54 protein-coding genes and 1 tRNA gene (2 of these 55 running past the window's edge) are annotated in these 57,671 nt (G+C 55.0%); 10 read left to right on the forward strand and 45 right to left on the reverse strand.

What is annotated here, in order from left to right; genetic code table 11:
* The 3 genes from ACMTNU_RS08195 to ACMTNU_RS08205 all read left to right on the forward strand — a co-directional run.
* On the forward strand, positions 1-207 hold the 3' end of the coding sequence (locus ACMTNU_RS08195) for a glycosyltransferase family 2 protein (RefSeq protein ID WP_413934748.1). 606 nt of this gene lie to the left of the window's left edge; only the last 207 of its 813 coding nucleotides appear in the window; its start codon lies off the left edge, out of view; the stop codon is at positions 205-207.
* On the forward strand, positions 197-487 hold the full coding sequence (locus ACMTNU_RS08200; protein ID WP_413934749.1) for a lipid-A-disaccharide synthase N-terminal domain-containing protein: 291 nt from the start codon (positions 197-199) through the stop codon (positions 485-487). Before ACMTNU_RS08195 ends, ACMTNU_RS08200 begins: the two co-directional genes overlap by 11 nt.
* Before the next feature lie 64 nt (positions 488-551).
* Positions 552-2,306 (forward strand): ArnT family glycosyltransferase, encoded by a 1,755-nt coding sequence (locus ACMTNU_RS08205; RefSeq protein ID WP_413934750.1) that lies wholly within the window; start codon positions 552-554, stop codon positions 2,304-2,306.
* Between the two features lie 83 nt (positions 2,307-2,389).
* Here ACMTNU_RS08205 and ACMTNU_RS08210 read toward each other — a convergent pair whose 3' ends face one another.
* The 14 genes from ACMTNU_RS08210 to ACMTNU_RS08275 all read right to left on the reverse strand — a co-directional run bounded on the left by ACMTNU_RS08210 (position 2,390) and on the right by ACMTNU_RS08275 (position 18,929).
* Entirely contained in the window at positions 2,390-3,481 is a 1,092-nt protein-coding gene (locus ACMTNU_RS08210) for a phosphatase PAP2 family protein (RefSeq protein ID WP_413934751.1), read from the reverse strand.
* A 74-nt stretch (positions 3,482-3,555) separates the two neighbouring features.
* On the reverse strand, positions 3,556-4,680 hold the full coding sequence (locus ACMTNU_RS08215) for a TolB family protein (protein ID WP_413934752.1): 1,125 nt from the start codon (positions 4,678-4,680) through the stop codon (positions 3,556-3,558).
* Positions 4,667-6,865, reverse strand: a complete 2,199-nt coding sequence (locus ACMTNU_RS08220) for a M1 family metallopeptidase (protein WP_413934753.1) — start codon at positions 6,863-6,865, stop codon at positions 4,667-4,669. Before ACMTNU_RS08220 ends, ACMTNU_RS08215 begins: the two co-directional genes overlap by 14 nt.
* Before the next feature lie 11 nt (positions 6,866-6,876).
* On the reverse strand, positions 6,877-7,662 hold the full coding sequence (locus ACMTNU_RS08225; RefSeq protein WP_413934754.1) for a response regulator: 786 nt from the start codon (positions 7,660-7,662) through the stop codon (positions 6,877-6,879).
* 83 nt (positions 7,663-7,745) lie between these two features.
* Positions 7,746-8,681 carry a signal recognition particle-docking protein FtsY gene (gene ftsY / locus ACMTNU_RS08230; RefSeq protein WP_413934755.1) on the reverse strand — a complete coding sequence of 312 codons (936 nt, stop codon included), beginning with the start codon at positions 8,679-8,681 and terminating at the stop codon, positions 7,746-7,748.
* 2 nt (positions 8,682-8,683) lie between these two features.
* Positions 8,684-9,178: an rRNA maturation RNase YbeY gene (ybeY, locus tag ACMTNU_RS08235; RefSeq protein ID WP_413934756.1), complete on the reverse strand. Its 495-nt coding sequence runs from the start codon at positions 9,176-9,178 to the stop codon at positions 8,684-8,686.
* Positions 9,178-10,236 carry a PhoH family protein gene (locus tag ACMTNU_RS08240; protein ID WP_413934757.1) on the reverse strand — a complete coding sequence of 353 codons (1,059 nt, stop codon included), beginning with the start codon at positions 10,234-10,236 and terminating at the stop codon, positions 9,178-9,180. The genes ybeY and ACMTNU_RS08240 overlap by 1 nt, the downstream gene beginning before the upstream one ends.
* A gap of 118 nt (positions 10,237-10,354) precedes the next feature.
* Entirely contained in the window at positions 10,355-11,374 is a 1,020-nt protein-coding gene (locus ACMTNU_RS08245) for a putative Ig domain-containing protein (RefSeq protein WP_413934758.1), read from the reverse strand.
* A complete protein-coding gene (locus ACMTNU_RS08250; protein WP_413934759.1) occupies positions 11,359-15,726 on the reverse strand; it encodes a pilus assembly protein in 4,368 nt (1,455 codons plus the stop codon). The genes ACMTNU_RS08245 and ACMTNU_RS08250 overlap by 16 nt, the downstream gene beginning before the upstream one ends.
* A 96-nt stretch (positions 15,727-15,822) precedes the next feature.
* Entirely contained in the window at positions 15,823-16,146 is a 324-nt protein-coding gene (locus ACMTNU_RS08255) for a hypothetical protein (RefSeq protein WP_413934760.1), read from the reverse strand.
* 11 nt (positions 16,147-16,157) lie between these two features.
* Positions 16,158-16,763, reverse strand: a complete 606-nt coding sequence (locus ACMTNU_RS08260) for a hypothetical protein (protein WP_413934761.1) — start codon at positions 16,761-16,763, stop codon at positions 16,158-16,160.
* Between the two features lie 35 nt (positions 16,764-16,798).
* Positions 16,799-17,914: a PilW family protein gene (locus ACMTNU_RS08265; RefSeq protein WP_413934762.1), complete on the reverse strand. Its 1,116-nt coding sequence runs from the start codon at positions 17,912-17,914 to the stop codon at positions 16,799-16,801.
* A 21-nt stretch (positions 17,915-17,935) separates the two neighbouring features.
* Positions 17,936-18,442, reverse strand: coding sequence for a type IV pilus modification PilV family protein (locus tag ACMTNU_RS08270; protein WP_413934763.1), 507 nt, complete (start codon positions 18,440-18,442; stop codon positions 17,936-17,938).
* 25 nt (positions 18,443-18,467) lie between these two features.
* Positions 18,468-18,929, reverse strand: a complete 462-nt coding sequence (locus tag ACMTNU_RS08275) for a Tfp pilus assembly protein FimT/FimU (protein ID WP_413934764.1) — start codon at positions 18,927-18,929, stop codon at positions 18,468-18,470.
* A gap of 322 nt (positions 18,930-19,251) precedes the next feature.
* Between ACMTNU_RS08275 and ACMTNU_RS08280 the strand changes: the two genes are divergently transcribed.
* Positions 19,252-19,572, forward strand: a complete 321-nt coding sequence (locus tag ACMTNU_RS08280; RefSeq protein ID WP_413934765.1) for a PilZ domain-containing protein — start codon at positions 19,252-19,254, stop codon at positions 19,570-19,572.
* Between the two features lie 20 nt (positions 19,573-19,592).
* Here the strand turns inward: ACMTNU_RS08280 and ACMTNU_RS08285 are convergent, their stop codons facing one another.
* The 6 genes from ACMTNU_RS08285 to ACMTNU_RS08310 form a co-directional block, all read right to left on the reverse strand.
* Complete coding sequence (locus ACMTNU_RS08285) at positions 19,593-21,347, reverse strand: GspE/PulE family protein (RefSeq protein ID WP_413934766.1); 1,755 nt, start codon at positions 21,345-21,347, stop codon at positions 19,593-19,595.
* A gap of 146 nt (positions 21,348-21,493) precedes the next feature.
* Positions 21,494-22,963 (reverse strand): hypothetical protein, encoded by a 1,470-nt coding sequence (locus ACMTNU_RS08290; RefSeq protein WP_413934767.1) that lies wholly within the window; start codon positions 22,961-22,963, stop codon positions 21,494-21,496.
* 15 nt (positions 22,964-22,978) lie between these two features.
* The gene (locus ACMTNU_RS08295) at positions 22,979-23,737 is read right to left on the reverse strand and encodes a PilW family protein (protein ID WP_413934768.1); all 759 of its coding nucleotides are present in this window, start codon (positions 23,735-23,737) and stop codon (positions 22,979-22,981) included.
* Positions 23,734-24,219 (reverse strand): type IV pilus modification PilV family protein, encoded by a 486-nt coding sequence (locus ACMTNU_RS08300; RefSeq protein WP_413934769.1) that lies wholly within the window; start codon positions 24,217-24,219, stop codon positions 23,734-23,736. The genes ACMTNU_RS08295 and ACMTNU_RS08300 overlap by 4 nt, the downstream gene beginning before the upstream one ends.
* On the reverse strand, positions 24,216-24,647 hold the full coding sequence (locus tag ACMTNU_RS08305; protein WP_413934770.1) for a GspH/FimT family pseudopilin: 432 nt from the start codon (positions 24,645-24,647) through the stop codon (positions 24,216-24,218). Before ACMTNU_RS08305 ends, ACMTNU_RS08300 begins: the two co-directional genes overlap by 4 nt.
* A gap of 288 nt (positions 24,648-24,935) precedes the next feature.
* Positions 24,936-25,721, reverse strand: coding sequence for a prepilin peptidase (locus ACMTNU_RS08310; RefSeq protein ID WP_413934771.1), 786 nt, complete (start codon positions 25,719-25,721; stop codon positions 24,936-24,938).
* Between the two features lie 156 nt (positions 25,722-25,877).
* Between ACMTNU_RS08310 and ACMTNU_RS08315 the strand changes: the two genes are divergently transcribed.
* The gene (locus tag ACMTNU_RS08315) at positions 25,878-26,156 is read left to right on the forward strand and encodes a LuxR C-terminal-related transcriptional regulator (RefSeq protein WP_413934772.1); all 279 of its coding nucleotides are present in this window, start codon (positions 25,878-25,880) and stop codon (positions 26,154-26,156) included.
* On the opposite strand, the gene rlmB is transcribed toward ACMTNU_RS08315, so the two are convergent.
* The 13 genes from rlmB to alaC form a co-directional block, all read right to left on the reverse strand.
* The gene (rlmB, locus tag ACMTNU_RS08320) at positions 26,112-26,933 is read right to left on the reverse strand and encodes a 23S rRNA (guanosine(2251)-2'-O)-methyltransferase RlmB (protein ID WP_413934773.1); all 822 of its coding nucleotides are present in this window, start codon (positions 26,931-26,933) and stop codon (positions 26,112-26,114) included. The genes ACMTNU_RS08315 and rlmB overlap by 45 nt on opposite strands.
* Positions 26,908-28,377 (reverse strand): cysteine--tRNA ligase, encoded by a 1,470-nt coding sequence (gene cysS / locus ACMTNU_RS08325; protein ID WP_413934839.1) that lies wholly within the window; start codon positions 28,375-28,377, stop codon positions 26,908-26,910. Before cysS ends, rlmB begins: the two co-directional genes overlap by 26 nt.
* Positions 28,378-28,379: 2 nt before the next feature.
* Complete coding sequence (locus ACMTNU_RS08330) at positions 28,380-29,021, reverse strand: DedA family protein (RefSeq protein WP_413934774.1); 642 nt, start codon at positions 29,019-29,021, stop codon at positions 28,380-28,382.
* Positions 29,018-29,830 carry a 5'/3'-nucleotidase SurE gene (gene surE, locus ACMTNU_RS08335; RefSeq protein WP_413934775.1) on the reverse strand — a complete coding sequence of 271 codons (813 nt, stop codon included), beginning with the start codon at positions 29,828-29,830 and terminating at the stop codon, positions 29,018-29,020. The genes ACMTNU_RS08330 and surE overlap by 4 nt, the downstream gene beginning before the upstream one ends.
* 91 nt (positions 29,831-29,921) lie before the next feature.
* Positions 29,922-29,998 (reverse strand) — tRNA-Pro (locus ACMTNU_RS08340).
* An 81-nt stretch (positions 29,999-30,079) separates the two neighbouring features.
* Positions 30,080-30,430, reverse strand: coding sequence for a MerR family transcriptional regulator (locus ACMTNU_RS08345; RefSeq protein WP_413934776.1), 351 nt, complete (start codon positions 30,428-30,430; stop codon positions 30,080-30,082).
* Positions 30,431-30,472: 42 nt separating this feature from the next.
* Complete coding sequence (locus ACMTNU_RS08350) at positions 30,473-30,748, reverse strand: integration host factor subunit alpha (protein WP_086426756.1); 276 nt, start codon at positions 30,746-30,748, stop codon at positions 30,473-30,475.
* A gap of 136 nt (positions 30,749-30,884) precedes the next feature.
* Positions 30,885-32,471: a citramalate synthase gene (gene cimA, locus ACMTNU_RS08355; RefSeq protein ID WP_413934777.1), complete on the reverse strand. Its 1,587-nt coding sequence runs from the start codon at positions 32,469-32,471 to the stop codon at positions 30,885-30,887.
* Positions 32,472-32,770: 299 nt separating this feature from the next.
* Positions 32,771-33,994 (reverse strand): aspartate kinase, encoded by a 1,224-nt coding sequence (locus ACMTNU_RS08360; RefSeq protein ID WP_413934778.1) that lies wholly within the window; start codon positions 33,992-33,994, stop codon positions 32,771-32,773.
* 5 nt (positions 33,995-33,999) lie between these two features.
* Positions 34,000-35,205: a 2,3-bisphosphoglycerate-independent phosphoglycerate mutase gene (gene apgM / locus ACMTNU_RS08365; RefSeq protein WP_413934779.1), complete on the reverse strand. Its 1,206-nt coding sequence runs from the start codon at positions 35,203-35,205 to the stop codon at positions 34,000-34,002.
* Positions 35,206-35,221: 16 nt separating this feature from the next.
* Positions 35,222-36,280: a threonine synthase gene (thrC, locus tag ACMTNU_RS08370; protein WP_413934780.1), complete on the reverse strand. Its 1,059-nt coding sequence runs from the start codon at positions 36,278-36,280 to the stop codon at positions 35,222-35,224.
* Between the two features lie 3 nt (positions 36,281-36,283).
* Positions 36,284-37,597: a homoserine dehydrogenase gene (locus ACMTNU_RS08375; RefSeq protein ID WP_413934781.1), complete on the reverse strand. Its 1,314-nt coding sequence runs from the start codon at positions 37,595-37,597 to the stop codon at positions 36,284-36,286.
* Positions 37,594-38,790: an alanine transaminase gene (gene alaC / locus ACMTNU_RS08380; protein ID WP_413934782.1), complete on the reverse strand. Its 1,197-nt coding sequence runs from the start codon at positions 38,788-38,790 to the stop codon at positions 37,594-37,596. Before alaC ends, ACMTNU_RS08375 begins: the two co-directional genes overlap by 4 nt.
* A 289-nt stretch (positions 38,791-39,079) precedes the next feature.
* On the opposite strand from alaC, the gene ACMTNU_RS08385 reads away from it, so the two are divergent.
* The 5 genes from ACMTNU_RS08385 to mutS are packed head-to-tail and all read left to right on the forward strand — an operon-like array spanning position 39,080 to position 44,995.
* Complete coding sequence (locus ACMTNU_RS08385; RefSeq protein WP_413934783.1) at positions 39,080-39,793, forward strand: pyridoxine 5'-phosphate synthase; 714 nt, start codon at positions 39,080-39,082, stop codon at positions 39,791-39,793.
* Positions 39,794-39,845: 52 nt separating this feature from the next.
* Complete coding sequence (locus ACMTNU_RS08390; RefSeq protein WP_413934784.1) at positions 39,846-41,429, forward strand: NAD(P)H-hydrate dehydratase; 1,584 nt, start codon at positions 39,846-39,848, stop codon at positions 41,427-41,429.
* A 23-nt stretch (positions 41,430-41,452) separates the two neighbouring features.
* Positions 41,453-42,004 (forward strand): tRNA (adenosine(37)-N6)-threonylcarbamoyltransferase complex ATPase subunit type 1 TsaE, encoded by a 552-nt coding sequence (gene tsaE / locus ACMTNU_RS08395; RefSeq protein WP_413934785.1) that lies wholly within the window; start codon positions 41,453-41,455, stop codon positions 42,002-42,004.
* Positions 42,001-42,345 (forward strand): LapA family protein, encoded by a 345-nt coding sequence (locus ACMTNU_RS08400; protein WP_413934786.1) that lies wholly within the window; start codon positions 42,001-42,003, stop codon positions 42,343-42,345. Before tsaE ends, ACMTNU_RS08400 begins: the two co-directional genes overlap by 4 nt.
* Positions 42,338-44,995, forward strand: a complete 2,658-nt coding sequence (mutS, locus tag ACMTNU_RS08405) for a DNA mismatch repair protein MutS (protein ID WP_413934787.1) — start codon at positions 42,338-42,340, stop codon at positions 44,993-44,995. Before ACMTNU_RS08400 ends, mutS begins: the two co-directional genes overlap by 8 nt.
* A gap of 269 nt (positions 44,996-45,264) precedes the next feature.
* Here mutS and ACMTNU_RS08410 read toward each other — a convergent pair whose 3' ends face one another.
* The 12 genes from ACMTNU_RS08410 to dat form a co-directional block, all read right to left on the reverse strand.
* Positions 45,265-45,930 (reverse strand): hypothetical protein, encoded by a 666-nt coding sequence (locus ACMTNU_RS08410; RefSeq protein ID WP_413934788.1) that lies wholly within the window; start codon positions 45,928-45,930, stop codon positions 45,265-45,267.
* A 39-nt stretch (positions 45,931-45,969) separates the two neighbouring features.
* A complete protein-coding gene (locus ACMTNU_RS08415; protein ID WP_413934789.1) occupies positions 45,970-46,485 on the reverse strand; it encodes a hypothetical protein in 516 nt (171 codons plus the stop codon).
* 272 nt (positions 46,486-46,757) lie between these two features.
* The gene (locus ACMTNU_RS08420) at positions 46,758-48,059 is read right to left on the reverse strand and encodes a M16 family metallopeptidase (RefSeq protein WP_413934790.1); all 1,302 of its coding nucleotides are present in this window, start codon (positions 48,057-48,059) and stop codon (positions 46,758-46,760) included.
* A gap of 3 nt (positions 48,060-48,062) precedes the next feature.
* Positions 48,063-50,180 (reverse strand): polyribonucleotide nucleotidyltransferase, encoded by a 2,118-nt coding sequence (gene pnp / locus ACMTNU_RS08425; protein WP_413934791.1) that lies wholly within the window; start codon positions 50,178-50,180, stop codon positions 48,063-48,065.
* 219 nt (positions 50,181-50,399) lie between these two features.
* A complete protein-coding gene (gene rpsO / locus ACMTNU_RS08430; protein ID WP_086424874.1) occupies positions 50,400-50,669 on the reverse strand; it encodes a 30S ribosomal protein S15 in 270 nt (89 codons plus the stop codon).
* A 16-nt stretch (positions 50,670-50,685) separates the two neighbouring features.
* Entirely contained in the window at positions 50,686-51,636 is a 951-nt protein-coding gene (gene truB, locus ACMTNU_RS08435; RefSeq protein WP_413934792.1) for a tRNA pseudouridine(55) synthase TruB, read from the reverse strand.
* A gap of 4 nt (positions 51,637-51,640) precedes the next feature.
* A complete protein-coding gene (gene rbfA / locus ACMTNU_RS08440; RefSeq protein WP_413934793.1) occupies positions 51,641-52,051 on the reverse strand; it encodes a 30S ribosome-binding factor RbfA in 411 nt (136 codons plus the stop codon).
* Positions 52,052-52,093: 42 nt separating this feature from the next.
* The gene (locus ACMTNU_RS08445) at positions 52,094-52,375 is read right to left on the reverse strand and encodes a DUF503 domain-containing protein (RefSeq protein ID WP_413934794.1); all 282 of its coding nucleotides are present in this window, start codon (positions 52,373-52,375) and stop codon (positions 52,094-52,096) included.
* Positions 52,376-52,485: 110 nt separating this feature from the next.
* A complete protein-coding gene (infB, locus tag ACMTNU_RS08450) occupies positions 52,486-55,041 on the reverse strand; it encodes a translation initiation factor IF-2 (RefSeq protein ID WP_413934840.1) in 2,556 nt (851 codons plus the stop codon).
* Positions 55,042-55,063: 22 nt separating this feature from the next.
* Complete coding sequence (gene nusA / locus ACMTNU_RS08455) at positions 55,064-56,221, reverse strand: transcription termination factor NusA (protein ID WP_413934795.1); 1,158 nt, start codon at positions 56,219-56,221, stop codon at positions 55,064-55,066.
* Between the two features lie 50 nt (positions 56,222-56,271).
* Positions 56,272-56,739: a ribosome maturation factor RimP gene (gene rimP / locus ACMTNU_RS08460; protein ID WP_413934796.1), complete on the reverse strand. Its 468-nt coding sequence runs from the start codon at positions 56,737-56,739 to the stop codon at positions 56,272-56,274.
* Positions 56,740-56,859: 120 nt separating this feature from the next.
* A protein-coding gene (gene dat, locus ACMTNU_RS08465; RefSeq protein WP_413934797.1) for a D-amino-acid transaminase crosses the window boundary here: on the reverse strand, positions 56,860-57,671 show its 3' portion. It continues 28 nt past the right edge of the window; 812 of the gene's 840 nt are visible here — the last part of the coding sequence; its start codon lies off the right edge, out of view — the gene reads right to left on this strand; it ends in the stop codon at positions 56,860-56,862.

Consider the following 57,671-nt stretch of genomic DNA (forward strand, 5'->3'; position numbering starts at 1 on the left):
CACTACGCCCGTCTGCATGGCGTATCTAAGTACGGCATGGGCAACCGGCTCTTCAAGTCCCTCTATGATCTGATCGCGGTGCGATGGATGCAACAGCGTGTGATCCAGTACAAATTCCGTAGCCAGCAACCAAACCCCGCCAAACTGAAAACGCTCCTGCAAGAACAGACCATGAGCATCTCCCTCCACACACCTCATGACCACTGAAACCCTCTGGCTCGGCATCGGCTTTTTCGGCCAGGCTCTGTTTTTTGGCCGTTGGGTCGTGCAATGGATTGCATCCGAGCGGAATGCGGAGAGCCGTGTACCCGTTTCATTCTGGTATATGAGTCTCATTGGAGGGCTGATTACGCTCACCTATGCCATCTACCGAATGGACCCGGTATTTATTTCCGGGCAGGCCATCGGCTCAGTCGTCTATGTGCGGAATCTTGTCCTGATTCATCGCGCAGATCAGACCAAGAGCCAGTCTCCGTCGCAGACATGAGCGGTTGGGAAACAGACCACATGTTGATGCCTCTCTTTACCCACTGGTAACGACCACCCTGACGATGGATCGACTCGCACCTCCTCCCATACATCTCGTGCTGCTGTTCCTCCTGTCCAGCCTGCTCTTTTTCATCAGCCTTGGTGGCATGGGCTTAACGGATCGTGACGAGGGCCGCAATGCCGAAGCCGGCCGTGAAATGTTCGCCTCTGGTGATTTAGTCACCCCCACCTTCAATGGGGAACTCCGTGTCGCCAAGCCGGTCTTCCTCTATTGGCTGATGACGCTGTCGTACCACGTCTTCGGGGTAAATGAGTTCGCAGCCCGGTTTCCCTCCGCTCTATTCGGGGTTGCCTTGATCCTAATGCATTACTTGTTCCTCACCAAGCTGCGAGGACCAACGGTCGGTTTATATGGCGCTCTCATGTTATTGCTGAATATCGAGATCCTGGCCCTCGGACGTATGGCCATTACCGATAGCGTCTTGATCTTTTTCACCACACTGTCGCTCTATAGTTTTTGGCTCGGCCTTCAGGAACAGGGCTCGGGTCGGCACTGGATATGGGGATTCTATGTTGGCATGGCCTTGGCTACCTTGACGAAGGGGCCGGTAGGATTTGCCGTTCCGCTGATCACGGTCCTCCTCTATCTCGCGGCCACGCGACGGTGGCAGCTCTTTTGGGAACGGGGCGTTCCTCTTGCTGGCACTTTGCTCTTCTTCATCCTGGCCGGTCCTTGGTACGCAGCCATGTTCCTGATCCATGGCGACGCCTACTCTTCGCAAGCACAGGTTCATACAGTGGGCCGCTTTCTCGCTCCGATGGAGGGGCATGGGGTGGGTTGGTGGTTCTATATTCCTGTGTTGCTGCTCGGGTTCTATCCCTGGAGCAGCTTCCTGCCTGCCGGACTCTATCGGGCCTATGTCAGTTGGCATGCATTCCATACCCAACAGATGCACGCATCATCTGAGTCAGGGGCGTCGGAAGCGTCTCACGACGAACTGGACTGGTTCATGGGGCTCTGGATTGTTGGCGTGTTTATCTTCTTTAGCCTCTCCTCTACTCGATTGCCTCATTATATTGGCCCGCTGTTTCCCGCCTGCGCGATCCTCGCGGCCTCCTATTGGACTCAGGGGTTACAGGATCCGTCAACCAAAGGATTGCGAGGTTCCATCCACTTTTTGATGGGTGTCGGGTACCTCCTCGCGATCGGATTTGCATGCGCTCCTGCCCTCTTCGCCAAATTCTCAGAGAAAATGGTGAAGGAGTTCCCTCTGGCCACCCAGTTCGATCTGGGTCCTGGGCCATATGCCGGTGCAACGATCGTCGTGCTGGCCATGGGATTGGTCGGATATTTCGGACTGAATGACGACAAGCGTGGACTCGCATTCGGCGTAGCCGGAGGTGCACTGGCGAGTGTCTTCCTCGTTGCCATCCTGACCATCGTTCCCGGACTCAACCGCTATGCCATCGCGCCTCCGCAAGAACTCGCGTATGCAGCCGGATTGAATCTCGACCCAAAGGACCAACTCATCGCCTTTGGCTCAACCCGTCCCTCCTTTGCATTCTACGCTCGACGAACCGTGAGCTTCATCCCATCCAATGAGCTCGATCGCTTGCGTACGGCTCTCGGCAAGAACGGGCGCATCATGATTCTGTTGCCCGAATACCTGCAAGATACCTTGCCCAAAGAAGCAGCGGGGTTTCAGCCCATCCTCAAACGGTATGGCTTTCTCTTGCTCAGCAATCAGCCTGTCGTCGAGACGCCTCAGGGGGTCGATGCCGCTCCCCCTCAATCATCCAAGCCATTGAGCCATTAGCCTCTCATCGGATTTACACTTCCACGATTCGCTCGCCATTGCTCCTGATGCATCGCCCAGACGAATAGCACTCGATGAGAGGATTACTGAAACGGCAGGATTCCTCGCGCAGTCGCGAGCGTCAATAGGGCAAGACAAAGACTCCCGAGAACGGCGCCTTCTCTAAGAACAACCCAGTGGGTAGCTTGCGCCTTTGGTTCGTGAGCGCGCGTGCGATGCCGAAACCAGGTCGCCACACAGACACAGCCTACGGAACCGGCCACGAGCGGCGATGTCGTCATGGCAGCAATCCCGAGAGCCATAAGAAGCATGGACGCAGTCGCCTGCCATGTATGATGACGAGAGCAGGCACCCCTGACCCAATGATCTTTCCTACCCCACAGCCCCCCGACAATGGAGATAGTTCCTACCGCCACAAGTACGAGCCCAGCCATTCCGTCTTCCATCCGGTGAGACAAAGTCCACAACACACCGAGCACGCTTGAAGCGGCGATTGCGGCATAGTGCAACCCCTCCTGCAACGAGGTGCGCCATTGCCCCAACGGGGCCGCCGCGACACAACCGCTGAGAATCCCGATGACGGCCCCTCCCATCACATCGGTCGGGAAATGCGATCCGCGCAACACACGGCTAATCCCCACAAATAGAGCGATCCCTAGACAAACCGGTGCAGCCACGGGGAACCGTTTGGCTATCACCGTTGCGACGGCAAAACTCGCTGTACTATGGCCGGACGGAAAGGAGTCGAGTCCGGAGACGAACGAGAAGCTCATCTGCCAGTCTCCCGAGTGCACAAATTTCGGGCGAGGCCTGCCGATGAGGTGCTTCAGCACATTGGCCAGTAAGGCTGCAATCCCGTGGGCGATCAGGGTCTGAATTGCCACGCTCTTGACACTTGGTTTTTTGAACGCCCAAGCGATGGCGAGTAGGAAGAAACTCAAGAACGCCAGACGCCACCCTTGGCCGATCCAGTCTCCCCAGTTGCTGGTGAACGCCATCCAGGGAACGGTCAGTTGATCCCCAGGGATATGGGTCGTCACCGAACGCACGTACTTGGTGATCGGCAGATCCAAGCGGGCCAAGCCGAACAGACTGACGCCTAAGGCCATGCAGGAACAACCAACTTGGGCAAGCGCTGCAGCCGTAGGATGGGATGGTTGCGATGGAACACTCATCGAGCTGCAACTTGAACTGACCGCTCTGAAATGCTGAGACTCCCTACGACTCGCTCGTGGAGGATCACCGCGGCTTACGGAACCCAATCAGCAAGGAACACGTTGAATTCACCAGGTGCCGTCGCATTTCGATCGGAAACCCAAACGAGGCGTTTGCCGTCCGGTGAAAACATGGGGAAGCTATTGAAATGCCCTTCGGTGGTGAGCCGTTCGACCCCCGTTCCGTCATCACGCACGAGGTACAGATGGAAACTGGGTCGACCGCCTTCCCCTCTCGTTTCGAGGTTGGAAGAAAAAATAATGCGTTTCCCATCGGGATGAAAATAGGGAGAAAAGTTCGACGCCCCGTTCGAGGTGACTTGCTGCTTGTGCGATCCATCCGTATTGATGACAAATATTTCAAGTTGCCCCGGTTCAACCAGCCGCTGGGCCAACAGCTCTTGGTACTTAGCCACTTCGGCTGGATCGCTTGGATGGGCCGCGCGATAGACGATCCTGGTACTGTCCGGAGAAAAGAATGCACCCCCGTCATATCCCACGTCATCCGTCAACCGCCGGACATTGGTCCCGTCGATATTCATCGTATAGAGATCGAGATCTCCATCCTTGACCGACGTCCACACAATCATTTTCCCATTAGGGGAGATGGTTGCCTCCGCATCATAGCCCCCCGAAGAGGTCAACCGTTGCATCTGCTGTCCATCGAGCCGAACGGAGTAGATATCGTAGTCATCAAGCGCCCAACGATAGGCACCGTCCCGTTTTGGCTTCGGCGGACAGTCACTCCCGACACCGTGCGTAGAAGAATACAGCACTCGCCGATCACCCGGGAAAAAGTACCCACACGTTGTAGCCCCCTTCCCGGTGCTGACGAGACGAACCGTGTCACTGTCCAAGTCCAGCACATACATCTGATAACATCCCAAACCGTTGTCAGCGGGTTTATGCGTGGCTCCCCGCGAGTCGTTCGACCAATTGTTGGTCGATTGGAAGATCAGCTTCGTCCCGTCGAATGAGAAATAGGCTTCTGCGTTTTGCCGTCCGACTGTCAGCTGTCGGATGTTCGCCAGATGACGTTCCGTGGAGCGGGTCTGTGGCATAGGGTCCTGAGACTGATCACCGGCCAATGCGACCGGCGGTAACCCCATCACAACACACATCCCCCATACCCATAGTCCTTCGATACTACGACGTCGCATCAACCCGTACCTCCTTCACGTCCGGTGTTCCTTGCCACATGCCACGTTTTGTGACGACCCCATCCTGGAAAAGCACGTAACTGTGCCACCCATAATAGAACAGATAGCGTGATAGTTTCTCGACTGCGCCTGAGGTGACGCCATACAGCACCGTGATGACACTACCCGGCACCTGTGTGCGATGACAGGAGAAGAGGACGGCCATCTTCGGCCCTTCGTAGGCTTGGCCGTCGATCTGGAAACCCGTCGCCCGCAGATCAACAGAGTCTCCGCAAGAATCTCGCACGAGCTTGGAAACAGCCTGAGGCTGACCTTCGCCAGTCAGAGCCAGGACCGACCCCTTTTGCGGGAGCGCAGACTCCTCCGATACGATGCTCATCGACCGTTTGGATTCGGGCAGCTCCTGATCGGCAATGCGGGAGATGATCTGTTGCAACGGAGAGGCCACATCCGAGAATGCTCGCAGAACAGTTTTATGAGGATCCGTGACATAGCCGTTGAGCATCGGCGGCAACTGCCGCCTCGTCAATCGACGAAACGTCATCAGGTCTGGATCAAGCTCCACCCGCAGTGGTTGATCGGGAAGCACAAATTCAGCGACACTCGATGGTGAGAGACTGATCTTGATTGACCGACTCTCGGTCGACTCCTTCATGATGATGCGGATGGGGACCGCCATTCGAAAGGGCCCCTCACTCTGCTGAATCTGGACCGATAACTGCCAGGCTTCTTTGCCGCTCTCTCCCGTCAACCGACGGGCTCGGACATCTCCCAAGGATATGACCGGAGCGCCGGATTGATGGACCCATTGCTCAAAGAACCATCGCAGGTTCCGATCACTTTCTCGAGAAAACACCTTTTCGATCGCCACCCAATCCGCCGGATGATTACGATATTCCCTGACGAACGTCTTAAGTCCACGCCAAAACGGCTCCTCTCCGATTTCTTGCCGCAGCAGATGAAAGACAAACGCCGATTTTTGGTACCCGATGGCATTATCCTTCTCGTCGTGTTTTCTGAGAAACTGCGAGACTGCGTAGTCCTCCTCCGGCTGGACATAGAGATTGTAGCTCTGCAGCATCATGCGACGCTGCTCCAAGGCTTGGCGATCATCGTGAACTACTTCATGCCAATAATAATTCGCCAGATAGGTGGTCAACCCCTCGACCCAATTCCCCGCGTCATCGCGATTAAATACGGAATTGCCGATCCAAGAGTGGACGATTTCGTGGCCTAAAGCATAGGGTTGCACATAGTGCCGCTTGATGCTGCCGCTGCCAAGAAGGGTGAAGGAGGGCATCCCAAGCCCACTGGCGAAAAAGTTTTCAACCACGGCAAATGCCTCAAACGGATAGTCTCCCAAGATCCTGACGTAAGCCTCAAGGTACCGTGCGGTGGCGTCGAGATACTCATCGGCCAACGCAGCATTGTCGGCGAGGAAGTACGTTTGAAGGTCGATCCGTTGCCCGGTTCCACTGTGCCACACTCGTGACTTGGTCACAAAGTGGTTCGCCACCAGCGTGAAGGCTTCCGATCGGTCCAAGGCAAACCAGGTCGAGGAAACCTTCCCTCCATTCGCCACCTGGCTTTCCTTCCGCCCAGATGCAACGACCGTCCACCCTTGCGGTACCTGAGCCGTCATGCGATAGGTTCCGAATGACCCGGGAAGATCCGGGTACCATTGCGTTTCTCCGCTCAAATACACCCCTTCCTCTCCGATGTGACCTGCCGTTTCACTCGGCGTGACGAATCGCAAGTGACGAGGTTCCCTCGGTGGATCATTGAGAGGCCCACGATACGTCCAGGTCAGGGTCATCTTCCGACTATAGTCTCGTGGGAGAGTCACGGTCACTTGCTCACGTGAGGCTTCGCCGGAGCGCATCCTGGCGAATGATACGGCCATTCCTTCGGTATCCAAGGCCGATGGTGTTCCCATCCTAATTGATTCGATTTGCAATGTCGGGGCAAGAGTGAAGGTAAGGGAGGGACGGTTTGGCTCAATTTCCAATTCGATCCGGTCGGTGACCGTGATTTCATGTGTGTGTGGTATCAACTCAACGGAGAGGTGATGATGAAGGAGCGGACTCTCGTGATCAGCCGGGGAGACCGCAGCCCGGGCTTCAACGGCACCGACCAAGAGCAGTGTGATGAGATAGAGGAGCAACGCCTGTGTCCTGATGTACATCAGGAAGCGTTTTAACACTCGCGGCAGACGAGTACAAGCTGGATCACCATCAAAAGACGATCGAGGTCAACCGGTTTGACCAGCAATTCATGGGGACCCAGCCCCCAAGCTTCTCCCAACAGCTCCTCGTTGTGACTTCCGGTCATGATGATGATGCCACCAGGATATTCTTTTTCCCGTAGGGTTCGGAGCACATCGATCCCCGCCATCCCCGGCATGATCATATCAACCAAAATTGCATCCGGGCGTATCTCATCGACCAGCCGAAGAGCGTCCTGTCCGTTTCTCACACCGAGCGCATAATATCCACGAAGATTCAAAAACTTGACGAGCAGATCACAGACGAGGGGTTCATCATCGACCACCAGGACCGTTTCCCTGCTCTGCTGCCCCATCTCTCCGTCTAGACACGGAGATTGTGTGGCTATCGAGGGACTCGGAAGCTTGGAGTTCCGATTGACTGCTTCAACAAGAATGTCCAGCGACAAGCCTTTTCGTATAAAGTCGGTGGCCCGCAGAGCGCGCGCTTGATTTTCATGCACGTCAGTTGCGCCCCCGCCTAAAATGATCACCGCCGCGTGAGGGTCGATAGCGCGGATCTCCTTCAACAGGGTCAACCCATCCATCCCCGGCATACGAAGATCCAGTAGCGTCACTTTTGGGTTGGACGTTCGGAACAGATCGAGCCCCTCTTCCCCACTCGTCGCAAGAATGACGTCATATCCCTGCCGGCTAAACAAATCCTGCAGGAGATCGCAATTCATTCGATCGTCATCGACGATTAGGAGCTTGGTCATTGTTTGCCCTCGTCCTTAGGAAAGGCTACTTGCCATGGACCAGCGTAGCACGAGAAGTGCAAATGAGAGAAGATAATGCGTGCTTACGAGCGGTTCTCCGTCTGCCCGAACAATGCCGCGACAAAAGCCTCGGCATTGAAATCTTGTAGGTCCTCGACCCCCTCTCCGACACCGATCAAGCGGATGGGAATCTTCAGCTCTTCGGCGATCGCCACAACGATCCCACCTCGAGCCGTTCCATCCAGCTTCGTCAGGACAAGTCCACTGACTCCCACCGCCTCGTGAAACTGACGTGCCTGCGCCAGCGCGTTTTGTCCGAGTGTCGCATCCAGCACCAGCAGCACTTCATGGGGTGCACCGGCCAATTCCTGACCAATCACTCGTTTCACCTTCCGCAATTCATCCATCAAGTTCGACTTTGTGTGCAGTCGTCCAGCGGTGTCGATCAGTACCACATCGACCTTACGCGCCTTTGCTGCGACAATGCCATCAAACGCCACGGCGGCAGGATCAGCACCATGTCGCTGACGCACAACCTCCACGCCGATCCGATTCCCCCACACCTGCAGCTGTTCGATCGCGGCCGCACGAAAGGTGTCTCCCGCGACCAACAACGGCCTCCGACCTGACTGCACCATCCGTTGTGCCATTTTGGCGATCGTGGTGGTCTTGCCGACCCCATTCACACCGACGACCAGGAAAACGAATGGCACGGAGCCCTCGGTGATGAGACGATCGAGTGTGACCTCCGCAACGGGTTTCAAGATCCCATAGAGCGTTCGACTCAAGACCCCCTGGAGCCCCTCCGTCGTTTTCGCCTCAGCTCCACGCGTCTCCTCGTTGATCTTTCGCATGAGGCGGTCAACGACTCGAGCTCCGAGATCGGCCGCCAGGAGTGACGACTCCAGATCCTCCAATAATTCTTGGTCGGGAGTGCGCCCAAGGAAACGGTCCAGTGATTGCTGGACCACATCCCGCGTCTTGCCAAGACCGTCGCTTAGTCGCTGGAACCAACCCATGGTCAGCCGCCCTTTATCCGTTGTCGCGTGCGGAAGGTCACAACGTGAGGGATCGGAGCGATGCGACGCAGAACGACCTGCTCCCGACGTGACATCCGTGCCGCTTCACGCCCGCTTCGTTCATGATCGTAGCCGCACAGATGAAGCACCCCATGCACCAAGAGTATCGCCAACTCCTCATCGATCGATCGGCCCACCGCTCTAGCTTGACGAATGGCTGTCGGCAACGAGATGACAACATCACCGAGCAAGCTTGTGCGACAGGATAACTTCTTGGGCATATTGGCTTCGCGTATGGGGAATGCCAACACATCCGTCGTACGATCCCGTTTTCGATAGTCTCGATTGAGTCGTTGCATGCGCCAATCACCGATAAGTTCGAGACTGAGATCTGACTTCGCCTCTCCGACGGCCGACAGCACCCGTTGAGCCAATTCGACCAACTGTACCTGCCGTACGTGATGCCGGGTGAGGCTCACACGAAAATAGACGGCCATCACCTAGAACTTTCTGTGTCAGCCGAAGGTGACGACCCCGTCGTGGAAGCGGTACGTGGGCGAGGATGGTGGCGCTGGGACGATGGGCTCGGTTCTCGCGGATCAGCGTTGTGCACGGCCAGGTGACGATCGTATGCCTTGATAATCTCCTGGACCAGCCGGTGCCGTACGACATCCTTCTCATCAAAGTAGACAAAAGCAATCCCTTCAATGTTATGAAGGATGTCCTTCACCTGGATAAGTCCGGACACGCGGTCATTCGGCAGATCCACCTGCGTGATATCTCCGGTAACAACCACTTTCGAATGAAAGCCGAGCCGCGTCAGAAACATCTTCATTTGTTCTGCCGTTGCGTTCTGTGCCTCATCCAAGATAACAAATGAATCGTTGAGTGTTCGCCCGCGCATGAAGGCCAGCGGCGCAATTTCGATATCACCCCGTTCAATCAATCGATTCGCCCGCTCCATTTCCATCATATCGAAGAGAGCGTCGTACAGCGGCCGCAGATAGGGGTTCACCTTTTCATAAATATCACCAGGCAGAAAGCCAAGCTTTTCTCCCGCCTCGACCGCGGGCCTGGCGAGGATGATCCGGCTGACTTCCTTATTCAGGAGCGCGCTCACAGCCATAGCCATAGCGAGATACGTCTTCCCCGTTCCGGCCGGTCCGATCGCAATGACGATGTCATGCTGCTCGATCGCTTCAATATAGGCTTTTTGAGTCGGAGATTTTGGGCCGACGAACCGTTTTCTGGTGACGATCATCGCCGACTTATCAAGAAGGTCCCGGACGGATGCCTCAGGTGTCCGACGCAACGCGGTGAGGGCGTGGGTGACATCTTCCGCTTGGAGGGCGATGCCTTCGTGTGTCAGGGAAGCAAGTTCAAGAAGAATGCGCTCTGCTTGGCGGACAGCCTCAGGTAGGCCATCGAGTGTCAGTTCTTCACCCCGTGCGGAGAGCCGCACGCCCAATTCATCTTCGATCAGCTTGAGATGACGGTCATGATAACCGAATAGGACGGCAGTGTTGGTACCTTCTCGTAGTTTGAGCTTACGCACACCCAGTCTTTGTATCCTCTCTTTTGCTCACTCTATCAAAATACGCCTCACACGAACAAGAGAATGAATCATGCGCCCATGGAGTGATGTTGCGTGCTCTGGAATTAACTGGTGGCGTTTAGCGAGATTGTGGCGTCGTCGGCACGGATACATCAAACTCTTGCCATGCCCTTGCTCCCTTCCCATCCGCTGCGATGATTTTGACATGATGTGTGCCGCTGATGCCGGCACCCGGCCGCCAGACCAGGTGTCCAACAGCACGATCAATCGTCATCCCACTCGGTCCACCCTCCAATTCAAACGACACCGGATCTCCATCGGGATCTTCTGCGCGAACGGCATATTCATATAATTCCCCGCTAGACATCATCATCGGGGCAGAAAGAATTTTCGGAGGATTATTGCCAACAACCAGCGGCGCTGCACGGAGCGATTTCCCGGCGCCGTCATGGTCATAGGGTGTCGCTTCCACTGCCACGATATCGCTCTGGGCAAGCTCCGATAGGACGACTGTAGATTCCGCTCCCTCCAAGACGACCTTGTCGTTACGCAACCAGCGGAACTGAAATTGGATGTCATCCTGATCGGCATCAAATGCCTCTACCTTCGCCAGAAGTCGGCTGCCTGCCGACGTGACCTCCTGTTCGAGAGCGACACTCCGAATGACGGGTGGAGCATTTGGGACGGTCACCGATGAAGATTCGAATGACACACCCTCTCTCTTCACATCGGAACGCGTCACGACTACATGAACACGATCACCTCGATGAAGGGTGGAGGTATCGAGTGAGGACACGGTCGCGCCTTGCACAGCGATCTTGTTGACGAACCATTGATATCGGTAGGAGGACGCCTCTTCTTGGGCCCCATCCTTCTCGATCACAACAGTCAGCGGTGTGGCTCGAACCATTGGGTTTGGAACGATCGCGACGTTTCTGATTCCGGAGAAAGAGGCCTGGTCAGGAGTTCGCTGACTGACTGGAGTAGAGTTCCTATCGTCAGGCCGTGAACAACCGGCGAAGACGGTCAACGCGACCAGGAGAACAAGCACCATGGGAGAGGTATCCAACAAGGCAGGGAGGGGGAAATCCCTCCCTGCTTCACACATTCCACTCTGCTCGGTTACATATTGATCCATGAGGCGAAATGCGCTCTTGGGTCAATCGCCAAGTTCACATCCCTTCCATCCAACGCACCGGTGCTGGTATTGATGAATAATTTGTATGGACTGGTTCCATCGGCACCTGAACCGACGTGGGGAACCGCTCCAAACGCGAGTCCATTTCCTAAAGATGTAGACTTATTCACATTGACGATCCCCCCTGTTCCGTTCGTAGAACCAACGATCGGGGACGTATGGGGGCCACCCGTCTTATAGAAGAGCGCATATAAACTACTGCTTCCTGTTGAAGCACAGATATCGTCCGTCGGTGTGAAAGTGGGGAAAAACACGATGCCTCCGAAGACCGTGGCAGCGCTCAATACCCGTTCACCTACCCCAGGCCCCGTCGCCGGCAGAAGTTTGGTAACCCATCCTTCTTTCGTCCCAACCAGGGTAATGAGTTGTTCCATTGTGGTCGCACCAGTCACCCCGGTCACCTGGTTGGTTCCGGCCGTTTGTCCGCAGTTTCCAAATCCCACGACACAGATCGTCGCGGTCGTCACATCGACCAGATCGTCTACTTGACATGCGGTGTCACTCGTCTGCGCACAACTCCCATTGATGACAGAATCTTTCATCCCGACAAAATACTGTGTCGACTTATCGGTTTTGTCTGCAGCCCCGAAGTACCGTCCACTGCCGACAAAGACCCAGGCCCGCGCGGCATCGTCGACCGTAATACTCGGTGCAGCCATGACAGGGCCCATCTCAACCGGTGATGAGACCCCGATTGTGTCGAGCATCTCGGTCGGCACTTGGTTACCTCCCTGTGAGATTCCCCAGGATGCCGCTGCTGTCGCTCCACCGAAGGGAAGCGTCGCCCCCATCGTCAATCGATAGACCTTGCCTCTCCACGGGGGGCTCCCATCGTTGATGGTACGCCCGAAATACACGACATCAGTCCGGTAATCCAAATTTCGATCGAACGCGGTCATATCGCCGAGAAATGAACTCCATGTCCCGACCGGAAAACTGCTGACCAGGCTGTTGGCACTCCCTGGCCCTGTCTTCATGTCGATCGCAAACGCTTTGGCGCTTTGCGTGGCACGGCCATCGTATCCGGTGGGCCCGGACCCGGCGAGCAGATACCACTTGGCATTAGTATTGTCGGCGTGAAAGTCGGTCAATGGATTGACTCGTACAACCGTCGGCACACTGATCGCAAGTCCAAGGCTGCTATCGGAGAACGACCACAGAAGCTTAGGTTGGACTTCCGGATTGGTAATGTCCAAGACGAAATAGGCACTATAGAAATACCGGTCTGTTCCACTGATCGTCACACCCATGGGTGGTCCGCCGCCTCCTGGCGTACAGGCACCGCAGCTCCCACCTAACCGGAACCCACCGATCAACACAGTGCCCCACCCGTTTGGATGGTCCGTATCATTAGCGAAGATCCTGACATCCTTGACCACGGGTGGCATATCGACGTAATACACATGCTGGTAGTCCGACCGCGTCAACCACTGCAAATGGGGCAATAGCTCGTAGGGGATGAACCCCCAGAGCTCTTCGCCCAGTAATGGACCACTACTGTTGTTGGTCGGCGTCCTGGTGAACCATCCATGTTCTTCTACTGTCGTTGTGCTTGGATCGTCTCCAGGATGGTAATATCCTGCGTTAAAGGCGTGGAGCATCCCGTCATTGGCGCCTACATAGACCACTTGCCGGCGCGTTCGATATTTTTTAAAGAAGTCCGTGTAGCTCGGATCTCCCTCGATGATGTCGTAACGATCCCTTGGGGCGGCTACGATCGTGGGAGGAGCATTAATGACATCCCCGAGCTTCCATGTCTTGAGCGTGCTGGTGCCGACCGTGAGGCGCCGATCTCGCAAGCTTGCCTGATCAGTGCAAGTCGACGGCTCGCAGCCTCGGATAAAATTGATGATGGCATCGGCCGTATACGGAGCGGCTCCGGCCCGAAGATAGGGACTCAGGGTCGCAGAGTTGGCCGTAGTGAAATCGACCTGCTCCGCAGCATCGACGACCTTATCATTGTCTAAATCGACCCACGTCAGAATCGTTCTCGTACCCGCATCCTTTAAAGCCAGCTCTTTCCCTGCCTCCCAAATCGGCTTCATGTCGCTGAGCAACTTACCGCACTCGTAACAGTCTGTCTGGGTGATGGCGCCATCCGAGTTCGCATCGTCCGCGATCCCATTCCCATCCGTGTCTCTATATTTGTCGACATACACAATGTTGGTTGCGGGATCGAGGCGTGTCTTTATAATGAGATCAACCTTGTAATCCTGTTTCCCGTCACCATTCGTATCCTCACGCATGTTTCCGAACGTATCGACCCAGAGACTCTGGGTGTACCCTGTCCATGTCACATCTTTGTTCGTCGCCACCTCAAGCGTGCTTGGATAAAAATAGGCTTGGTAGAGCGCCCCCTCTCCGGTACTGGAGGTAGCCAACACGGAGACTGCAGCGCCGGACGAACTCTTCCTAATAATACTGGAAAGGGTAGCCAGCATTTTATCCTGAATATCATCGACGTCGGACGATTCAAAATAGGCATCGGGAATACCATCTGCCCCAGTCGCACCAGTATAGTTGTTTTCCTTATCCCATTCTCCAGCATCCGGAATACCGTTTGCGTTCGCATCATCAAATGCACCCAATCGAGCCGTTTGTGCCAAAATACCGCGCCCGTTAATGTTGCCGAATGCAAAGAAGGTATAGACCGTGACATTCTGCGTACCAGGCAAGCAATGGCCAGTTACCCCAATTATCGCGATCGTTCCATCACCGGTTCCGCTGCAGGGACGCATGTCGTTGGTGTGTGCCCACAAGGCGACCGAATCCAGATATCCACTGCCGCTGCTGGCGTAATCGGTCTTATGTTCTCCTAACAAGTCAGTGAAGGGCGTCAATGGATGAGTATTGCACGTCCCATCCAGCGGACGGGGCGGTGCAGCACCATCACTGCTGGTGCAGTCGACACCGTTGTAGGCATTGTCCCGCAAACCAGTTGGAATGGTCTGGTCCTGCGTCGGCTCCCCATCCGTGAAGATGAGAATGAAGGTCTTACAGCAATTGACGACCTGGGAGGTGCTCGCCCAGGCCGGTGTGTGATTGGCCCCGAAGAAGTAGGGATCACGACCGCAGGCGCTGGTAATGTAGCCCGAGGGACAGGTCTCGCCGGGAATCAATGCGGAAACTTCACTGCTGCCGACCGAGCCGGCACCAGTCCCTTGAAATGCGACGCCATTCGAACTCCCTCCGGAAAACGCGATGGGAAATGTATACGCTGTGGGATAATAAGCGGAGTTGATCTGGGCCACGTATCGAACCGCATCGTACAGACTTTCCGCAAGGGGCGTCCAGGTCGTCGGGTATGCCTCATCGACCGCGTCGACCATAGCCGCCGTGTTCGTGTTGAACGTTTCGACCGTGGACCCGCTGAAATCGATGGATTGCCGTGAGCCGATACCTGTCAAGACTTTGATCCCATTGTCTGAGCTCGAACCATTAAAGACAGCGAGGCCGAAGCGAGCCTTGTCTCCAATCTGCTGAATCACCCCGGTGGGTTCGCTATACATCGCGAAAGCAATTTCGTTCAGCTCAATTTCAGCAAAACCGTCGCTATCCGGACAGCTCCCGCTACTATCGTCATTGATACACAGGTCGCCATCGGCCTCGAATTTCACGTAGAGATTCGCTGGATTCCCCGGATGCGCGGCAGTTGGGATCCGGCCGACATAGGTCGTATTGCCGGTGCCACTGGCATAGGGAATGGCTGGCGTCGTCTCGTCACCCGTACCAAGGTTCTGCGCCTTGACAGTCGGCATTGAGGGGGTGCCGGACGGTTTACAGGTCCCATCCGCATTGCGCACCGGCGATGCGCTCGGGTGCCAGCAATTGCCCCCCGTCATAGCCTTCTTGACGGCATCGAACCGACGAAAGCTGGCCCAATTGATGAAGTTGCCGTCCCATTCCGTGCCGGCGCAGGCAGTATTGAGGGCCGCTTTCCCACCGCCGATCTCAAATCGATTGTCGGTAGCATCCCAGACATAGCAGCGCAGGGGATCGGCGTAGCCGTTGTACCGAGTGGTGGCCACGAAAGTCGTGACGGTCGACGTCGTCCCGTCCGACAATGTTCCGCAGCTTGCCGATTCGCAGGCTCGGTTCGCCATACTTCCCGAATTGTCCATTACGATCAGGATGTTTGGTGTGGCAATATTCGAGACGAACGGCGGCGAAGCCGTATAGTCAGCGTTGACGCGTACTGGCACGACCGCGTGGACAACGTTCGGTGCGAACCAGGCTCCGATTACGACGAAGGTCATGGTCGCAAACGTCTTCACGGTCCATTGTTTCGTCATGTCGTCCTCCTGCTGCTCGGCCACTCACCTTGCGTCATTCTGCAGGCGCAAGGTTGATGAGAACCTTCTCCACGACTCAGATCAAGCTTCTTCCCTCTACTGAGGTCTCATCACCACCATCATATCGATCTCGCCTATTTTATTAAGGTGAAACTTTGCCTCGGACCGCAAGAATACTTCCTCCAAAGGGATCTCATTCTCCTTGTGATCCATAATCTTCGCGTCAGACTGGACTCGGTAATCCGTCCCGCTAATCCTGATCGATGACGCATACACGGCGTCGACCGTTCCCATCTTGTAGGTTGCCAGCTTCATCGCGGGTAACATCTCGCCCATCACGGACGGCGTGACGAGGGGTGAAGCAATCCCCAAGACGAACGCTGCGATCGCGTAGCCTCTGAGCAGTTTTGCCTTGTTCATCAGCCCACCTCCTAGGACGCTCCGATTTGTTTCATACAGGTTTCGCCGACGGTGCAGCTGTACACGGACGTGACCGTGCTCGTCGTCGCCCCGGCTGCGCTGGGAGCAGCAATACAGGTAATGCGATAAAGAATTTCTTTAAGTTCCCCGGCACCTTCTTTCCGGCGCTTGAATAATCGATCAATATCTCCATTCACTGTCAGCCCAGGAATACTCGTAATGATCAAGTTCGGCGTAGTTGCGGCGCTGTCATTGAAGTTCTCTCCAATCGTGTTTGCAGCTGCGGGAGGAGGGAGTGGTTGACCAGAAATTTCACTGTAGAGGGTAGCGCTGTTGGCAGCCGGGATGGGTCCCGCGGGAGTCGCGGTGCTGAGAAACTCGGTTTTTATTTCTGAGTAATACAATGTTTGTTGAATAATGTTCACCGCCGTCCCTTCGCAAGCCTCCGCGGCTGCAGCCATCGCTTCCTTGGTGCTGACGAATCCGGACATCCTCGTCTCCAACCCAGTGACGGTAATCGCGGAGATCGCCAACACCACCATCAGGAGCATAATGATCATGACGGTGAGTAGCGCGACCCCTCGCTCATCCTCCTTGTCTTGACTGACTCGTTGCACTCCTCTTTCCTCTCTCCACTCCATCGTGCAGGCCCTCACATATTTCTTGGCTGGATCACTCGGGTCACGACCCGACGCCTCAGCTTCGAATAGGTCGGCGCATCATACCCAGCATCGGCTGACGGGTTGTGATCACTGATGATGACCGGTCCGCTCGTATTGAGTCCCGCCGTATAGCGTTCTCCAAATCCTTGGTCCGGCGTCATTTGCCTGCCGACCACACTAATCTGGACCTGTTTGATCGCCTCAGGCGACATCGGCGGTAGATTCCAGGCACTATTGGTCACAAAATCGCTGATCGACGGTGGGCTCGTCGTATTGACCCCATCAATTTCGTCGACTACCCCATCCGGCGACGCGGGGTTTGGGGCCGCAGTACTGCAGCCATCGCAGCCGTAGGAGAATTGCATGTCCTCGATTCCATCGACCAAGGGCACATTATTTCTGGTCAGGCATGCGGTGCTCCCGGTCCCGCATGCAGCCGTCGTGGTTCCGACTGCATAGGTCACGCATTGAAGTAAATAGACGGGTGTCCCGGCTGGAAATTTCCCGTCGATACTACTGGAGAGTGTGAGGGAAGTTGCGCCGACTGTGCCAACCGCCTTCGCCACGCCTCCACCGATGGAGACGACAGACCCAACGGCCAACCCTTGACTGACCATGTCGGTAATAGCCGCCGCGGCAATCGGAAGCGCATTGAACGGGACCGGATCAATTCCTGTTCCTCCGACGTTGGCTGAGAGGACCCAGGGTGTGACAACATCGGTGAGAAGCGGCACGACCATCGAAATACTATCTGGACCAGTATCAGCGCCAGCAGGATTCTGATCTATGGGACGAAAACCAACCGGACGGGAAATGGTCCCATTGGTCACGCTGCATGTCCCGACAGTCGGTGCGCCTGGCACATTCCCCACATAGTTATAGCTCGCCAATCGCATATCACGAGCCAGCATTTCCATCGCCATTCTGACATTCTGTTGTGTCTCGACTACCTGCTCGTTGACCGTCGTAGCTTTTTGGCTCATAACCAGCATGGACAAGGCTGCACCAATGACGCCAAGTCCCACGGCGGTGGCGATCATCAACTCGATCAGCGTCATGCCGGCTTCACGGCATCGATGGTATCTGGTGGACTGATCAGTTTTCATCGATTCCAATCTCCCGCACCGTCATTCTGGAGCGACCACGGCTCGAAATGTCATGGTCTTGGACTGCATGGACGTACCACCCCCGGCTGAGGTGTTCCACGTGATGGTGACGACCACATTGCTACGATTCAGGGTGGGTTGACCTAATTTCGGGTCAGGGTCGGTTCGGTTGGCCGTCACAGTCCCTTGCACACCGCTTATGTTTGACGCTGTCAGAGCAGCGCGCCACTGCTGACAATCCGCAAGCGCCTGTCGCTGAGCAGCCGTGGTTTGTGGACAGGGGGTTGATGCCGTTGTATCAATGTTATGGTAGTCCAATACCCGTTGACGATTGCTCTGTATACGCTCCAACATTTCCACCCCAAAATTCGTGACCACCGTTGTGTCTTTTGACTGAGCGTTCTTCGCCATCGATGATCCCTGAAAACCGGCAACCCCCAACATAGTGATGGCTAGAATGGCTCCAGCCATCACCGCTTCGATCAGGGTAAATCCGCCCTCATTTCCGATCGTGTGCGGATGGTTCATACAATCAGTTTCCCAAATTGTCACGTTACGGGCAGGTATCCTTCGCACACCAGTCGACTTTTCCTGAAGGAGTCACTGCGACCGAATAGACCGTCCCTTGTGTGGGAGTTAAGGTAATCAGTGTGGCGGTTGAACCACCACCGGCCCGCAACCCGAACATATTGAATCCAAAGTTTGCCGCTGAAATACTCGCGACTCCCTCGTTGAGGGTGACCGGAGGAAATACCCCACCAAACGTCACTGTGGCTCTCCCTCCCGTCACAGCGGTCGTTACGGTGATGCTGGTTCCTCGGCTCATTGCTGCCGCACGGGCCAGATTCAGATTGCCCGCCAGCTCCGTTGCAGCTTGTTTCATCTGATACTTTGCCTTCCACTGCGTAAATGACGGAACCGCGATCATGGTGGTGATGCCCACGATGGCACCAACAAGTGCCATCTCTATCAGCGTAAACCCCTTGGCATCGCGCAACAGACCACCGGTCATCATGGGATTCCTCTTAAGAGACACCCTCTTAGGCTGGAGGACAAAGCAAGGGACATGCCGGTCCAAATGGCCTTATCCACGTACTTAACCTCTGGAATTAATGGCGTTCTCTTTCCATTGAGACTGCCTGGGTTTGGTCATTTTTCGTGCTTTGGAGCAACAATTTTCGGCTGAGCGGCTGTACAGTTTGGTACCTCCTAGTCAGACGCTGTTGGGGGAGTGGCGGCCGGATGATGCTGATCGGACCTGCTATGCTCGTGAGGGAATGGTTAACACCTTTGCAACAGCAGATCGTCCATCATCAGCCACAATGGAAGATCTCTAGATGTCTAAAAACAATCGCAAGCTTCGACGGTTTGCCATCCAAGTTCCATGTACATTTGGCAATCACACCTACAAAGCGGAAGGAACGATTTTGAATCTCTCGGCGCAGGGCTGTGCTGTTATGACGGTACAGCCACCATCGGCCTTGTCTTATCTTGCACTGCAGATTGATTTACCAGACAACACCACGCCTATCGAAATTGAACTCGCTGGCGTGCGGTGGGTTTCGGAGCACCGATGCGGATTGGAGTTTATTCGGATTTCACCAGAAATGGCGAACCGGTTAGGTTCGTTTGTCGCCGTACTCGAACACACTGCCTGACCTGGCCTCAATGCATTCAGCTACTTCACAGCCACGGCCCGGACTTGCCGGTACGTCGTCAGTCCCTTGAGTACTTTCTGAATCCCATCTTGCAAGAGGGTGACCATTCCATCCCGTATGGCGACACTGAGAATTTCTGCTGTGCGCGCCCGGCTTTGAATGAGATTCTTGATCTCTTCTGAGCCGACCAGGAGTTCGTGCAAGGCCACTCGGCCCTTAAATCCAGTCTGATTACAGACTTCGCACCCCGTCCCTCGACAAAGCCTGAGATCCTCAGTGTAGGTAGCCCCGAGCTTTTCCCAATTTCTCACCCCGTATCCCTGCACAAGCTCGTCAAATTCCTGTTGTGTCGGATGGTACTCTTCTTTGCAGTAGGAACAGATCCGTTTACAGAGCCGCATGGCGAGAATGCCCAACATCGCATCAGCAAAGTTAAACGAGTCACACCCCATATCAAGCAATCGTGTCACAGTTTCTACGGCACTATTGGTATGCAATGTACTCATCACGAGATGACCTGTGAGTGACGCTTCGATCGCAATGTCCGCGGTTTCCTTGTCGCGCATCTCTCCGATCATGATGACATCTGGATCAGCCCGAAGGAATGCACGCATCGCCGAGGCAAAGGTAAATCCGATCTTTGGGTGCACTTGTACTTGCCGCAACCCTTCTTGTGTCACTTCAATGGGATCTTCAGCCGTCCAAATTTTCCGTTCATCGGTATTGATGTGTTTCAATACCGCGTGAAGCGTCGTCGTCTTTCCTGATCCAGTCGGCCCCACGCACAGAAAAATGCCATGTGGATGTTCAGCCAGCTCCTTCACGGTCTGTAACACATCAGCAGGAAAATCCATCGCTTCTAACGGCATGGTTTCCTTGGCGGTCAAGAGACGGAGCACGACATCTTCATTGTTTCCTGCCGTCGGCAGCGTTGCCACCCGCAACTCAATTTCACGGTCCTTCGCTAACTTGTATCGGATCTTTCCATCTTGAGGTTTCCGCCGCTCGGAAATGTCCAAATTGGCCATAATCTTCAACCGTGAGACGATGGCTCGACGATAGGCAGCCGGAATCCTCATATAGGTAAAGCAGGTCCCATCGACTCGGAATCGAACCGCGGTTTCCTTACGGTCGGAATAGGGCTCGATGTGGACGTCCGAGGCCGCCAGCCGATATGCCTCAGCAATAACCTGGTTTGCCAGCCGTACGATGGCCGAGTCGTTTTCATCGATCTCTCTTCGCTCTGCTTCAGCGTTCCGTTCGCTGCCGGCCTCATCCACCAGCTCCCCAAGAATATCCGTGATTGAGCCACCAGTTGCTTGGCCTGTTGCAACAAGCAGATATTGTTCGATGTCCCGCCGAAGCCCGACTGCAAATCGAATGGTTGTCCCTGGAAACGCACGGCGAATATCCAAGCCCTTTTCGAGATCATGAGGATCATTGGTGACGACGTCGAGCACTGTGCCCTGACGCTTCATGGGAATCCAAGAACTCCTTCTGAGGTAATCGAAGCTGAGGTTTTTTAAGAGTTCCGGATCAATAATTGTTCGTTCGTCGTACGGAATATAGGGACATTGATAGAACTCACTTAATGCTGACCCGAGGGCTGGTTTAGGGACACGATATTTGTCGATGAGGACAGTCTCTAGATCAACCTCTCGTGAGAGGGATTCCTCCACTGCCGCGTCCAATTCAGTCGGACTTATAAGGCCCCTGTACGCGATACAATCCAGGAGACTCCGTTCCATAGTCTTTTTTCGGGGCACCTTGTTCATCGGGGGTCTCTTCAGCGTTGCGACGGAAAGGACTTCTCGTTTATTCTGTGTTCCAGCGGCTTGTGCAATCATTGTAGCTCTTCCTTGTGTCCCGACAACTAGAATACGTTTTTGATTCGTCTATAAAGTGAGGACCCCTTCGCCAATCAATATTTGGCGAGCCACGTCCCTGGAGCGCGATAGACAACCGGCAGGCCCCGAAACCACCCCTCTCCGATATCATGGTCATACCAGACTTCGAGGCTACCTCGTGAATCTGTTCCCGTAATCGTCCCGCTACTGACCACTGCACCATACACCTTTGCTTTTCCTGTCACCGTGATATTGCCAGCCGCATACAGCACACCGTTGAACTGAATCCCTGGGAGCTGAACCGGCGTCCGAGTCACGGCCCCATCGAAATTGGTCCATGGCGGGCTGAGAGCCTTGATCAGAGCTCCAGGTCCATGGGGATTGAGATGGATATGGCCCTGCATCACAATCGTGGCTTCGAGATAGGAGGCCTGCAAACGGAGTACGCCAAGGTTATCCAGACGTGGTGGCAGCTGGTCCAGCGTATCGATGAAGACCAACCCTTGTTGGTCACCCGGCATCTGAGACTTCAACACCTCATCAGGCGAAAGTCCTCGACCCGGCTCTACCAGACCTTGAGGATAGAGCAGCCCTTCGCGGTCAATCGCGAAGTAGCGCCCGATACGCTTAGCCATCTGCTTCAGTTCTTCGTAGGTCCATTGATCCAGCCGCAGGCCCGGAATCGGCGATTGTCCGTCGTGAATATTCGATGGCAGGCCCGGCGCCTGGTCTGGAGCCGGTTGAGTAACCAACACCTGTCCCCCAACCCACGCTTCCATCCAGCGATCCTCCCGTTGCGCCGTCTCGTCATAGCTCTGTCCTGTTACCGGTGCCATCCCGCTTTTGGTTGGAATATCGCTCTCATGACTGACCACGAAAGTTTCCCCCACTCGCAAATCACCCCAATGAACTCTGACCGGTGATTCATTGCCCTGTCGAAATTCCCCTAGATGTCGTGCCACTTGCACCGCAGCCTTCAACGGGCGAAGATTCAAGGCGCCTAGCTGGAGCAAGACGGAGTGCCTGACCGAGGGAGTTGTCTCTGTAGCAATCGTGGCATCTACCGTGCACAACAGGCCAGGATTTGATGGTGCATAGACCTTGACCTCTTCGACATGCCCTAAATGGCGCATCGCGCGAAAGACGCCCACTTCCGGATCGTTCAAGACCCGTTCGTCTGTAGGATTCACCGCAAGGAACGCGATATCTGGCTGTTCTCTGGTCCCTGTAAACTGTGAACGGCCATCGGGGCCAAAAAAAGACGGCCCTCCTTCTCCATCACGCTGTCGCTTCTCTCGGAAAAGCCTGAGCCGCGGATGACTGCCGGTCGACTGTGGATCATGAAACCACGCCACTGTCAGTTCGGCTGCCGCATCGGCAAGCTGTTGAGTGACGGCCCCCTGATTTCCCGCGCGAGCACTGACGACCTCCTGCCCGGATAGACTGAACAGGGCTGACGCTAAGAGTGATACCAGTAGAACGATGACCATCGCTCCGAGGAGCGCAATCCCTTGTTGGTTTCCTGTGAGAATTCGATGAGACATGGTCCTCTTCCTCGCTTATGATTGAATAGTGACATCCCGCAGCATCACGCCCCGGGGTTGTTCGGAATGGATTTCTATGACGACCCGTTTCACGTGGGGGATTGCGCTTGTTCTTGTTCCCCTGTCGTCCCAATATGACAGCCGAAAATCTAGAAGACGCCCGATCATCACGCTCGCTCCTCCATCGACCATGCGCATGAGTTGCGTGGTTCCGTTCTCGTCCCGCTTTGCGTAGTACACAACCCGATTGCGAACTTCCACCGCCGTTCCCGCAGGAAAGGTGGCCTCGATCGGCTCGAGCAATGTCAGCTGACTTCGTTGCCCTGCCCGTGCAAGCCGATGTGACTCACAGTTCGTAGAACTGCAGATCATAATGGTCTTCCCCGTTCCCCATCCGCTACCATCCTGCACGGCAATAACGAACTGCCCTGGGAGAAGCGCACCGGTCGTATTGGTCCGAAGTGCCCCGAGATTCGCATGGAAGAGAAGCTGATCCGGATCCGCAGTTTGGATCGAGTCAGCAGTGGCGAGTCGAACTTCCTGCTCGAAGACTTCCAGACCAAGTCTCATATCTTGCTGTTGCTTGACTGCTGCAAACTGCTTGTTCGCATGGGTTTTAGCCACAGTGAAGATATCCAAGGTGGCGGCCAGTACTGCTACGCCGATGCCCAGACTGAGCATCAACTCGATCAATGTGAACCCAGACTGGCAGACTATCGACTCGCAAATGGATGGCTGCTGAGTCGAGTTGGAAATGGACTTACTGAGATTCATCGTTGCCCCACATAACTTGGGTTCGCCCGCATCGTCGCCATGTGAATCTCCCGCTTCTCCTTGTTCCGCCCCAGATAAGACGCCGCCGCATGAATCCTGACCATACCGATTGCACTCAGGGGGCCGGGTTGATCTGTCTCGATCGTCCAGACTACGGTTATTCCATCTCGCTCGTACATGGCGGTATATATGCCGTCGCCCGGTGCAACATCGAAGCCTGTGCCGTCATCAGTCATAAGGGTCTCGGGAATGCCATCTCGATCAAGGTCGTCTTCCAGGAGCAACTGCCATCGAATAGAACGCTTCACTTCCAGCCTCCCCTGCGCCAGCTCTAACGCCCGACTATTCATCACCGTCTGCTGAGCGTACCTGGAAGAGATCTCCACCGCACCCAGCGTCCCCATCAAGGCGATGCCAGAAATCACCATTGCCACCATGACCTCGACCAGACTGAAGCCCTGACTGTTCAATGCCTGTTTCATAAAATGGATACCCGACCTGTGATACTCACGGTCAGTTTCTGATTCGGACCCGCTTGGCCATGGAGGTAAATCGTTGTCGCCGTGGCAGACCGTCCGCTTGGGTGAAACAGGATCTCCGCCCCCCCACTCGGCTCTTCGATCACAACTTGCTTGTCGCTATAACGATAGACGTGATGCGTGAGCCCAGTCTGGACAAACTGGGTGACAAGTTCGCGCTGGTCCAGGTCGATGAGAACCCGCACGCGATCGTGGTGAGTCAGGGCTAGTTGTTTGGCAAGACGGAGTTCCGAAGCGATCTCCTCAGCAGCACAGCGAACCTGGGTGCGGGAATTGAGACTCATAAAGTTGGGCAGCGCCATACTCGCCACGATAGCGACGATACCGATAACGATGAGGAGTTCAGTTACCGTCTTCCCCTCTTGCGTCATGTCTTTCTCTCCAGTTTTCTGTCCCATCAACTGACGGAGCGGTATCTCAAGACTCATGCCGCTTTAAAGTCAGCTCGATGTGGGCAGTGTTCTTGACGATGGCAGTATGAATTGGACTAGTGCAAGCTACTGGAACAACGAGAGAAACTTGCGCTTCAGGAGGATAAGGGCGTAGAGAACCACAGCTGCGGGGGAATCATCCAGAGAATGCGAACCACCAAACCAAAGAGATACAGTTCCCGACAGAAAAGATACAGTTGAATCGCTTGGAGTTAGCCAGCAGAGCCATTATCCCGTCAATAGGCTTTCGTACCAGTCAAGGAGTGACTGCCCAAAGAAGAGGGAGATCAGTGCACCGCAGACGAGAAACGGCCCAAAAGGGATATAGTCTTCGCGCTTAATCGCCTTTGACGCGATAAGGGTCACTCCGACGACCGATCCCAGAAATGACCCTAACATAATCGTCATGACCGCCGGTTTCCATCCCAGGAATGCCCCGATCATGGCAAGCAGCTTGATGTCTCCTCCACCCATTCCCTCCTTACCAAAGAGGTATGGGCTTGCCCAAGCAAGCAGCCAGAGAATCCCTCCGCCGACGAGCAACCCAATGATTCCGTTGACAAGTCCAAGCGGCAGGATCGTACCGGCGCTAATCAAGCCAAGCACAATGCCTGGGAATGTAATCGCATTCGGGATGATTTTATGGGAGAGATCAGTTCCTGCAACCACGAGGAGCGCGGAATAGAGCCCCAAGTAGACCGCTGTGCTCCAGGTCAATCCAAAAAACCCTAGAAGACTCACATACCCGAACGCGTTCAGTATTTCCACCGCCGGGTATCGTAACGGGATACGCACTCCGCACTGTCGGCATCGGCCGCCCAATGCCACATAGCTCAGGATTGGGATATTGTCGTACCAGGCAATCGCATGAGAACAGGTTGGACAATGCGATCCAGGCCAGGCCACTGATTCGTGCCTCGGCAATCGATAAATGCAGACATTGAGAAAGCTTCCAACCACAGCTCCGAAGAAACCACCGAATGCCAGCAGGAGGAGGTCGTGGCTGTCATGCATAATTGCTCAGAGTTCTTTCCCTACCTAGCAACCCCACTAGGGCCGAATTGCCGTTATTTACTTTTGTCAGGCAACGCCCCATAATTGCCGCTATCTCAAGACGATTGACTTCGAGTATACCTGAAACTGCGTACGATCAAAGGAGAACTCAACATCATGGCTAAGACAAGTGCAAAGGCTCGCCCACGGAAATCTCTTGCTGATCTTCAACCTCCGCCACGTCCACGCCGACCGGAATCTCTGACCTCGCGAGAGCAGGAAATTCTTGAGTTGATTTGGGCTGGTTTTAAAAATAAGGAGATCGGTCAGCGATTGAAGATCAGCGTGAAGACCGTCGAAGCCCATCGTGCCAACATGATGAAGAAGTTGCGCGTGTCGAATACGGCTCAGCTACTGAAGACGGCGATCCAGGGGGGTGCGCTCCGAGTCCGTTGAACGACCTGCCGCGTAGTTGTCCTGCTCCCGTTGTCGAACGACCTCGTACAAGACGATTGCCGCAGAAGCCGACACATTCAGGGATTGGACTTTTCCACGGAGCGGGATACGCACACACTCGTCACAGTGCTGAACCACGCCTGATCGAATTCCAGTCCCCTCGGCCCCCAAGACAAATCCAACTGGTCCCCGGTAGTCGATATCTGTAAAGACTTTCTTGGCTGACGGAGTCACACCGTAGATCCACACTCCGGCGGCTTTGAGCGAGTCGAGGAGCCTGCTCAGGTTCGTCACACGCGATACTGGCATGTGGTCGATCGCGCCGGCCGAGGCTTTGGCAACCACCGATGTCAGCCCCGCAGCCCTTCGTTCCGGGATAAAGACACCATGTGCCCCAGCCCCCTCCGCCGTTCGGAGAACGGCACCGAGGTTGTGCGGGTCTTCAACTCCATCTAGGATCACCAGTAACGGCGGTTCCTGTCGTTGGGCTGCACGATCCAGAATCTCCTCCTGAGTCTGATAAGCTTTGGCCGCAGCAAGTGCCACAACACCTTGATGTTTGCCATTAGGAACGAGGCGGTCGAGTGAACTGATGGGCTGGATGTGAACGGGAACCCGATGCGATCGGGCCAATTGGACAAGATCCGTGAATTGTTTATCGGTCCGAAGAACCAGGACCCGTTGGAGTGGCCTGCCTCCAGCTTTCAGCGCTTCCCGGACGGCATGCAGACCATAAAGAATTTCCTGAGAATCAGCGCTTCCATCGGCTGGTGCCATCGGGCTTGTCCTCGATGATGACTCCCTGAGCGGCGAGTGACTTACGGATTTCATCTGCTCGCTGAAAGTCTTTTCGATTACGTGCTTCTCTACGTTCTATTAACATTCTCTCAATGTCCCTTTCATTGAGAACAAGTTTGACGGTCGTAGCTTCCTCAATGTTTAGTGGGAGAGTTTCTGATACAGCACTGCCGAACTGCCACGTGTCCACATCAAACAGCCCTAAGACTTTGCCAAGCGAGCGAAATTCCTGTCGAGCCTTCTTGCGGCCTTCAGTTGAAAGGCCTTTATCGATCATTTTATTTACATCGCTCCGCAGGCCCTGTAACGTTGCAATCGCCACTGGCGTATTGAGGTCGTCGTCCATCGCAGCCTGAAACGCAGCCCTGCAGCGATCTACCGCCTGGTCTAGCCCCTCGCCCCTTACCGCCTCTCCACCAGACTCGCTTAAACGCCCGAAAAGGTCGTAGAACCCGTTCAGGGCATTCTTTGCCTCTTTTAAAGCTTGATCAGAAAAATCGAGTGGCCCGCGGTAATGGGTCGAAAGGAGAAAGTATCGGAGGATTTCTCCCGTCATCTCTTCAGACCATTCCGACTTCTCAAAGATTTCACGAATCGTGAAGAAGTTCCCCAGCGACTTCGACATCTTTTCTTGGTTGATCTGGACAAACCCGTTGTGCACCCAATAGCGGGCAAACTCTTTTCCCGTCGCACCGCACGATTGCGCGATCTCATTCTCGTGGTGCGGGAAAATAAGATCCATTCCACCGCCATGGATGTCGAACGTTTCACCGAGATGCTGCATCGACATTGCGGAACATTCAATATGCCACCCGGGTCGACCGAGTCCCCAGGGACTCTCCCATGCCGGCTCACCATGTTTACTACTTTTCCACAAGGCAAAATCCATGGGGTGACGCTTCCGCTCATCCACATCGACCCGCGCCCCGGCCTGTAGATCCTCAATTCGCCGTTTGGACAGTCGCCCGTACTCCGGATATTTCGCCACTTCAAAGTACACATCTCCGCCCACGATATAGGCCAATCCCTTGGCCACTAATTGCTCCGTAAGCTGGACAATCTCGGCGATATGTTCCGTAGCCTTTGGCTCTTCCGTCGCAACCCGGATTCCCAATTTACCCATATCTTCGTGATAAGCCTGAATGTATTTTGTCGTAATGGCATCACAAGCCACACCCTGTTCATTGGCCCGTTTAATGATCTTGTCATCCACATCCGTGAAATTCTTTACGAATGTCACGGCATAGCCGCAAGACTCTAGATACCGACGGAGCACATCGAAGACCAATGCGCTACGCGCATGACCGATGTGACAATAGTCATAGACCGTCACGCCGCAGACGTACATGCGGACCTTGTTCGGTTCCATCGGCTCGAATACTTCTCGCCGACCGGTCAGAGTATTGAAGATTTTGAGCATGATGTTTACGCGCCAGGGCTTGTTCGTCGTCTCGGCCAGTGAGACCAGAGGAAGTAGCCTATGGCTGCAGCAAGGACGAGTCCGATAGCGATGTCAAATTGATGAAAGTAATCCCGCAAATGTTCCCACTGTTCACCCATCCGAAGACCGATGTACGCCAAGAGATAGCACCAAGGCAAGGCCCCGACAAAGGTGAAGACGACGAATCGTGGAAAATTCATCTTCGCAATACCGGCCGGAAGCGAAATGAATGTGCGCACCACGGGAAGCATTCGGCCGAAAAAGACGGCTGCCTCTCCATATTTGGCAAACCAGCGATCAGCGATATCGAGATCATGGTGAGAGATCAGGAAATACGGACCATAGCGTTCGGCAAAAGGCCGTCCTCCCCAGACTCCCGCATAGTAGGCCACGATTGAGCCCAACACATTACCGACTGCACCAGCCAGAGTGACACCCCACATCGTAAACTCTCCGGTCATAACGAGGTACCCGGAGAAGGGCATAATGATTTCGCTTGGGAGAGGGATACAGGCACTTTCAACGGCCATCGTGAAGAGAATCCCCCCGTAGCCAAACCTCGAGATGCAGGCGATGGTGAATCGACTCAATTCACCGATGATGGACTCGATCAAACCTCCAATCATTTCCCCACCTGCTTCGTTGAACGACGGTTCGACTTCGAGATAGGGACATGGCAGCCTCGCCCCGCAACCACCTGTTCCCACGCTCTGAATTGATCCACCACTTCGTGGTGAGTGCTATCCAGACGGATTGGCGTGATGGACACATACCCTTCCTCAACTGCTTCGTGATCCGCATCCTTACTGCGGCTCCATGAAATTCGCTTGCCGGCAATCCAATAGTATGTGCGCCCATGCGGGTCCAGTTTTTCAATGATCGGATTATGAAAGCGTCGTCGGCTCAGACAGGTAATCCGTACTCCTCGAATCTTGGCCGAAGCTCGATCTGGGATATTGACGTTCAAGAGGGTTTCCTCAGGAAGACCTTGCTCCAGCACAAGCCTGGCAACACGAGCGGCATACGTCGCCCCGATGTTGAAGCGAAACGCCCCCTGCCCTTCCTGTGAGACCGCTAGTGACGGTACACCAAGAATGGTACCTTCCATCGCCGCAGAGACCGTGCCCGAGTACATGACATCGTCTCCAAGATTGACGCCTTTGTTGATGCCGGACACCACGATGGCCGGAGGTTTCGGCATCACCTTGAGAAGAGCCAGATTCACACAATCAACGGGAGTCCCGTTGACGGTGTAGGTCCTGGGTGCGACGCGGTGAACACGCAATGGTTTGTGTAAAGTCACGGCGTGAGCAACGGCGGTGCGCTCTCGATCCGGAGCCACAACCCACACTTCTCCGATGGCCGCCAAGGCTTGTGCCAAGGCCGTGATCCCTGGAGACTGGATGCCGTCGTCGTTGGTCACTAGGATACGCATGGGAGGATTACAATAAAAAAGCTGCCTGAGGCAGCTTCGACGGAACGAAGAGATCCGTGTTCTTCCCTCATCACTTCAAGATTCTGCAAACTGGTCGGGGCGGCGGGATTTGAACCCACGACCACTCGCACCCCAAGCGAGTGCGCTACCGGGCTGCGCTACGCCCCGACATGTTCTCGACTCTTGAGTCGGTGATTGTCGCAGATTCTCTCATGATTGTCTTCGGTGAAATGCACCGTCTCTTTTGATTTATGATGAATGCGAATCGATGATCTTCAGAATGACTTGGAGATCGCCTCTCAGCTTTTTGGCAATCTCTCTCGGCCTCAGCCGACGGGTAGCAGCCCTTCCACGACGGACCCAATACCGCTTCACACCTTCCAGCGTATGCCCTTCTTCATACAGCATCCGCTTAATTTGCAAGACGGTTTCGATATCTCGTTGGACATACAGTCGCTGATTACCTCGACTCTTCTTGGGTTTTAAAAATGCGAATTGAGATTCCCAGAAACGGAGTACGTACGAGGGAAGCCTTGTCAGCCGGCTCACCTCGCCAATTTTATAGAAAACCTTGCTGCCCAGCCTGGGCTCAGTTCCCATGACCGGCCTCACGGTGCGGTCGACAATGTGGGTGAAGTCGCCTTACGAATTGACGTACTTCTTGAATACCTGGCTTGGGCGAAATGTAACGACTCGCCGGGGGGTAATCCCAATCTCTTCTCCGGTCCGTGGGTTGCGTCCCTTCCGGGCGCCTTTGCTCCGCACAACAAAATTGCCAAACCCTGCGATTTTAACCGATTCTCCCTTCTGCAGTACCGACTTGAGGAGATTTAACACGAACTCGACGATATCAGCCGCTTCATTTTTTGAGATACCGACCTGCTTAAAAATTTCCTCAGCGATATCCGCCTTTCTCATGCCATCCCCCCTACATGACGACTACCCACCGCACTCTCTGCTAGGACCATCCACTCATGGCGGTAAGTTTATCTTAAGTTACGTGAGGTTATGACACCTGTCAAGAATAAATTTGGCGAATGCTTACGAAAATACTCTAGTTTTTGGACAGCAGCTTATATTCGATACTATCGACAAGAGCTTGCCATGTCGCTTCAATGATATTGTCGGAAACCCCCACCGTTCCCCATTTGTCTTTGTGGTCGCCCGACTCGATGAGGACCCGCACTTTCGATTCGGTCCCCCGGTTCGCGGCCAACACTCGGACCTTATAGTCGAGCAGTTTCACCTCTCGAAGCTGCGGATAAAACTTTTCCAAGGCTTTGCGCAACGCATGATCCAGCGCATTCACCGGCCCAGCCCCGATCGCTGCGGTATGCTCGACCACGTCTCCAACCTTGACCATTACCGTCGCTTCGGAAAGCAACGATCCATCCTCCTGCTTTTTCTCAACGATCACCCGAAACCCGAGCAATCGAAATGACGACGTGTGGCTCCCCATCGCCTTTCGCATCAACAATTCAAAGGAGCCCTCGGCCCCTTCGAACTGATAACCCTGGCTTTCTCGTTCCTTTAAGGTATGGACCAGCTCATCAACTTTGACATGATTCTTCGAAAGCATGATCCCGTAGGCTTCGATTTTATCGAGCAGGCCGCTGCGTCCTCCATAGTCGGAGATCAACATCCGCTGCCGATTGCCGACGCGAGCCGGATCAATATGCTCATAGGTGGCCGAGTTCTTCAGGACTGCGTGAATATGCACCCCGCCTTTATGGGCAAACGCGGAATCTCCGACATAGGGTTGATGCTTATTGGGCATGAGATTGGCAATTTCCGTCACAAACCCGGACACATCCTTGAGATGGCTCAAGGTATTGGTCAAGGCCTGGCGTTTCATTTTCAGCTCAAGATTCGGAATAATGGAACAGAGGTTGGCGTTTCCACAGCGTTCCCCGATACCGTTGATGGTCCCCTGTACCTGCTGAATGCCCATTTCTATCGCCACCAGGGAGTTCGCCACGGCCATTTCACAATCGTTATGGGCATGGATGCCGAGCGGCACCCCACACTCACGCTGCACCACGCCGCAGATCTCACGGATTTCCCACGGCATCGCGCCCCCGTTGGTATCACAGAGGATGACTCGCTCCGCACCCGACTCTACCGCTTTCCTGATCGTGCTCAACGCATAGTCCGGGTTGGTCTTATAGCCGTCGAAGAAATGCTCCGCATCGTAGAATACGCGGCGTCCTTTCCCGCGGAGATAGGCGATGGAGTCGCCGATCAACTCAAGATTCTTGTGGAGGGAGATACCAAGCGCATCGGTGACATGGAGCGACCAGGTCTTTCCGAAGAGCGTGATGATCTTCGTGTCGGCGCCGAGTAACGCGTGAAGATTCGGATCCTTCCGGACTGTGTTGCTGGCTTTCCTTGTCGACCCGAATGCGATCACATCCGCATGCTTCAGCGGAATCGTCTTGACCATCCTGAAGAATTCAATATCTTTCGGATTCGCGCCGGGCCATCCGCCTTCAATAAAATGCACACCCAGGCTGTCTAACTTCTGCGCGATCAGCACCTTGTCCTCGGCAGAGAAACTGACATCTTCCGCCTGCGCGCCATCACGCAATGTGGTGTCGTAGATTTCTAATTTCTCCGCCTGTTCGGTAGCTGGTTTCTGCACAGAAACTGGATTCCGTTCACGGACAGCGCGGGAAGTACGCGATTGTTTGGTAGTTCTAGCCATAGGCAGAAAGGGTATCAGGAGAGGGGCTCCCCTGTCGAGACGTCGAGTCCTTACGAGCGGCAGAGTCAAATCCTCCCCTCTGTCGTACCTTGAGTCTCCGAGCGTCTGGGAAATGCCACTGATGGACCTTGTCCACAGTTGTTAGTGGGATGAAGAAACGGACTTATGGTGAGGAGACGACACTCCACTATGGTCCAAACATATTGGACGAGTGTTGGTCTTATTAGCGGCTAGCGTCAGGACGGAACTTGATCCAGCCCGAACGCCGAATGAAGGGAGCGCATGGCCAGCTCGAGGTACTTCTCATCGATTACACAAGAGATTTTGATCTCCGACGTGCTGATCATCATGATGTTGACCCCCTCCCGCGACAACACGTTGAACATCTTGGCTGCCACACCAGAGTGCGACCGCATGCCGACGCCGATGAGGGAGACTTTCGCAATCGCTTCCGTGACGGAAACCGACTTAGCCTCAATGTCCTTTGCGACTCCCTGAATGAGCGGCACGGCTTTCTTCAGATCCGCCCGAGGAACGGTAAAAGAGAGATCTGTGAGGGCTGCCTGGCTGATGTTCTGGATGATCATATCGACATTGATATTCGCTTCCGCCACAGGCCCAAAGATCCTGGCGGCTATACCAGGCTTGTCCGGCACACCGATGATGGTGATCTTTGCCTGGTTCCGGTCTCCCGTGACTCCGGCAACCGCAGCCGCTTCCATATCCGTATCTTCCTTCGTCACGAGGGTCCCCTTTCCTTCTTTGAAGCTGGAATTCACTTCGACCGGCACGTTGAACTTGGCCGCGAATTCCACCGATCGAGTCTGCAGCACTTTGGCACCAAGACTGGCCATTTCGAGCATCTCTTCATAGGAAATTCTATCGATGCGTTTGGCTGCCGGAACGATGTTGGGATCAGCCGTATAGACCCCGTCGACATCGGTGAAGATAATGCAGCGATCAGCTTTGAGTGCCGCCGCCACCGCAACGGCGGACAGGTCAGACCCACCTCGGCCCAGCGTCGTCACATCCGACCGTTCATTGATCCCTTGAAAGCCCGCCACCACCGGCACGACCCCTTGATCCAGCGCCTCGCGGAGCCGTCCGGACGTCACCCGCGCGATCCGAGCTTTAGTATGGGCACTGTCGGTCATGATGCCCACCTGCCGTCCCGTAAAGGAACGGGCATTAATGCCCCGGCCGCGTAATTCCATCGCTAACAAGGCAATGGTCACGCGCTCACCGGTTGAGAGCAGCATGTCCATCTCCCGATCATCGGGACTCGGCGTCACTTCGTGGGCAAGTTTGATGAGACGGTCCGTTTCCCCGCTCATCGCGGACAGCACGACGACGACATGATTACCGTCCCGGTGAGTTTTCTCGACACGATCGGCCACCCGTTGGATGCGCTCGATCGTACCCACCGATGTGCCGCCGTATTTCTGAACGATCACAGCCACAATGGTCAGCTTTTGGAGAAGAATTTATTGACGAATTTCGTGGCGTCGCGAGCGGGCATATCAGCGGCCTGAGCATCAACCTCAGTGAAACGACGACTGGCTGATTCAGCCTTCTTAGTTCCCTCACCGAACGCATAGAATGGCTGGCCGTTCGCCCCTCGGCCATGTTCGCACACGACCAGGAACCGATAGGGCCCCTGTTTGGCCAGTCCCTCGACAAGCGGACCAACCAAGTGCTGATCCACCTCTTCGATCGCACGTACTTTGGCCTTGATATCGGCGCCATGGATGATCTCGTCCGTCAGCCTAGCATGGACATACACGAAATCTTTCTTGGCGAATTCGGCGAGTGCTACGGAAGCTCTGGTGCGAAGGTCGCCGTCGGCAAGACGTTCTGGATCAACCGCCTCAAGACCGGCGCAGATCCCGACGCCACGATAGACATCGCTGGTTGCCACGACAGCCCCGGTGATGTCGTATTTTTCCGTCAGGTTCGGCCACATGACCGCTCGTCCTTCACCCCACAGCCACACACAATTCGCCGGTTTCTTCCCTTCCGCCATACGCTCATCATTGACCGGATGATCGCGCATAATCACATGCGCCGCCTCCATCAGCTTTCGGAGAATATCTGCGCCGTCGCCCGTCGGCAAGGCATCGGCAATGGATTGCCCAAGGACGGACTGAGGATCGTTGCAGAAAGCTCGTGGCTTGCCATTAACCCACACCATGAGATGGCGATGCCCCGCGCCAGGAAAGAACTGAATGGTTTCGGAACCGAGCTGCTCGTTGATCGCCTCGAGTAACTCACGAGCCTCTTCTGTCTCGATCAAGCCGGCTGTCGCATCATCCATGATGACGTGAGGCCCCAATTTCTTGATCTCTGCGCCCTTCCCGCCTTCCGGACGCAGTGTGACCATCGTACAGCGATAGACCACGTCGTGTTCCGTGACTGCAACACCCAGGCTGGCCGCTTCCAGTGGACCAGGCCCTTGATAATATTTCTTCGGGTCATAGCCGAGGATCGCCGCACCGAGTAATCCACCTCCGTGACGAATCCCCTCGCGTGGGATCACCAGCTGACCCAGTTCCCCGATTTGAGCGAGCTGATCGAGATGAGGAGTGGCTGCCGCTTGCAGTGGTGTTCGACCATTGAGTTCTGCTTGTGGATGGTCCGCCATCCCACCAGCATGCACGATCACATATTTCATCGAATCTACACGCCTTTCACACGTTCAATAATCGGGCGACATCATCGCGCGTCGCCTTGACAGTGAGTGGTTGTTTGGACACGGAGATGGCTGTATCGGCATCTTTCAGTCCATGTCCCGTCAGAGTACAGACCACCGTGTCACCTTCCCGTAGAGTCTTGTTACGATGGAGCTTGGCCACGCCGGCCACCGACGCAGCCGAGGCTGGCTCGCAAAAGACCCCTTCCGTGGCAGCCACCAGCGTATACGCTTGAAGAATTTCGTCGTCTGTCACCATATCGATCGCACCGGATGACTCCTCCACCGCTTTCAAGGCCGACGACCAACTCGCAGGATTGCCGATCCGAATGGCAGTCGCCACGGTTTGTGGTTGTTCAACGACCTTCCCCAATACGATGGGGGCCGCACCTGCCGCTTGAAACCCCATCATGCGAGGCAGTCGTGTGATTTGACTGGCGGCGCGATACTCCCTGTAGCCCTTCCAATAGGCTGTGATATTTCCTGCATTCCCCACGGGCAAGACGTGAATGGCAGGAGCATCGCCGAGCTGATCGCAGACTTCAAAGGCTGCGGTTTTCTGCCCTTCAATCCTGAACGGGTTCACGGAATTCACGAGCTCGATGCGAAGTGACACCGACAAGTCTTTGACGAGGGTGAGGGCCTGATCAAAGTTTCCTTCGATTTGGATGACCGTAGCCTGATGCATCATCGCTTGGGACAACTTGCCCATCGCGATCTTGCCGGCTGGAATCAATACGTACACCGACAATCCGGCTCGAGCGCCATAGGCCGCGGCAGAAGCTGACGTATTGCCTGTGGAGGCACACATGACAGCCCGCGCACCACTCTCCACTGCTTTCGAGATGGCAAAGGTCATCCCCCGATCCTTGAACGACCCGGTGGGATTGACTCCTTCGAACTTGATATAGAGTTCGATTCCCGGCGCAATGGCCTTAGCCAATCGCGCAGCACGAATCAACGGGGTATTTCCCTCGCCCAAGCTGATGACAGGAGTGCTCTCTGTCACAGGGAGGAATTTACGGTATTCCTCTATGACCCCTCGCCAACGATTCATCGGTTATTCGTCTCGACCTTCCACACGGATCAGTCTCGTCGGTTCAGCCACGAAGGGCTGCCGGTTGATTTCTCGAAGCGCGGTTTGCACGTCACGCTCTTTGGCCATATGGGTCTTAATGACGACCGGAACAGTCTGTCCCTCTCGTCGCCCTTGTTGAACCATCGAGGAAATGCTGATCCCGCAACGCCCGAGTTCACCCGCGATCTGTGCCAAGACCCCAGGCCGGTCCACCACGGTAAAACGAAGATAATAGAGCGAACAGATCTCTTCCATGGCCCGAAGCCGTAACGGTCGCCGATGGTCTTGTTGAAATGAGGCAACGGGCACCCGACCGATCGCGCCTTTGAGAATATTGCGTCCAATGGCGATCACATCGCTGACCACTGCGCTTCCGGTCGGCATGGACCCAGCCCCACGCCCATAGAGCACAACATCGCCGACAGCATCCCCGACGAGTTGGATGGCATTGTAGACATCTTCAACTTGTGCAATGGGAGAAGTGGACGGAAGCATCGTGGGATGTACCCGCGCTTCGATTTCTCCGTTCACACACTTCGCGATGCCCAACAACTTGATCGTGTACCCAAACTGTTTGGCATATGCGATATCGGTCGGCGTGATGTTCGTGATCCCTTCTGTATAAATGTCCTTGAAGTTGACGGGCGTCCCGTAGGCAAGATTCACAAGGATGGCCAGTTTGTGCGCGGAATCGACCCCGGCGACATCAAACGTGGGATCCGCCTCCGCATAACCTGCCTGCTGGGCGTCTGTGAGTACGGCCTGAAAGTCGTGTCCCTCTTGGGTCATTCTCGACAGGATGTAGTTGGATGTCCCATTGATGATGCCGTAAATGGACTCGATCGCATTGCCGGCCAGCCCTTCCGTCAACGCTCGAAGCACAGGGATGCCACCACCCACACTGGCCTCGAACCCCAACTCGACTCCCTTCCGGGTGGCGGCAGCGAAGATTTCCTCGCCGTGCAAGGCTAAGAGCGCCTTGTTCGCCGTGACGACATGCTTCCCGGCAGCAATGGCTTCCAGCATGATTCGCTTCGCCGCATCATACCCGCCGATCAGTTCAATCACGATATCGATGTCAGGATCCGCCAGGACTTGTTTTGCATCGGTCGTGAGGACCCCTGGAGCCACTGTCACCCCACGGTCTTTGGTAATGTCCAGATCTGCCACCCGAACCAATTCAATCGGCACGCCGACCCGGCGGCTGATGAGATCGGCATTCTTGAGAAGTGTCTTGGCGACCCCGGTGCCGACTGTCCCGAACCCGATGATCCCCACTCCGATCCGAGACTTCATTCCTCGCTCCCCTCAAGCTTGAGGGCTTTACGAATCCCCCGCACGGCTTGGCGAGTGCGATGCTCGTTCTCGACCAGGCCGAATCGCACGTACTCATCCCCTCCTTCACCGAATCCGATCCCCGGTGAAACCGCGACCTTCGCCTCCCTGAGCAGAAGCTTCGAAAATTCCAGCGAGCCCATATGGCGATAGGACAAGGGAATATGCGCCCAGACAAACATCGTGGCCAACGGCTTCGCGACGGGCCACCCGATTCGGTTCAGCCCACCCACCAGCACGTCGCGACGTTTCTGATATCGATGCACGGTTTCTTTGACACAGTCCTGTGGGCCGTTCAGTGCGATCACGCTCGCAATCTGAAGCGGCTGGAAAATACCGTAGTCGAGATAGCTCTTGATCTTCGCCAAGGCACCGACGACCTCTCGATTACCAACACAGAAGCCGACACGCCAGCCCGGCATATTATAAGCCTTCGACAGGGTATAAAACTCAACTCCGCAGTCCTTTGCGCCTGGAACCTGGAGAAAACTCGGGGCTTTATAGCCGTCAAAGACCAGATCGGCATAGGCCAGGTCATGGATAACGATGACGTTGTGTTCCTTGGCAAACGCCACGATCTTCTTGAAAAATCCAAGATCAGCCACCGCCGTCGTGGGATTGTGCGGGAAATTGATGACCAGGATTTTAGGTCGCGGAAAGGTTTGCCGATAGACACGGGTGAGGTCTTCAAAAAAATCGCTGTCTTGACGAAGTTCGATCCCCCGAACCTCTCCACCGGCAATGATGAAACTATACATATGGATTGGATAGGTCGGAGTTGGGGTCAGCACCACATCACCGGGACCAATCATGGCCAGGGCCAGGTGGGCCAAGCCTTCCTTTGATCCGATGGTCACGATCGCTTCAGTCTCCGGATCGAGTTCGACATTATAGTTGCGCTTGTACCACCCGCAAATGGCGTGCCGAAGCTTGGTGATCCCTCGTGATGCGGAATAGCGATGATTCTTCCCTTTACGCGCGGCCTCGATCATCTTCTCGACAATATGCGGGGGGGTCGGCTGATCGGGATTCCCCATGCCAAAGTCGATGATGTCTTCACCCCGCTGTCGTGCTTCCAGCTTCAGCGCTTGAACCTGCGCGAAGACATACGGAGGCAATCGCTTGATTCGATAAAACCCGTCGCCCAACCCCATGAAGTTCCTTTGACTGTTCGTACGAGAGAATGCTCACCACGGCTACGCTGTGGCAAACAAGCATAGGAGTTCAAGAAGCGCCTATTTTAATGGAGCACTTTAGCCCAGTCAATTTCCAATGTTTTTCAAGGCTTCCTGTCATGGGACGAGGATCCGACACGGGAGATTTCCCGTCCTGACTGTTCTTGCCCCCTCTCCCTCCTTTCTGCTACTAATAGCATCGGTGTTATCTCGCTCGTCCGTCTCTTGTCTTTATTTTACCCAGTAGCATATCGGTATAGGAGGGTGAATGGCTCGGCTCGGCGTGAATATCGACCATGTGGCAACCTTGCGACAGGCTCGCGGGGGGACCGATCCCGATCCGTTGGCGGCTGCCGTTCTCGTTGAACTGGCAGGGGCGGATGGTTTAGTCGTTCATCTTCGAGAAGACCGGCGTCATATCCAGGATCGAGATCTTCATCTCCTTCGTGAAATCTCCCGGACAAAGCTTGACCTTGAGATGGCAGCTGACGTCGACATGGCAAAGATTGCCCTCAACATCAAACCGGATCTGGTGACGCTGGTACCAGAGAAACGGCAGGAGCTGACCACGGAAGGGGGCCTCGACATCGTGGGCGAGCGAGAACGTATTCAACACATCGTGAACGTACTTCGTAATGGAGGCATCCCGGTGTGCGTCTTCACTGACCCTGATCTGAACCAGATCAAGGCCGCCCATAAAATTGCGGTGGATTTTGTCGAGCTACACACCGGCCGTTATGCCAATGCCACGCGCTCGAAAGAAGCCGATACGGAATTTGAAGCCATTAGCCTCGCTGCCAAACTTGCCTACAAACTCGGAATCGGTGTGAACGCAGGACATGGGCTGAACTACCGTAATATCAAACGGCTGACGCATATTCCTGAAATCGTCGAATACAATATCGGGCACAGCATTATCGCCCGTGCGGTCCTCGTGGGTCTCGTGCAAGCCGTCAAAGAAATGAAAACGCTGCTTGATTAGGGGAAGGTCGTCTCCTGCCAGCTTCCGTCGATCTGGCGACCGATAGCTTTTCATGATTAAAGTCATTACCGCTGCACAAATGCAGGAGCTTGAGCGCCGAACCATGGGAGAAGGTCGTATCCCTTCGACCACGCTGATGGAGCGAGCAGGCTCAGGCGTGGCCGCCTGCATCGAGCAGTGGGTCGGTACCGTCAGCGGAAAGACGATTACCGTGGTCTGTGGGAAAGGGAATAATGGTGGCGACGGGTTCGTTGCGGCTCGTCTCCTTCGGAGACGCCGTGCCAATGTCCGTGTCCTGACCATGGCCTCCTTATCCGAATTAAGCCGCGACGCCGCGGTGATGTACAGACAGTTTGTGAAAGTCGCCGGCAAATCTTCCGTCATTCCTTACAGATCCAAGGATACTGCGCGTGCGCTTTTGCAGGAAAGCCACCTGCTTGTGGATGCTCTGCTTGGGACGGGACTGTCTTCGGCTGTCACGGGTCGGTACGGCGAGGTCATCGAGAGCATGAATGAGGTGAACCGCCCCGTTGTGGCAATTGATGTACCCTCTGGCCTTCACGCAGATACGGGAACCGCGTTTGGTCAGGCCGTGCGTGCCTCGCTCACAGTGACGTTTGGGTTGCCCAAAACAGGGCTGTACCAGAATCAAGGGATTGACCTATCTGGGAACATCAACCTGGTTGATATTGGGATACCACCGTCTTATGTCGACGCTATACAGAGTCACGTCACCGTGATCACACCTCAGTGGGTTCAGGGGTGTCTCCCACGGCGTGAACGATCCGGTCACAAGGGAACCTACGGACACGCCGGAATCATCGCAGGGTCCGTCGGAAAAACCGGAGCGGCAGCGCTGGCTGCACAAGCGGCATTGCGGATAGGAGCCGGCCTCGTCACCGTCGCAACTCCTTCCAGTGTCAACGACATCCTGGAAGCCAAACTCCTGGAAGTCATGACCTTGCCGATGCCGGAGACGAAGGCCAGGACACTGTCCCGTACTGCGCTGGATCGGCTCCTCGCCTTCATGGCAACCAGGGATGCTGTGGCGATAGGACCAGGTTTATCAACTCATCATGAGACCGTGGAACTCGTCCAGGCGTTGACCGCACGGCTTGACCGACCGGCAGTGCTTGATGCTGACGCCCTGAATGCTTTGACGGGACGTACCGCGATCCTCGCTTCATGCAAGACGCCGCCGATCATCACTCCCCATCCTGGGGAAATGGCGCGGTTGGAGGCTGAAGCGACTTCTCAGACCGTCAATCGTGATCGGATTGGCACGGCAACTCGTTTTGCGCGAGAGCGTGGGTTATTCGTCATCTTGAAGGGAGCACGAACGATTATCGCACGGCCGGACGGAGCCGTTGCGATCTGTCCGACCGGTAATCCCGGTATGGCCACCGCCGGGACGGGTGATGTCCTGACGGGAATGGTCGTTGGTCTGTTGGCACAAGGCCTGCCCTCATGGGAAGCTGCCTGCATGGCAACCTACCTGCACGGTGCGGCAGGTGATCTGGCTGCAGCGATGAACGGGGAAGTCGGAATGATCGCGGGGGACTTGCTTGAACACATTCCCACTGCGCTGAACAGGATTTTTGCGCCCTCCGCGAACCCGATCCCACCGGGCACCTAACGGTTTGATCGAATGGCATCTCTATGGCCCGACCAGCTCGCCCCCGTCGTCTTGTCCTGAATTCTCGACGTGAGACGGAGTCAATAGGAATGGCTATCGGACGGGTCCTTTGCGAAGGAGACGTGTTGGCATTGATCGGTGACCTGGGAGCTGGTAAGACTGCCTTAGTCCACGGAATCGTCTCCGGCCTTGAGGCTCCCCCCAGCTCGGTGAGCAGTCCGACATTCATGCTGATGCACCGATACCACGGACGACTCCCGTTGACTCATATGGATCTGTATCGATTAAGAAGCCCTGAAGAGGCGGAGGCCATAGGCCTCGCTGAGGTCTTCGCCGACGACGGGGTGACAGCCGTTGAGTGGGCTGATCGATTCCCAAGCCTACTCCCGTCCGACCGACTCGAAATCCGGTTGGCCCACAGAACATTCACCACTCGATCCGTTCAGTTCATGCCGCAGGGGAAACGGTCCCGTGCCCTGTTGGCACGCATCATGACGGTCTTACCTTCCGTCAAGCAGCGCGGCCAATCACAACACTCCGGATTGAGTGGAAAGAGAAAGGCTTCTCCTCGATGACGCGACTGATTCTCGTCGGCATTCTCTTGCTCCTATCACTGGCATTTGTTCTCCAAAACCAAGAACAGGAAGTCACCCTTCGGTACTTCTTCGGCTTACTTGAGGCTTCCACACCCATTTATAAACCCGTTATGGCCGGATTCGTCGTGGGGCTCCTGGTTTCCGCCATCCTGCTTTGCCCTCCGTGGGTCCGCAGCCGTATTCAACTACGCCGAAAGACGAAGGCGCTGCAACAAGCGGAGGTGGACCTCGAGCGGCTCCGACAATCGCTCGAGAAGGTCTCCGGACGGACCCCCGCTTCTGCGGACCTAGAACCCGCGAGACATTTCGCTGATGAGTGAGACCACGCTCAGTCCTCTCATGCGCCAGTTCCGAGACATCAAGCAGGGATACCCTGATGCGATTTTATTTTTTCGTGTCGGAGATTTTTATGAGATGTTTTACGAAGACGCCGTAGAGGCGTCTCGACTTCTCTCCATTGCCTTGACGTCCCGAGACAAGAATAGTCCTCATCCAATCCCGTTGTGCGGCATCCCGTATCATTCGGCGACCGGCTACATCGCGAAATTACTCGGTGCCGGACGATTGGTCGCCTTATGTGAGCAAGTGGAGGACCCCAAGTCCGCCAAGGGCCTTGTGAAGCGCGAGGTCGTCCGACTGTATACGCCAGGTACGTTGGTGGACACCGAGTTCCTGATCCCAGGAGAGCTCAACTATCTGGCTGCCATCTCCGTTCATCCCGATGCTGACTTTGGTGAACGGATTGGGCTTGCCAGCCTCGAGGTGTCGACCGGGGAGTTCTGGTTGATGGAGTTTCGAGGGTCACAGGCGGTGAGCCAGGCTCTGAATGAACTGTCTCGACTGGATCCCCGGGAGCTGATCTTCCCAACGGGCCTCGATAGCCGGAGCCTGCAATGGATCAGGCAGATCGCGGGGCCGCGCTTGTGTGAACGTCCGGTCGCTCCATTTGAACCACAACGTGCCACACAAATATTGACGAGCCATTTCCACTGCAACTCGCTGGAGAGTCTCGGATGTCAGGGACTCCCAGCGGCCCTCGGCGCAGCCGGCGCGGTACTGGACTATTTCCGTGAGACGCAGCCGACCGTCCCTCTAGATCACATCCGCCGATTATCTATTCGTGGGAACAACGAGATCATGCATCTCGATGGGACGACCATTCGAAATCTGGAACTCCTGAAACCTTTGTCTGCCAAGGAGCAGACGGATGTAACCGGCCCCGTAACGCTGTTGTCCGTGTTGGACCACACGGTCACCGCAATGGGATGTCGGCTGTTGCGTCAGTGGTTGGTGATGCCTTTGTTGCGTTGTGAGCTCATCGAAGCACGTCTTAATGCGGTCGAGGAACTTAAAGACAGCTTGTTTGTACGAACCTCCTTGCGCAGGGCATTGCGGGAGGTCCAGGACATTGCACGCTTGGGCACGCGTATCACACTGGGCTTAGCAAATCCACGCGAATTGCTGGCGCTCAAGCAGTCTCTTTCGGCACTCCCTGAAATCTCCTCCCAACTGGCATTACTTCGCAGCCAACTGCTGGTCGAATCTTTCGAGACATGGGATCAGGCTGAGGATCTGTACGATCTGATAGAACGAGCGATCCGCCCTGATGCCCCCCTCTCCTTACGTGACGGGAATATCATCCAAGAAGGCTATGCCCCTGAGATCGATGAACTTCGAAAAGCCAGCAAGGAGGGGAAGGAATGGATTGCCGCGCTGGAAGGTCGTGAGCGCGAGCGCACCGGAATAGAGTCGTTGAAGGTTCGTTACAATCAGGTGTTCGGCTATTACATTGAAATCACCAAAGCCAACCTGGCCCGGGTGCCGCCGGACTACATTCGGAAGCAAACACTCGTCAATGCAGAGCGGTTTACAACGGCCGAGCTACAAGAACTCGAGGAGCGAGTGATCGGTGCCGATGTGAAACTCCTCGCCTCCGAACAGGAAGCCTTCACGGCGCTTCGCTCCCGGCTGGCAACAGAGACCCATCGGTTGGATAGAATGGCGACAGTGTTGGCTCTGGTTGATGTCCTAGCCGGTTTGGCTGAAGCATCGGCCCTCTATCGCTATGCAAAGCCGACCGTGACGGATGGCGGTGGCATAACGATTAGAGAAGGCCGACATCCCGTCGTCGAACGACTCTGTCACGATTCGGTGTTTGTACCGAACGACACGACTCTTGATCTTGGAACCGAGCGGCTCCTCATCATGACAGGCCCCAATATGGCGGGAAAGAGCACCTACCTTCGGCAGGTCGCTTTGATCGTGTTAATGGCTCAGGTAGGAAGCTTTGTCCCCGCAACAGAGGCTCACATCGGTTTGGCTGATCGCATTTTCACCAGAGTCGGTGCATCTGACAATCTTGCCGGAGGGCAAAGTACCTTCATGGTCGAAATGGTGGAGACCGCGAATATTCTCCGGAATGCCACACAACGGAGCCTGCTCTTACTGGATGAAATCGGTCGCGGGACCAGCACCTACGATGGTCTCAGCCTTGCGTGGGCCATTGCGGAGTATATCCATGACTGTACCAAGTTGGGTGCGCGCACACTTTTTGCCACACACTATCACGAGATGACTCAACTGGAGTCTCAACGTATCGGGATTAGGAACTATCGCGTGGCGGTCCAGGAATGCGATGGCGACATCGTCTTTCTGAGAAAGATCATCGCCGGGAAGGCTGACCGCAGTTATGGCATTCACGTGGCTAAACTGGCAGGCCTTCCGCAGGAGGTGGTTAGCCGCGCCCAAGCAGTCTTGTCACAACTTGAGCGACCTGAGGCGTCCCCTACCGTCTCCGCGTCGGATCCGCCACGACAATCTGCCCAGACTCTTCCGCAGCCTCACCCGCTGATAGAAGAAGTGAAACAGATCGATCTATTTTCCATCACGCCGCTCGATGCGCTCAATCGACTCGCCGAGCTGCAACGGATGGCGAGAACGGATCCAAGCGAACAATCGGGGAATCAATAATTCTACCGTCTGCACGCTCTCATTCCAGAATTACCCCACGAGATACAGGCCATGGCGTGCTTTATCGGGGACTGTTGATCCCGTTTATCCTTCCACTGCCAGTTCCGACCAACTGCACACCCTAACTCGTTACAGGACCTCGGAAAACCTTACATCGTAATTGGAGCTATGGACCGTGCTGGTGCCCACGAGCATGGAGCCAAGCCAAAAAATGACAAGGGCGGCACTCCAGGAAGGAATGCCGCCCTCTCTGCTGTTTGATAGCGTTTTCAGTGGGCCTGATTATACTGTGCAGTCCATGGGATCAAACCGCCCAGAGTCTTCCCACCAGGAAGCATTACATCGTATTGCATGCCGACGTTGCTACCGTCTGGTGTGACGGGAGAAGTATTGAGGCCAGCCTTGGCTTTGTTACAGGTTGACTCGAATTCGTTTTTCCCGGCGCATTCCTTGAGTCGAAGCGCGGACATGCTTAGAGGTTTGCCCATTGTGCCGGATACTTCGGGAATCCTCTTCACCGCAGAAATGACACGATGGTTCTGTTCTGTTTCGGTCGCGACAAACTCAATTAAATCTGTCGTACTGCCTGGTGGAACTTCCTTTGCCGCAGCCGGTCCTGCATGAGGGCGGCCCATTTTCTGCAGCTCTTGCCAGGCTGATTTCTCGGCATAAAACTTTAAATTCTTACCGGGGTGAACTTTCTGCCAATACAACCCACTCTCTGCATTGCCACCGAACACGGCCACATTGATCCAGACCGCTTCATCGTACGGGTCTAGCACAATCACTCGCCCCTGGATCGTGGTGGGCTTGCTCATGTCGCCCCATTCGAAGCGCTCTTGAAATGACTCAATGGCCGAGGCGCCCGACCCCAGACCCGCTACGAGGGCCACGGCTGCCAGGATGGCTCCACCTTGCTTCTTAACCTTCATCATCGCGTCCTCCTTCACAACAACGTGCTGGACTAAGAGTGGCTAGTCTTTCAGTATTTTGAAGCCGGTGATTGTTCGGCCGTCGAGGGTGACCTCCATGGCGACCAATTCCTGCGAGGCCTTGATGATCTTATCCATCAGGGCCTTATCCTTCACGGCAAGCCGAACGGTCGTGGCTGCATGGTACCAGCCGGAATAGGCCGAGTTCTTCTCGGTTCCCCCGACAAACCCCCATGCACAACAGGTAAAGAGAGGGTCCGGCGGTTTCACATCAAGCATGGTTGATGATCGACCACCCGCGTCTCCGGATCCTTGCTCGCCGGAATTCCAATACTGAATCCCGAACAACAGCTCTCCATCGGGATTATCCGCCCACTGAGACCAGACACGACCTTGCAGAGTTTTGGCTGGTGGAGCAGCCTTCAGTGGCTTCCCTCCTACAACGTCATCCGCAAGACCAAGGTGTTCGATTGCGCCAGCAGCAAATGAAAATTCGGCCGCTAGCAAGCCGAAACTGGTACATATGACGGCGGCAGCTAGAATGACAGCCCTTTTCATACCTCGTCCCTCCTTCATCAGTTTGATTGTCATTAATCTTTATAAGGTGTTGATCACATTCAATCGATCATTGTTGGTGTCGCAACTGACTTCCTAGCGACGCACTCGCACCTTCGATCATTTCCGAATCAAATCATGACTCACAAACCAGCATAATTGAGCTGGAACGGTACTGAAACTGAGCTGTCCTGTCAAGGGCATGTTTCCCCACATGCAGCGTCGGCGTTGAAAATACTACGAAGAGCAATTGAAAAACAATAGCTTACAAAGTTTTATGCTCTTGCACTTCCTCGCGATGAGGTTATCGACAGTGGGAACCGTTGCCTTAGTCCCTCAATCTGTCTGGGTGAAAGCGGTCCCAAACCTGTCATCGCCATATTCTCAATCGTAAACAGGCTGCGTGCCACTCGCCTGACCTGTTGTTCCGTCACGGCATCAATGTCTGAGATCATTTCCTCCAAGGAGGTGTGAGTGCCGGCGATGAGTTCATCCTTTGCAAGTTTGTTCATACGGCTATGCGAACTCTCCAGGCTCAACATCAGACCGCCTTTCATCTGTTCCTTGGTCCGTTGGAGTTCCTCACTGGTTATTCCCCGGCCAGCCATTTTCTGAATCTCTCGATGAATCAGGTCCAGAACACGTGCGACCTCTCCGGCTCTGGTTCCGGCATACACGGTGACGGTGCCGGTATCAGAATAACCCGATAAAAATGAATAAATCGAATACGATAACCCACGTTTCTCTCTGATTTCTTGGAAGAGTCTCGAACTGACACTGCCTCCTAAGACGCTGTTGATCGCATAAATCACGTATCGGTCCTTGTGACCGGCCGCGATCCCTTGCAGTCCCACGCAGAGATGGACCTGCTCCAAGGGTTTTTGCTTCAAGGTCACACCGCCATGCAGTTCAGCCGGCCAACGGGTTCCCGAATCGGTGGTTTTCGACGCCTGATAGCGTCCAAAGAGTCGGGTCATCATTTTCTCGAGCTTTGATTGATCGAAGTTCCCGGCAACAGCAACGACGATGCCTTCCGGGCGATAATGCCGATCCATGTACTCGAGGAGATCCTGACGACGAATGTGAAGGATCGTGGATGCCTTCCCAAGGATCGGACGACTCAACGGATGTGTGCCCATTACCAACTTGGCATGTAACTCTTGAATGAGATCTTCGGGATCATCTTGCACCATGCGAATTTCTTCGAGCACGACCTGTTTCTCTTTTTCAATTTCCTTCTGGTGGAGGCGAGAATGCAAGAAGAGATCCGAGAGCAGGTCCAAGGCCTGAGGGAGATGCTGATCAAGAACTTTGACGTAGAAGGTCGTCGTCTCCCGGGTGGTAAACGCATTCATTTCACCGCCGAGTGCGTCAATTTCACGGGAGATGTCCGTCGCGGACCGTGAGGCCGTTCCCTTGAACAGCATATGCTCGATAAAGTGAGAATAGCCGGCTTCTTCGGGACGCTCGTCCCGAGAGCCGGCATTCACCCAGAGACCTATGGTGACGGACTTGACGGTCGGGATTTGCTCCGTAACCAAGCGAATCCCGTTGTTGAGGATGACCTTGCGGTACAAGTGTTAGCCACCCGCTGGATCTGGTGCACCGCTGGTGGTCGGTGCCGGCATCGTTTCTTTTCGACTAAGACGGATTTTCCCCTGCTTATCGATTTCAAGCACTTTGACCAGAATTTGGTCCCCTTCGGCCACTTCATCTGAAACTGACTTCACACGATGATGGGCGAGTTGAGAGATATGCACGAGTCCATCCGTGCCCGGCAAGACTTCGACGAAGGCGCCGAAGTCCATGATCTTTCTCACAGTCCCGGAATACACCTTCCCGACTTCAACTTCCTCGGTCAGACGGTTGATGATGTCCTTGGCTTTCTGCAGCGATTCTCCGTCCGATGATGCGATCGTGACAATGCCGCTGTCTTCAACACTGATCTTGACGCCACAATCGGCTTGAATCCCACGAATCGTCTTCCCCCCCTGCCCGATGATATCCCGTATTTTGTCCTGTTTGACCTTCATCGTGTGGATACGAGGTGCGAAGGGCGAGAGGTCCGTGCGTGGTCCCTGGAGCGCGTTCGACATACGGCTCAGAATGTGGAGGCGCCCCGATCGAGCTTGTTCCAACGCCTGCTGCATTAAGGCAGTGGTAATCCCGCCGATCTTGATGTCCATTTGTAACGCCGTCACCCCGTTCTTCGTCCCGCACACTTTGAAATCCATATCACCCAAGTGATCTTCAAGACCGAGAATGTCGGACAAGATGATGACATCGTTTCCTTCCTTAATGAGCCCCATCGCAATTCCGGCGACCGGTTCTTTGATCGGAACACCCGCGTCCATCATCGCCAATGTTCCCCCACAAACCGTGGCCATCGAGGAAGACCCATTAGATTCGAGAATCTCGGACACAATGCGCAGGGTGTACGGGAACACATCTTTAGTGGGAATGACAGGCTTCAACGCCCGTTCCGCCAATGCACCGTGGCCGACCTCACGTCTGCCGGGTGAGCGAAGCGGTCTCGCTTCTCCAACACTGAAAGGAGGAAAATTGTAATGCAACATGAATGTACGGGTATACTCGCCTTCCAACGCATCAATCCGCTGCTCATCGTCCGTCGTTCCGAGCGTCACAACGGCCAAGCTTTGGGTTTCTCCGCGAGTAAAGATGGCTGAACCATGTGCGCGCGGCAAGGCGCCGACTTCACAGGTGATCGGCCGGATATCGGATGGCCCGCGTCCGTCCGCCCGTGACTGCTTCTCCAAAATCATTTTCCGGACTTCCGTGTATTCCAGCTGATGAAAGACTATTTTGACATGCCGCTCGCGTGACGCGTCTTCCGGTTTCTGGAGCTTCTGAATGGTCTCTGCCAGGATCTGATCCAATCGCTCCTGCCGCGCACTCTTGTTGGAAATCATGATGGCATCACGAATCGGCTGAGCCACCAACGACTTAATCTCCGCCTGCAGCGCGGCATCGATCGACTCCTGTACGACCTCTCGCTTGACGCGCCCGACCTTCTTCGCTAATTCATCGATCTTCCGAACGATCTTTTTGATTTCATTGTGCGCCAATTCCAGCGCCTGCAGCATGGTTTGTTCCGAAAGCTCATTCGCACCCGCCTCCACCATCATGACCGCATCGGCCGTCCCGGCCACCACAAGATGGAGGTCGCTTTGTTCCATCGCTTCGAGATCGGGATTGACGACGAGCTGCCCGTTAATACAGCCGATCTTGACTCCGGCGACGGGTCCGTTGAATGGAATATTGGACACGGCCAGGGCAGCCGAGGCAGCAGTAATGCCGATGACGTCGGACGAACCCGTCTTGTCTGCGGAGAGAACCGAGGTAATGACCTGGGTTTCGAAATAGAACCCTTCGGGGAAGAGCGGACGGAGAGGACGATCGATCAATCGGCTGGTCAAGACCTCTTTCTCTGCCGGTCGACCTTCGCGTTTAAAATAGCCTCCTGGAATCTTGCCGGCCGCATAGGCTTTTTCTTGGTAGTCGACCGTCAACGGAAGGAAGTCGATCCCGGGCTTTGCCGTTTGCGCCGAAACAGCGGTGGCCAGAACGACCGTATCACCGTACGAGGCCCAAATCGAACCATCGGCTTGTTTCGCGACGCGACCGGTTTCAAGCCGAAGCGTACGACCGGCAACTTCTACCTCTACAACATGTATCATCTATGGTCTCCTCTGGTTAGGTCCACAGATGCCCACTGAGATGCGCTCTGGTCGACGCGCCTCGCCGCTCAGCCGAGCACGCGAATGGGCAATGCGTCTGAGATCCATTGCCGGACGATTTCCCCGGACAGTGGAGGAACAGGGCGCATGTCGGTGTTCATCTGTGGGACATGCGAGTCATGCGTTGGCGCCGGTCCACGCCATTCTTGGAACGACCGGTTACTTGCGTATACCGAGGCGATCGATAATGGCTCGGTAACGAGCGTCATCCACTCCGCGAAGATAGTCCAATAACCGACGCCGCCGTCCGACCAATTGCAACAACCCACGCCGCGAGTGATGATCTTTCTTGTGGGTCTTGAAATGCTCGGTCAGATAGGTGATTCGATTCGTCAAGACCGCTATTTGAACTTCGGGAGAGCCGGAATCTTTTTCGTGCTGTTGATATTGCTGAATCAGTGTTGCTTTTGCTTCCTTCAATAACGCCATAACTACTCCTTCTCCATTAATGACTCGATAGACTCAATACTTTACGTACCTTAATCGATCCAAGACCGGTCTGATCATGAATTCCGATCGCCAACAGTCGCCCAGCCTCATCCTTCAGTCGTACGTTGCCCGCCCTCAGGGAAGAGAGAGACTGCCCGTTCCCAATCGGAAACACGGGTGTCCCGTGTAAAACCCGTTCGGCCTGCTCCCCGTTGACGACCACCGCAGGAAGCTCGAAGAGGAGTTCGTCCAGCGAAAGAAAGTGCGGCGCGAGAGTCTGCGCCTCAAGGTGAGAGGCGACTTGCTCGACCGTTAATGCATGCTCGATCGACAGTGGCCCCACACGGCGCCGTTCCAGCGCCAACAGGTGTCCCCCGACACCTAAGGCCTGACCAATATCGGCGCAGAGCGTGCGCACATACGTGCCTTTTGAGCAGACAACGCGCAGCGTTGCATCCCGGCCATCAAAGGATATGAGTTCCAATGTATGTATCACAATAGAACGTTCAGCCCGGTCAATCGTCTTGCCGGCCCTGGCGGCCTTGTAGAGTCGTTGTCCTCCGACCTTCACTGCTGAATACATCGGCGGCAGTTGTCGTTGATTGCCACGGAATCCGGTGAGCGCCGCCTGAAGATCGCCTTCCGTGATTCCACGTGGGTCACTGCTGGCCAACAGCCGACCGGTTGCATCCTGCGTATCCGTCGTCTCTCCAAGCCGCAACTGAGCTCGGTACTCCTTATCCCAATCAACCAGGTATTCAGCAATTCTTGTGGCTCGCCCCACTAGAATCGGTAAAACGCCTGTGGCACTGGGATCTAATGTTCCGGCATGCCCGACTTTGCTTTCTTTCAGCAGGGCCCGAACCTTTGCCACGACATCGTGCGACGTCCATCCGGCTTCTTTGTGAACAACAAGAACACCCTCTTGAGACACCCTCTGCTGAAGCATCGTGGTGGCGCTGGTCATCGCGTCAAGACCCTGAAATACTCGATCCCTCAGTGGAGTCTTCCGGGAGTTGCCGTTCTCCGTCGGTACTGTGTAATCCCGCCAACAACTGGTCGATTCGATTACCCCGTATGCCGCTCACATCCTTCTTGAAGATCACGTCCGGGAGGTAACGGAGCGACAGACGCCGTCCTAACTCAGCCCGTACGAACCCACTCGCCTTTGATAGCCCTGTAAAGACTTCGCGCTCAGCCGCGTCCCGCTCCATAGTCGTGACGAAGACATAGGCAATACGCAAATCTCCCGTGAGTTCGACATCGGTCACCGTGACGCCATGCACCCGAGGATCTTTAATTTTTCGCATGAGAATATCGGCCACTTCCATGCGAATCTGATCGGCAACTCGATCCGCCCGTTTGTAGGTTGCCTTAGACATTGTAAAATGACGGTCCTCAGCAGCGACTCCATGGACCGAATGCTAGAGCAACTCCTGTTGCGAACGAACCACCTCGAGAACCGGCATGCTTTTGATCAGGTTCATCGCCTGTTCTAAGACTTGGCTTACAAAACGCCCCTCACTTGCCACACAAGCCATCGCGAGAACGGCCTTCTGCCAGAGATCCTGGCCATCGACTTCGGCCACAGAGAGGTTAAATTTGCTTCGGAGCCGTTCTTTGAGTCCATGCAAGACCTGCCGTTTATCCTTCAACGATTGGCTCTCCGCGATGAACAATTCGACCGTACAGAGCCCCACTACCATAATGACTGCCTACAGCATGGCCCGCTTCTGAGCCGATCTCCGCGAGAGACCCTTACAGCTTACTCTTCCCAAGTACAACGAGACAACGCCGTCGTGATCCGGACCGACATCTAGAGCTTTGTCGCAATTTTGTCGATCGTATATGCTTCGACAATGTCTCCCGCTTTGACATCATTGAAATTCTCGATGCTCAACCCGCATTCGTACCCCTGCTGAACCTCGCGCACATCGTCTTTGAATCGTCTCAATGAGCCAAACTTGCCTTGATACACCACCACATTGTCGCGAATCACGCGGACTCCGGCACTTGTTCGGGAAATGAGGCCGTCAACCACATAAGCCCCTGCCACTGCGCCGACCTTGGGAATCATAAAGACCTGACGGACCTCGGCACGTCCCAGAACTCGTTCCTTGAGCGTCGGCTCAAGCAAGCCTTCCATGGCGGCCTTGATGTCGGCAATGGCGTCATAGATGATCGTATAGAGTCGGACATCGACACCTTGCTGTTCCGCCAAGGCCGTGGCCTTCGGTTCAGGCCTGATATTGAACCCGATGATGATCGCCCGCGATGCTGCCGCGAGCAGGACATCGGATTCCATGATTCCCCCGACGGCATTATGAATGACCCGCAGCTTGACCGCGTCCGTCGATAGCTTTTCAACCGCTCCGGCCAAGGCTTCCGACGATCCCTGCACATCGGCTTTGATGACGATGGCTAACTCCTTCACGGAGCCTTCTTGGATTTTTGCAAAGAGGTCATCAAGCGAAACCTTCGCCGGGCTGGTCAACTCGGCTGCCCGACGTTTTTGAGCTCGCTCTTCGGCAATCTCCCTGGCTACCCGCTCATTCGAGACGACATGGAAGACATCTCCTGCCGACGGGACCCCCGGTAAGCCAATAACTTCGACAGGAATAGACGGCCCTGCCTGCTGTACTTTTTCCCCACGATCATTGATGAGTGCTCGCACCCGACCGCTGAACGTGCCCACGACATATGCATCCCCGCCCCGCAACGTCCCACTCTGCACCAGTACCGTAGCGACCGGTCCTCTCCCTCGTTCGATCTTAGCCTCGACGACCGTCCCTCTTGCTTGCCGATGTGGATCCGCCTTGAGCTCAAGCACTTCGGCCTGCAAAAGGATCATTTCCAAAAGGGTATCCAGACCTGTTTTTTGCTTGGCCGACACCTCCACCATGATCGTATCGCCACCCCAAGCTTCAGAAATGAGCCCATGTTCCGAGAGTGCATTCTTGACCCGATCCGGATTGGCAGTGGGCTTATCGATCTTGTTCATGGCTACGATGAGTGGAACGCCGGCGGCTTTCGCATGATGGATGGCCTCAATGGTTTGAGGCATAACCCCATCGTCTGCGGCAACGACCAGAATGACGACATCCGTGACCTTAGCCCCACGGGCTCTCATGGCCGTAAAGGCTTCATGGCCAGGCGTATCCAAGAAGGTGACCTGTTTGCCTCGCACCGAAACCGTATAGGCCCCGATATGCTGCGTGATGCCGCCCGCCTCGCCCTCTGCAACATTGGTTTGACGAATAGCGTCGAGCAGCGACGTTTTTCCGTGATCGACATGACCCATGATCGTCACGACGGGTGGGCGAGGTTCAGGTCGTTCCTCACCGCCGGCCTCCAGTACATCTTGCAACAAGTCGTCCCCTACTTTTTCAATTGCAATGTCGATCTTGACGCCACTCTCTTCAGCCAACATTGCCGCTGCATCCAGATTCATGGGTTGATGAAAGGTCAGCATCTGACCCATCTCCATGAGCTTACGCACAATGTCCGCCGGACGCTGACCGATCAACTCCGCAAATTCCTTAACCGTCGTCCTCGGAGTGATTTTGACGCTTTTGCGACGAGGCTTCGTCACCTCAGAGGGAGCACTATGATGTAGATGCTTGGATCGATCGTCACGACGCTGGACCGGAATAGCCCGGAGATCTTGCCAGCGTGCGGCATCCTCCCTGAGCTTAACATCTTGCTGCTCGTCTTTGGGTCGACCTGTCTTACGGGCTTTCTTGAGTTTATCTTTCTGTCCTTCGGCTGCGATGGCCTCGAACGCCATACTCTTCTTCTGGCCGGGAACAGATTCAACCGTCGTGACAACGACAGAAGGCGGGACGATGGCCACCTTAGGCTGAGCTTCCTCCGGCTTGGGAGCCACAACAGGAGGCACTACGACGGCTGAAGGTGGAACCGGGACTTCCTCTCGCACCTCATCGACGTGTGGGCTGGGAGCGACGAACTCCTCGAGAATGGAGTGATCCTGATTCACCGATGGTTCAGGCTGAGCCGAGCGTTCGCTTTCCAGAGCTGGGGGCGACGAGAAGACCTCTGCGGGTTCCTCTTCCTTTTTACGCTTGATCAGAATACGCCGCTTATCTGGCTTAGCCGGCTCTTCAGCCGGTTGAGTCTTTCCCGCCGAGGCCTTGCCCTGGCCTGCGCCAGGAATAGATTTGGATGGAGAGCCTCCCTCACTTTCGGCTCCCTGACCTTTCGATTGCGGGGCAAGCTTTCCCAACACTTTCTCCACGATCTCATCATCGAGCGCACTGCTATGGGATGTCACAGACACACCCATTTTTTTGAGCTCAGGGATGAGCACACGATTTTCCATACCCAGTTTCTTTGCCAGTTCGTATACACGCATTGCCATCGGACGATTCCGTATCCTACTCTGATCCGTTCATTGCCTCTTCCGCTCTCGCTGCTTGACGCGCCTCTTCTTGCAAGCGCTGCGCCTCCGTCTCTTCCGCCAGAGCCGCCTTGATTTCCTTATCGCGTTCTACTTTTTCCTTTTCGTACTCCGTGGCACTGATGATGTCGATCTTCCACCCCGTCAAACGCGCCGCCAGCCTGACATTTTGGCCGTTCTTACCGATCGCCAGGGACAGTTGCGAATCGGCAGCGACCACCAATGCCGACTTCTTCTCCTCATCGATACCGACCTTTTCGATCGTGGCCGGATTCAACGCTTCCGCGATAAATACCCGCGGATCTTGCGTCCAGGTAATGATGTCGATCTTTTCACCACGCAACTCACGGACGACCGCTTGCACGCGAGAACCTTTAATACCGACACAAGCGCCTACCGGGTCCACCGCTTTTTCCCGTGATGTCACAGCAATCTTGGTACGGTCTCCTGGCTCCCGAACGACCGACTTGATTTCGATGATCTTCTCCATGATCTCAGGCACTTCGAGCTCAAAGAGCTTCGCTACAAATTGAGGATGGCTTCTCGACAAGATCACTTGCACATCCTTCGGGGTCCGACGAACTTCCAAGAGCATGGCCTTCACACGATCGCCACGCCGGTATGTTTCACGCGGGATCTGCTCTTGTATCGGAAGAATCGCCTCCGTTTTCCCGAGATCCACCAGGTAATTGCGGCGCTCCATGCCAAGAATGATACCGGTGACCAAATCACCCTGCCTCGTGGAGTATTCCTTCTGAACCGCCTCCCACTCCGCTTCACGAACCTTCTGGAAAATGACTTGCTTGGCGGTTTGTGCGGCAATTCTCCCTAGTTCATTCATTTCAATCAGGGATCCGATCTCATCCCCGACTTCGGCTTCGCTGTCATACTGACGGGCTTCACTCAGTGAAATTTCCGCTTTAGGATTGCTGACCGTCTCGACGATCGTCTTCTTAGAGACGACGGAGATTTCTCCGGTTTTTGGATCGATCTCAACCTGAATGTTCTCAGCCTGCCCAAAACGCTTTTTTGCGGCAGTCTGCAGAGCGGATTCGATGGCTCCGATCACGCGCGCCTTGTCGATTCCTTTTTGGCGTCCGATTTCGTCAATTACTGAAATCAGTTCTCGGTTCATACCTCACGCTCCTGCATCCGGTTTTCACCCACGGCGCCCTTACCCCGTATTTAAATTTTCACAACCAGTTTTGCTTCTGCAATGCTTTCACGACTGAGCTGAATCGCCTGAGGAGCTCCATGCGTACCGATCTCCAGCACGACGAGAGTCTCGTCTACTTGCTTCAGTTCTCCAGTAATCCGCCACTGACCTTCAAGAGGCTGTCGAAGCTTGAGATTCACCTGTTTCCCAATCGCCCGTTGATAGTCCTGAGTTCTCTGGAACGGGCGATCCAAACCTGGAGATGAGACTTCAAGCGTATAGGCGTGAGGGAATGGATCGGCGACATCAAGTGCCGGCCCTAGAGCCTTATGTGCTTGCTCACAGTCGGTGATGGTAACGCCACCCGGTTTGTCGACCAACACACGAACAACAGACCGCGGACCTCGTCCAACACAGACAACATCGATCAATTCAAGCCCGAGCGTCCATAGAATCGGCGAAATAATTTCATGCAATCGGTCAATAACCGGCTGCACACTACTCCCCGGCGTCCTCAACCTTCATGTCCCTTTGACACGTGACCAAACAAAAAAGTGGGCTGGCGCCCACTTACAGAGGCGGTACCATAGCACGCACCCCTACGCAATGCAAGGGGACTAGCCCGTCAGTAGCGCCCACCGAGCTGCCAAAGCCTGAGTCACCGGACCCGGGCGACCGGTGCCAATGACTTTCCCATCGATCTGAACGACTCCGAGTACTTCGAGCGTGGTCCCGGTGAGAAAAACCTCGTCTGCGCGGTAGAGGGAGTCGATCGACATGAATCGTTCCTCGACGGCAACCTCTTCCTCTCTTGCTAATTGTAGTACAACCGTCCTGGTCACTCCGGACAGAATGCGCGGGCTTTCAGGAGCCGTCACGAGCACCCCCCCCTGAACGGCCATCACGTTGCTCACCGCGCCCTCCATGACAAATCCGTCGCGAACAAAAATGGCTTCAAACACACCCGCCCGTCTGGCCTCTTCACGAGCCAACACGTTGGCCAGTAAATTCACGCTTTTAATGTCGCAGCGGCCCCATCGTAGATCCTCGCGTGTACAGGCCGTTACGCCGGTGTGGCGCATTTCCAGACTGAGCGGGTGGAGCGCTCGAATCGTCATGACGACGGTCGGGCGACTCTCAGAAGGAAAGCCATGCTCACGGGGAGCCACCCCTCGCGTCACCTGAATGTAGATCTTGGCATCCTGATACCCAGCCAGGCTTAGTCCCTGGTGAATCCATTGTGTCCATTGCCTTCTAGTATAGGGCTGGGGAATGGAGAGTTGCGTTGCGCTTCGATCAAGTCGGTCAAGATGCGCACCTAATTTGAAGGGAGTACCTCGATACGTTCGAATCACTTCATAGACCGCATCGCCGAATTGGAATCCGCGGTCATCGATGGAAACCGTCGCGTCTTGCCATGGAATGAAAC

The organism is Nitrospira sp. BLG_1 (assembly GCF_047338595.1).
Classification (GTDB): Bacteria; Nitrospirota; Nitrospiria; order Nitrospirales; family Nitrospiraceae; genus Nitrospira_D.

Coding starts and splice junctions, on each gene's coding strand:
- ACMTNU_RS08215 (WP_413934752.1), bottom strand. CDS start 4,680: ATGCGACGTCGTAGTATCGAAGGACTATGGGTATGGGGGATGTGTGTT.
- ACMTNU_RS08290 (WP_413934767.1), bottom strand. CDS start 22,963: ATGTCTCATCGAATTCTCACAGGAAACCAACAAGGGATTGCGCTCCTC.
- ACMTNU_RS08305 (WP_413934770.1), bottom strand. CDS start 24,647: ATGACGCAAGAGGGGAAGACGGTAACTGAACTCCTCATCGTTATCGGT.
- infB (WP_413934840.1), bottom strand. CDS start 55,041: ATGCGTGTATACGAACTGGCAAAGAAACTGGGTATGGAAAATCGTGTG.
- ACMTNU_RS08200 (WP_413934749.1), top strand. CDS start 197: ATGACCACTGAAACCCTCTGGCTCGGCATCGGCTTTTTCGGCCAGGCT.
- apgM (WP_413934779.1), bottom strand. CDS start 35,205: ATGAAATATGTGATCGTGCATGCTGGTGGGATGGCGGACCATCCACAA.
- nusA (WP_413934795.1), bottom strand. CDS start 56,221: ATGAACCGAGAACTGATTTCAGTAATTGACGAAATCGGACGCCAAAAA.
- rlmB (WP_413934773.1), bottom strand. CDS start 26,933: ATGGCACCAGCCGATGGAAGCGCTGATTCTCAGGAAATTCTTTATGGT.
- ACMTNU_RS08255 (WP_413934760.1), bottom strand. CDS start 16,146: ATGAACAAGGCAAAACTGCTCAGAGGCTACGCGATCGCAGCGTTCGTC.
- ACMTNU_RS08245 (WP_413934758.1), bottom strand. CDS start 11,374: ATGGATCAATATGTAACCGAGCAGAGTGGAATGTGTGAAGCAGGGAGG.
- mutS (WP_413934787.1), top strand. CDS start 42,338: ATGAGTGAGACCACGCTCAGTCCTCTCATGCGCCAGTTCCGAGACATC.
- ACMTNU_RS08265 (WP_413934762.1), bottom strand. CDS start 17,914: ATGAAAACTGATCAGTCCACCAGATACCATCGATGCCGTGAAGCCGGC.
- ACMTNU_RS08350 (WP_086426756.1), bottom strand. CDS start 30,748: ATGAGAAAGGCGGATATCGCTGAGGAAATTTTTAAGCAGGTCGGTATC.
- ACMTNU_RS08310 (WP_413934771.1), bottom strand. CDS start 25,721: ATGCATGACAGCCACGACCTCCTCCTGCTGGCATTCGGTGGTTTCTTC.
- tsaE (WP_413934785.1), top strand. CDS start 41,453: ATGGCCCGACCAGCTCGCCCCCGTCGTCTTGTCCTGAATTCTCGACGT.
- ACMTNU_RS08415 (WP_413934789.1), bottom strand. CDS start 46,485: ATGAAAAGGGCTGTCATTCTAGCTGCCGCCGTCATATGTACCAGTTTC.
- ACMTNU_RS08315 (WP_413934772.1), top strand. CDS start 25,878: ATGGCTAAGACAAGTGCAAAGGCTCGCCCACGGAAATCTCTTGCTGAT.
- ACMTNU_RS08205 (WP_413934750.1), top strand. CDS start 552: ATGGATCGACTCGCACCTCCTCCCATACATCTCGTGCTGCTGTTCCTC.
- ftsY (WP_413934755.1), bottom strand. CDS start 8,681: ATGGGTTGGTTCCAGCGACTAAGCGACGGTCTTGGCAAGACGCGGGAT.
- ACMTNU_RS08385 (WP_413934783.1), top strand. CDS start 39,080: ATGGCTCGGCTCGGCGTGAATATCGACCATGTGGCAACCTTGCGACAG.
- surE (WP_413934775.1), bottom strand. CDS start 29,830: ATGCGTATCCTAGTGACCAACGACGACGGCATCCAGTCTCCAGGGATC.
- ACMTNU_RS08270 (WP_413934763.1), bottom strand. CDS start 18,442: ATGAACCATCCGCACACGATCGGAAATGAGGGCGGATTTACCCTGATC.
- ACMTNU_RS08210 (WP_413934751.1), bottom strand. CDS start 3,481: ATGAGTGTTCCATCGCAACCATCCCATCCTACGGCTGCAGCGCTTGCC.
- ACMTNU_RS08285 (WP_413934766.1), bottom strand. CDS start 21,347: ATGAACAAGGTGCCCCGAAAAAAGACTATGGAACGGAGTCTCCTGGAT.
- rbfA (WP_413934793.1), bottom strand. CDS start 52,051: ATGTCTAAGGCAACCTACAAACGGGCGGATCGAGTTGCCGATCAGATT.
- ACMTNU_RS08280 (WP_413934765.1), top strand. CDS start 19,252: ATGTCTAAAAACAATCGCAAGCTTCGACGGTTTGCCATCCAAGTTCCA.
- thrC (WP_413934780.1), bottom strand. CDS start 36,280: ATGAATCGTTGGCGAGGGGTCATAGAGGAATACCGTAAATTCCTCCCT.
- ACMTNU_RS08410 (WP_413934788.1), bottom strand. CDS start 45,930: ATGATGAAGGTTAAGAAGCAAGGTGGAGCCATCCTGGCAGCCGTGGCC.
- alaC (WP_413934782.1), bottom strand. CDS start 38,790: ATGGGGTTGGGCGACGGGTTTTATCGAATCAAGCGATTGCCTCCGTAT.
- ACMTNU_RS08400 (WP_413934786.1), top strand. CDS start 42,001: ATGACGCGACTGATTCTCGTCGGCATTCTCTTGCTCCTATCACTGGCA.
- ACMTNU_RS08390 (WP_413934784.1), top strand. CDS start 39,846: ATGATTAAAGTCATTACCGCTGCACAAATGCAGGAGCTTGAGCGCCGA.
- ACMTNU_RS08275 (WP_413934764.1), bottom strand. CDS start 18,929: ATGATGACCGGTGGTCTGTTGCGCGATGCCAAGGGGTTTACGCTGATA.
- ACMTNU_RS08225 (WP_413934754.1), bottom strand. CDS start 7,662: ATGACCAAGCTCCTAATCGTCGATGACGATCGAATGAATTGCGATCTC.
- truB (WP_413934792.1), bottom strand. CDS start 51,636: ATGACCAGCGCCACCACGATGCTTCAGCAGAGGGTGTCTCAAGAGGGT.
- rpsO (WP_086424874.1), bottom strand. CDS start 50,669: ATGGCGTTATTGAAGGAAGCAAAAGCAACACTGATTCAGCAATATCAA.
- ACMTNU_RS08250 (WP_413934759.1), bottom strand. CDS start 15,726: ATGACGAAACAATGGACCGTGAAGACGTTTGCGACCATGACCTTCGTC.
- ACMTNU_RS08330 (WP_413934774.1), bottom strand. CDS start 29,021: ATGATTGGAGGTTTGATCGAGTCCATCATCGGTGAATTGAGTCGATTC.
- ybeY (WP_413934756.1), bottom strand. CDS start 9,178: ATGGCCGTCTATTTTCGTGTGAGCCTCACCCGGCATCACGTACGGCAG.
- ACMTNU_RS08345 (WP_413934776.1), bottom strand. CDS start 30,430: ATGGGAACTGAGCCCAGGCTGGGCAGCAAGGTTTTCTATAAAATTGGC.
- ACMTNU_RS08295 (WP_413934768.1), bottom strand. CDS start 23,737: ATGAATCTCAGTAAGTCCATTTCCAACTCGACTCAGCAGCCATCCATT.
- ACMTNU_RS08300 (WP_413934769.1), bottom strand. CDS start 24,219: ATGAAACAGGCATTGAACAGTCAGGGCTTCAGTCTGGTCGAGGTCATG.
- ACMTNU_RS08220 (WP_413934753.1), bottom strand. CDS start 6,865: ATGTACATCAGGACACAGGCGTTGCTCCTCTATCTCATCACACTGCTC.
- pnp (WP_413934791.1), bottom strand. CDS start 50,180: ATGATACATGTTGTAGAGGTAGAAGTTGCCGGTCGTACGCTTCGGCTT.
- ACMTNU_RS08445 (WP_413934794.1), bottom strand. CDS start 52,375: ATGGTAGTGGGGCTCTGTACGGTCGAATTGTTCATCGCGGAGAGCCAA.
- ACMTNU_RS08375 (WP_413934781.1), bottom strand. CDS start 37,597: ATGAAGTCTCGGATCGGAGTGGGGATCATCGGGTTCGGGACAGTCGGC.